Below are 55,894 nucleotides of genomic sequence, written 5' to 3' on the forward strand. Positions count from 1 at the left end.
GGGAAACCGACGATCACGTTGGTGCGGATGCCCGCCTCGGGCGCGTAGGACCGGATCTGGTCGATCAGCGCGAGGAAGGACTCGGTGGAGCCGAAGCGACGCATCCGGCGCAGCACGGTCTCACTCGAGTGCTGGAACGACAGATCGAAGTAGTCGGCGACCCCGGGTGTGGTGGCGATGGCGCGCACCAGGTCCGGCCGGGTCTCCGCGGGCTGCAGGTAGGACACGCGCACACGCTCGATGCCGTCGACGCCGGCCAGCCGCGGCAGCAGCAGCTCCAGCGCCCGGGTACCCCCGAGATCGCGCCCGAGGTCCTTGCCGTAGGACGTGGAGTTCTCGCTCACCAGGAACAGCTCGCGGGCGCCCTGCGAGGCGAGCCAGGCGGCCTCCGCGACGATCTCGTCGGGGTGGCGCGAGACGAACGAGCCGCGGAACGACGGGATCGCACAGAACGAGCAGCGCCGGTCGCAGCCGGAGGCGATCTTGAGCGAGGCGACCGGCGAGTCGTCCAGCCGCGAGCGCAGCACCCGCGGCCCCCAGCCCGCGTGCCCGGGCACGGCCACCTGCTCGGCCGCCGAGGGCCGCTCGACCGGACTGATCGGCAGCAGCGTGCGGCGGTCGGACGGCGTGTGCGACTCGATGCGCCTGCCCGCGACGACGTCGGCGAGCCGCTCGGCGAGCTGGGGGTAGTGGTCGAAGCCGAGCACCGCGTCGGCCTCCGGCAGGTTCTCGGCGAGCTCGCGGCCGTACCGCTCGGCCATGCAGCCGACCGCGACGACCTTGGCGCCGGTGTCGGCGGCGGCGAGCAGCGTGTCCACCGAGTCCTTCTTGGCCGACTCGACGAAGCCACAGGTGTTGACCACGACGACGTCGCTGGCCTCCGGGTCGCTCTCGAGCTCCCAGCCGCCCGCCGCGAGGCGCCCCGCGAGCTCCTCGGAATCGACCTCGTTGCGTGCGCAGCCGAGGGTCAGCAACGAGACCCGGCGGCCCTGTGAGGAATCAGCGGCAGACACCCGACAAGGGTAACGACCAGGCCGTGGACACCGCCGTGCAGGCCGCCCGCTAGCGTTTCCCGGGTGGAGTCACCGATCATCCGCCGCGCTCGGATCGCGGACGTGCGCACCATCAAACGACTGGTCGACTCCGACGCCGGCAAGGTGCTGCTCGAGAAGAACCTGGTGACGCTCTACGAGGACGTGCAGGAGTTCTGGGTCGCCGAACTCGATGGTGAGGTCGTGGGCTGCGGCGCACTGCACGTGCTGTGGGAGGACCTCGCCGAGATCCGCACGGTCGCGGTCGACCGCGCCAGGCGCGGGCACGGCATCGGGCACGCGCTGGTCGCCCGGCTGATCCGCCTTGCGCGTGAGCTGGGGTTGCGCCGGATCTTCGTGCTCACGTTCGAGACGGAGTTCTTCGGCAGGCACGGTTTCCGCGAGATCGACGGAACCCCCGTGCCGCGCGACGTCTACGACGAGATGCGCCGCTCCCCCGACGCCGGCGTCGCCGAGTTCCTCGACCTGCCGTTCGTCAAGCCGAACACGCTGGGCAACACCCGGATGCTGCTGGAGCTCTAGCCTCCAGCGCCTCACTCCGCCTCGTCCTCGGCTTGCGGAGGCTCGTCGCCGCGGATCATAGCGAGCACGCCGGGCAGGTCGTCGGGCTTGACCAGCACGTCCCGCGCCTTCGACCCCTCGGATGGGCCGACCACTCCCCTGGTCTCCAGCAGGTCCATGAGCCTGCCCGCCTTGGCGAAGCCGACCCGCAGCTTGCGCTGCAGCATCGACGTGGAGCCGAACTGCGAGGTCACCACCAGCTCGGCGGCCTGGAGCAGCACGTCCAGATCGTCGCCGATGTCCGGGTCGATCTCCTTCTTCTCACCCGCCTTGGCCGCGGTGACGCCCTCGGTGTAGTCGGGCTCGGCCTGCTCCTTCGTGAAGTTGACGATGGCCGCGATCTCCTCGTCGCTGACGAAGGAGCCCTGGATGCGGATCGGCTTGCCCGCGCCCATCGGCAGGTACAACCCGTCGCCCATACCGATGAGCTTCTCCGCGCCGGGCTGGTCGAGGATGACGCGCGAGTCGGTGAGCGACGACGTCGCGAACGCCAGCCGCGACGGCACGTTGGTCTTGATCAGGCCCGTCACCACGTCCACGGAGGGGCGCTGGGTGGCGAGTACCAGGTGGATGCCCGCCGCGCGCGCCTTCTGCGTGATGCGCACGATCGCGTCCTCGACGTCGCGGGGCGCGGTCATCATGAGGTCGGCGAGCTCGTCGACGATGGCCATGATGTAGGGGTACGGCCGGTACTCGCGCTCGCTGCCGGGCGGGGCGGTGATCTCGCCGTTGCGCACCTTGCGGTTGAAGTCGTCGATGTGCCGCACCCGGTTGGCCTGCATGTCCTGGTAGCGCTGCTCCATCTCCTCGACCAGCCAGGCCAGTGCGGCCGCGGCTTTCTTCGGCTGCGTGATGATGGGCGTGATGAGGTGCGGGATGCCCTCGTAGGGCGTCAGCTCGACCATCTTCGGGTCGATCAGGATCATGCGGCACTCGTCCGGGGTCGCCCTGGCCAGCAGCGACACGAGCATCGAGTTGACGAAGCTCGACTTACCGGAGCCGGTGGAGCCCGCCACGAGCAGGTGGGGCATCTTCGTCAGGTTCGCGGTGACGAAGTGGCCTTCGATGTCCTTGCCGAGGCCGATCACCATCGGATGGGTGTCCTTGGCCGCCGTCGAGGAGCGGAGCACGTCGCCGAGCCGCACCATCTCCCGGTCGGAGTTGGGGACCTCGATGCCCACGGCCGACTTGCCGGGGATGGGGGCCAGCAGGCGCACGTTGTCCGTGGCGACGGCGTAGGCGATGTTCTTGGTCAGCGCCGTGATCTTCTCGACCTTCACGCCGGGGCCCAGCTCGACCTCGTAGCGGGTGACCGTCGGCCCGCGCGTGAACCCGGTGACCTGGGCATCCACGTTGAACTGCTCGAGCACGCCGGTGATCGCCTCGATCATGGCGTCGTTGGCCTTGCTGCGGGCCTTCGGCGGATCCCCGAGCGTGAGCAGATCCGGCGACGGGAGCTGGTAGTCGCCCTCGACGGTCCGGGTCACGGACAGCGCCGGTTCGGGGGTGCGTGCCGGGCGCTCCGCGGCCTTCGGTTTCGACTGCGACTTCGGCTCGGGCTTGCGCGCGGGCTCGGGTTCCGGTTCGGGCTCGAGCATGTCGTCGAGCGTGGCGGCGCTGGCCTGCCTGCGCCGGGACGGTTTGCGCAGGCGCACGGACGCGGGGTCGGCGTCGGCGACCGGGTCCGACGCGCCGGCGCGGTCGTCGGACTCGCCGTCCTCGGGTTCGACGCCCCACTCGCTCAGCCGGCGCGGGATGTCGCGCACGGGGGTGCCGGTGAAGACGAGGATGCCGAAGGCGAGGCAAAGCAGCAGCAGCGGCACGGCCACCCAGACGGTGACGCCCCGCGACAGCAGGTCGCCGGAGAACCAGCCGAGCCACCCGCCCGCGTACATCTGGTCGTCGTGGGTCTGCGGGCGCCCGTTGAACACGTGCAGCAGGCCGAGGACCGACAGCGCCATGAGGGTCGCGCCGAGTCCGCGGCGTGGCCGGGTCTCCGGTGAGGGTTCCGACCGCATCAGTCCGACCGCGGTCACCACGAGTACCAGTGGCAGCGCCACCGAACCGGCGCCGAGGAAGCTGCGCACGCCGATGGTCACCCATTCGCCGATCGGGCCCGCGCCCTTCCACAGCACGCCGACGGCGGTGACGAGACCGAGCGCGATCAGCCCGAGCGCAAGGCCGTCCCGCCGATGTTCCGGCTCCAGATCGCGCGTGCGGCCGACCGCGCGGGCGAGGCCGCCGACGCCCTTGGCAACGAGGTTCCAGCCGCCGCGGACGGTCGCCGCCGCAGCGCCGCCGCCGGACCGGCGGGTGCGTTTCGGGGGCCTCGCCGGCTGCTTGCGCGCGGGCGTGCGTGCCGACGAGGCCGTGCGCGTGCGGCCGGACCCCTTCGCCGGAGTCCGGGTGCTGCCGGCCTTGCCGGACTTGCCACCGCCGCGCGTCGTGCCCCGTCCCTTCGTCACCGACCCGCTTGCCATACCTCTACGGTAACCGCCTGACCACGTTCGTCCCGGCTGCCACTCTCGGCACGGGAGCAACATTTCTCACGCCAGCCCCCGCGTGGTGTCACCGGCACGCGTGACATCCTTCCGGGCATGGTGGCGCTGGACCCCGAGAAGGACGTGACGACGCGCCCGGCGTCGCGGGAACGGACACCCGCGATCTGGCGGGCGATGCTGGCCGCCGACCAGGGCCTGGTGAGCCTGGCGGGACGGTTGAAGGTCAGCGGACGGGTGCCGAGGGCCCTGCGCGGGCGGCCGCTGCTCATGGCCGCCAACCACATCGGCGTGTTCGACGCGTTCGTGCTCATGGCGGCGTGCAGGCGGATCGGCCTGGCGCCCCGGTTCATGCTCGCCGGCGGGCTGCTGGACGCTCCCGTGCTGGGGACGGCGCTCAAGGCCAGCGGTCACCTGCGGGTCGACCGGGGCTCGGCCTCGGCGATCGCGCAGTTCGCCCACGCGGTGGAGGAGATGCGCACGACGCGCGCCCCGATCATCGTCTACCCCGAGGGCCGCATCAGCCACGATCCCGGGTTGTGGCCGGAGCGCGGCAAGACCGGCGCCGCCCGGCTCGCGCTCGCCTCCGGGGTGCCGGTGATCCCGATCAGCCAATGGGGTGCGCACGAGGCCGTGTACTGGGGCACCGAGACCGTCTCCGGCCTGGCCGACCTCGTCCCGCTGGTGCGCTCCGGACTCACCGCCCCGCTGCGCAGGCCGACGTTCAAGGTGCATTTCGGCGACCCGGTGGACCTCTCCGAGTTCGACGGCTCGCGGCCGGGCCACGCCGTGAAGGCCCACGGCAAGATCATGCGCGCCATCACCGACGGGCTGGTGCCGCTCCGCCGCGACGAGCCGGACGTGCCGCGCTTCCACGACCCCACGCGCCCGACCGACACGGTCAGCCCCTGGCGGCCCTGACAGCCCCTGGCGGCCCTGATCGGGACGGTGAGGCGCCATCGGTCGGCTTGGCAGCGTGCCCGGTGGTATCGGCCGGGGCGGCGGAGCCGGGGCGTGCCCGCCGCTGGGCGGCGCAGGGTCCCCGCCGCTGGCCCGGGCCGCCGGGTTACCGCCACTGGTCCGGCCGTGGCGGCCCATGGTCCCCGCCTTCAGGTCGCCCCGGGTGGCATGCAGGACGGGGTTGACCGGTCCGGCGCCCGTCGGCGGACTCCCCTGCTGCCGGGACGCGGCAGCCCGGTCGGGGTCATGGCGGAGCGGCCACGTGGGAAAGGCGGGTGGAGGCGCATCGCTATCCGGCCGTTGGTTCCGACTCCCGATAAGACGGGTCCGGCGGCTGGGAGCCGGCGGTTATGGCGACTTGTAGGTGTGGCCGGTCGGGGTGGTGATGTGCAGGCTTCCGGTGTCGGTGAGGTGGAAGTGCCAGCCGGGGGTGTGTTTGGTGCGGTGGTGGCGTCGGCACAGGCCGATCAGGTTTGCCGTGTTGGTGTCGCCGGAACGCTGGTACGGGATGACGTGGTCGAGATCGCTGTCGTGGGCAGGGCGGTGGCAGGTCGGGAAGCGGCACTCGCGGTCCCGGATCGTGACGTGGTCGGCGGTGACGGCGGGCGGCGGTAGCGGGTGCGGCCCACGTCGATCGGGGCGCCGGTGTGGGGGTCGGTGATGATGCGCCGCCAGGTGGAGCTCGGGTCGAACGCGATCGCCCGCGCGATCGAGGCGGGCAGCGGGCCGTGCCCCGCGAGCTCGGCAGGGTTCTCGGCGAGCCCGATGAGGGTGGCGACGTCGATGTACACGAAGATCTCCGCCCGCACCGATGCCTCGCCCGGAGTCCCGCTGAGCAGGAGATCGGCGAACACGTCGGCCCGCAGCTGGTCCATGGTCCGGCCGTCGCCGGCGTTGCGCGGCGTATGCGCACACCGATCGGTCCGCGCATACGCCGCGGAGGCGACCTCGGCGGGCAGGTCGGCGGTCAACGTGGCCATCGCCTCGTCGGCGTGCCGCAGCTCGACCCGGCGTTCCACCGCCGTGCCTCCGCCCGCGCCGCGGCACCCTCCGGATCGACCTTGTGCACCGCACGGTTCACCATCCGCCGAATCGACGAGGCATCCCGCCCCGCTAATCGCCCGGAGACCAGCGCATCCACTTCCCCGGCCATGTCATCGGACAACACCGCTGTCGGCTCCGAGGTTTTCGAGGCTTTGTACACATCGATCTCGCCCCGCGACAACGCACCCAACGTTTCCGGAAGCCGCGACACCAAATCCCGGGCCAACCCGATTTTGATCCGCGCCGCATTCTCCGAAATCGCCAACGCCAGCGCCACTTCCGAGGCCACATCGGCAGCATCGTCCCGCGACGCCGAATACTCCGCCAAAGTCCGCACCTGCCACGCCTGCAGCCGAGCAATTTCCCGCTCCAGCTCGACGATGCGCTCGATAAGTCGTTCCCCCATGCCAACGATTCTACCGGAAAATCGCATACCGAAAGGGTGGAGCAACAAATTGCGGAACGTGACCACGAGACTCGTTCCGTGGGGAACTGCCGCTAGCAATCAGACAATGAGAGGTGATGCGTGGAGCGGCGGTTTCCCACGGCGCGCCGAAGGCGTGTTTGAAAGCCCACCACCGACGCGAATCCGGAAACCACCACAACGGCACCCCACCAGACGCAAACGGCCAACACGACGACATAAGCGGGCAACACGACGACGGGAACGGCCGACACGGCGACACGGACGGCAGACGCGCGCTACGGCCGCCGCGTCGGGATGGCGGATCCGGTGCGCAACGGGTCCAACACGAACAGGGTTGTGTACCGCTTGACGTTCGGGTCCTGCTGGAACAGCCGCTTGGCGATCTCGTTCTGGTGCCCCGTGCCCACGGTGGCCAGCACGACAACGTAGTCGTAGTCACCGGAGACCTCGTAGGCCTGCTGCACCTCGGGTGCCTCGAGCAGCCGGCGGCGGAACAACCGGCCGTGCTCGGGCGAGTCCTCCTGGATGGTCACCAGGCACACCGCGAGCACCACCTCGGGTGCGTGCCGCGGGTCGAGCACGGCCACGGTGTGGCTGAGCAGGCCGCTGGTGCGGTAACGCCGCACCCGGCGCAGCACGGCGCTCGGTGAGAGCCCGACCTCCTCACCGAGGTCCCGCAACGTGCGGGAGGCGTCCCGCTGCAGGAGATCCAGCAGGTGATGGTCGAGGTCATCAAGGGTGAGGGCAGCCACGCAAATATGTTGCGCGGATGCGGGAGAACTTTCAATCGGCCCCACCGGCAGGCTGGCTAGGGTCGAAGCGGTCGAACTCGCACCTTCCCTCTCTCCGGCAAAGGATTCGTGATGACGACAACCCGGTCCGGCACGGCTGCGGATACGGACGCCGGGCGGCCCGACACCACGCGCGGTGTGGTGCTGCTGCTGGTCGCGTCCGTGTGCTTCGGCAGTTCCGGGGCGATCGGCAAGCCCGCGATGCTGGCCGGGCTGGCCCCGGAACAGGTGGCGGCGGCGCGGATCGGGCTGGCGGCGCTGGTGCTGCTGGCCGGCGTCGCGCTGGTGCGGCCAGGGCTGCTCCGCGTGCAGCGCCGACAGTGGCGCGTGCTGGCCGGGTACGGCCTGCTCGGCGTGGCGGGCGTGCAGTTGTTCTACTTCGTCGCGGCGTCACGGATTCCGGTCGGCGTGGCGATTCTGCTGGAGTTCACCTCGCCGGTTCTGGTGGCGCTGTGGGTGCGGTTCGTGCGCCGGATCCGGCTGCCGTGGCCGATGTGGGTCGGGATCGCGCTCGCGCTGGCGGGTCTCGCGATGGTCGCCCGGGTCGGCGCCGGACTCGAGCTCGACGCGGTGGGCCTGCTCGCCGGCGTCGGCGCGGCCCTGTGCTCGGCGGCGTACTTCCTGCTCGGCGAGCACGGCGTCGCCAGCCACCACCCGCTGGGCATGGTGACGTGGGGCATGGTGATCGGCGCGGTCGCGGTGTGTGTGGTGGCGCCGCCGTGGACGCTGCCTGCCGAGGTGCTGACAGCCCCCACCGAGTTCGGACCGTGGCAGCCACCGGTGTGGACGCTGCTGGTCGCGATCGCGCTGGTGTCCACGGTGATCGCCTACCTCGCCGGGATCACGGCGTTGCGCCACCTCCCCGTGGCGGCGGCCAGCGTGCTGGCCCTGGTCGAGCCACTCGTCGCCACGGCGGCCGCGTGGCTGCTGCTCGGCGAGGCGCTCACCTGGACGCAGCTGCTCGGGGCCGCGGTGCTGCTCGGCGGGGCCTTGTTGGTGCAACTGACCTCGCCACGCAAACAGCCGGCCGGTGAGCCGCTGCCCGTGGACGCCTAGCCCGGCCTGCGGAACTCCGCGAGCCACCGCGGTGAGCCGTCAAGCGCGGTCTCGCGCACGGTGACGGTGTCCAGGCCCGCGCCGAATGCCTCCACGTCGCCGCGCGTCAACGGATAGGGAGGCCCGGGCTCGGGAGCGACACCGTCCTGCGCGCGCAGCGCCACGACCACCAGCGTGCCGCCCGGCGCGAGGAGACCGCGCACACCGTCGGTCGCGCGGGAGCGCAGTGCCACCGGCAGCGCCTGGACGGTCAACACCTCCACGACGAGGTCGAACGCACCCCGCCAGTCCGCGGGCAGGTCGAGCAGATCGGCCACCCGGTACTGCACGGGCGAACCGGGCCACCGCTCGCGACACACCCGCACCGCCGTCTCGCTGACGTCGAACCCGGTCGTGTCGAACCCTCGCGCGGCGATGTACTCGGCGTCCGCGCCGAGACCGGCGCCCACGACGACGGCCCGGCCGGGACCGTGGATGCCGCGCGCGGCCACCCACTCCGCCAGCAGCGGATGCGGGTCGGTCCGCGACCACGGAAGCTCGATGTCACCGGCCTCGCCCGCGTTGTAGAGCTCCTCGAACCAGCCCACCGGGTCGTCCTCCGCCCGGCCGACGATCCGCTCCTCCTCCGCCTCCGGGCCGTCGGACGTGTGCCGCAGCAGCACCCGCACCACGGTGTCCCATGTAGACGGTGGTGGCACCTCGTGGCCGGCACCCGGCAGCACCAGCAGTTCGGCACCCGGGATCACGCGGGCCAGCGCCTCGCCGTGCGGGAGCGGGAACAGCGGGTCGGCATCTCCGTGGATCACCAATGTCGGCGCGGCGATGTCGGCGAGGGTGCCATCGGGTTGCGGACCGCCGTCGGTGTGGGCGTGGTTACCGAGCGAGGCGAGGTCGGCCGTCCGGGCGACGACGCGTTCGACGACGGTCCGCGTGCGTGCCTCGTCGAACCCGGGCCCGGCCAGTGCCCGCTGCTCGCTCAGCAGTCGCGCGACCACGGCTTCGGGATCCGTGCCGGCGGGCCCGCCGGCATCGGCGATCGCGGCGAAGTCCGGTGCCATGTCGGGCAGGTCGTCCGGGAGGCCGGGTAGCGCGCCGCTGGTAGCCAGGAGCGTCAGCGTGCGCACCCGTTCGGGGTGGGTGACGGCCAGCCATTGGGCGATCGCACCGCCCATCGAGATGCCGGCCACGTGCGCCTCGTGCACGTCGAGGGCGTCGAGGACGCCGAGTGCGTCGCCGACGAGGTCGGCGAACGTGTAGCCCGGCGCACCCGGTGGCCATGTCGCCGAGCGGCCGGTGTCGCGATGGTCGTACCGGATGACGTGCCTGCGCGCGGCGAGTCTTGCGCACAGCTCGTCGTACCACCAGTCCATCGAGCTGTCCTGGCCGGCGATCAGCAGCAGCGCCGGGTCGGCCGCACGCCCGAATGTCTCGACGCACAGCCGCACACCCTGCACGGCCAGCATTCGCTCACCGCGGGAACCGGATTCGGACGTGCGCCGCGTCACCATCCGCTCATTCTGACAAAGCCGCCACGATCATGTGGGCGCGACGAGCCAGATCGGGTTGCTCAGCGCGATCATCCGCGCCGACGCGGCGGCACGGACCTCGACGCGCAGGAACCGGCACGCGCGGCCCCAGCCACGCCAGCTGAGGGTTCCCGTGCCATCGCCGGACGTCTGCGTGGCCGCGGCCGGGCCGAGCGCCGTGTGCAGGACGAGCGTCGCCCCCGCAGCTCCGGCGACGCGGGCCGTGAGCGTCACCTCCTCACCCCGCCCCACCGGCAGCGTGCCGCCGATCCGGGCCGTCACCCCACCGCTCGTCGCGGCGACCTCCAGCATGACGGCCGACGACGCGGCGAGGTAGGCCCGGCCGGCACGCAGGGCAGCCACCAAGGCCGGTACCGACAGCTCCTCGGCATCGACCACGGTCTGCGGCAGGCCCAGCGGTTGCTCCGGCCGGTGGGAGTCGCTGTTTCCGATCGCGGTGATCCGCCTGCCCGCGAGCAACCGTGTGTGCCACAACCCGAGCGCGGCCTCGTCCTCGGCGCTCCACGGGCCGTTCCAGACCTCGATGGCGTCGACGTGCTCGAACCCGAACTCCCAACCCGTGCCGGGCAGCGGGATGGCGGGGTGCGCGGCGGCCACCAGACCACCGGCCTCGTGGACTGACGCGGCACAGCGGGCGAACGCTCCGCTGTCGGCCGGACCGTAGCGCCAGTCGACCCACTGCTCCGCCGGGATGCCGATCGCCAGCCAGTGGCCGTGCCTCGTCGTGACCTCCTCGCCCGCGACGACGAGCAGGTCGTCCGGCACGTGGCGGCCCCAGATGTGGTTGGCGGAGTTGGTGTTGTGCTCGGTCGAGACGAAGAAGTCCAAACCGGATTCCCGCGCCGCGCCGACCACTTCGGACGGTTGCCGCGTGCCGTCCGAATGTACGGAGTGGACATGCAGGTCACCGCGATACCAGCCGGGCCCAGTGCCGCCGATCCGCACGGGCGCCGGCTGTGGGGCGAACGGTGGACCGCTGTCGGCGTACTCGACGGTGACCGTGACCTCCCACGCCATGCCGAGCGGGTTGAACACGACCGGGCCGAGCGCGACGGCCCACGTACCGGTCGCCAGCGGTCCCGCGAGATAGCCGGGCGTCGCCTCCGTGGCGGTGACCGTGAACTCCCTCCGGGCGCCGCCCGACCAGCCCCGAAACCCGGCCGCGTTCGCCGTGTCCCAGCCGTCGGCGTCGAACAGCCCGAGATCGAGCACCTGCGCGGCGACTCCCGGAATCTCGAACTGCTCGTACCACGCCGTCACCGAGATCCGCGCCGCGCCCGGCCCGACGTCGAAGGGCACGTACACCCACTGGTCGATGCCGACCGGTGCGCGGCCGGTGAACGTCCGCGACGTCGTGGTGGCCGTGCCCGTGCGGTGTGTCCGGGTGCGCGCGCTCGCGACGTGCGCGGGCGCCAGCGCGGCGAGGCCCGCGGCGGCGAGCACCGAACCGGCCCGCAGCAGGCGGCGACGGGACATCCCCGGCAAGTCCAGCGACATGGGCCCGATTGTCGCCCACGCCGGAGAACCGCTGGTTGAACGCGCGGTGAAGCCTGCTACACGGGAATGACGGTCGGCACGATCATCGGCTTGCGCCGGTAGGTCTCGGCGACCCAGCGGCCGACCGCCCGGCGCACGGCCTGCGCGATGCGGTGCGTGTCGGTGATGCCCTCGGCCTCGGTGCGGGAGAGCTCCATCTCCACGAGCGCGGCGGCCTCGTCGAGGGCCTTCGGGTCGTCGGAGAAACCGCGTCCGGAGACCGTCGGCGAGCTCATGGCCCGGCCGGTCGCCGAGTCGACCGCGACCGTGATGGCGATGAACCCGCCCTCGCCGAGGATGAGCCGGTCGGACAGGGTCGACTCGCCGACATCGCCCACGGAGAGGCCGTCGACGTAGACTTCGCCCACCTCGACCCGCCCCGTGGTCGACGCCTTGCCGTCGACGAGGTCGACCACGACACCGTCCTCGGCCAGCACGACGTTCTCCGGGGCGACCCCGGTCCGGACCGCGAGTTCGCCGTTGGCCCGCAGGTGCCGCCACTCGCCGTGCACGGGCATGACGTTGCTCGGCCGGATCGCGTTGTACAGGAACAGCAGCTCACCCGCGGAGGCGTGCCCGGACACGTGGACCTTGGCGTTGCCCTGGTGCACCACGTTCGCGCCGAGCCGCACCAGGCCGTTGATGACCCCGAACACCGCGTTCTCGTTGCCGGGTATGAGGGAGCTCGCCAGCACCACCGTGTCGCCCGCCCGGATCGAGATCTGCCGGTGCTCACCCCGGGCCATCCGCGACAGCGCCGACAGCGGCTCGCCCTGCGACCCGGTGGAGACGAACAGCACCTTGGTCTCCGGCAGGTTCACCGCCTCGTCGAGGTCGATGAGCAGGCCCTCGGGGATGTTCAGCAGTCCGAGATCGGCGGCGATGCCCATGTTGCGCACCATCGAGCGGCCGACGAAGGCCACCCGCCTGCCGTGCCGGAGCGCCGCGTCGAGGACCTGCTGCACACGGTGCACGTGACTGGCGAAGCACGCCACGATGACGCGCTGGCGCACCTGCGCGATCACGTCGTCGAGCACCGGGCCGATGTCGCGTTCCGGCGTGACGAAGCCGGGCACCTCGGCGTTGGTGGAGTCGACGCAGAGCAGGTCGACACCCTCGTCGCCGAGCCGGGAGAAGCCGGCGAGGTCGGTGAGCCTGCCGTCGAGCGGCAGCTGGTCGAGCTTGATGTCGCCGGTGTGCAGCACCAGCCCGGCCGGGGTGCGGATGGCGACCGCGAGGGCGTCCGGGATCGAGTGGTTGACGGCGAAGAACTCCAGCCCGAACTGGCCGACCTGGCGACGCTCGTTCTCCGCGACCTCGAACAGCACCGGCTTCTGCTTGTGCTCCCGGCACTTGGCCGCGAGCAGCGCCAGCGTGAACCGGGAGCCGTAGACGGGCAGGTCCGGCCGCAGGCGCAGCAGGAACGGCACGGCACCGATGTGGTCCTCGTGACCATGCGTGAGCACTAGGGCGTCGATGTCGTCGAGCCGGTGCTCGATGGCCCGGAAGTCGGGCAGGATCAGGTCGACGCCGGGCTGGGTGTCCTCGGGGAACAGCACGCCGCAGTCGACGATCAGCAGCCTGCCGTCGTATTCGAAGACGGTCATGTTCCGCCCGACCTCACCGATTCCGCCGAGGGCGACGACCCGGAGGCCGCCTTCCGGCAGCGGCGGTGGTGCGTTGTTCGGGCCTGGTCCGACAGCGAGTTCACTCACCGATGAATGGTCCCAACGCTGGTGTGAGTGGTGGGTGTGACATACGCGGCGGCCGAGTCGGCCTGGGCCACGCGGGAGCCCGCCCAGTCGCTCGTCGGGTAGGCGTCCAGCGGCACGCCGGCCTGCGTCAGGTCGGCGGCGATGGCCTCCACCTGCTCCTGCGACGCCGGGACGATCGGCAGCCGCGGCCCGCCGACGTCGTAGCCGCGCAGCCGCAGCGCGGTCTTGGAGAACACGACCCCGCCGACGCGGGAGAACGCCCGGTAGACAGCGAGCATGCCGCGGTGGTTGGTGCGCGCGGTGGAGGTGTCGCCGTCCTCGTAGGCCTCGATCATGGCGCGGATGCGGCCCGCGACGACGTGCCCGATCACGCTCACCACGCCGGCCGCGCCGACCGACAGCCACGGCAGGTTCAGCGCGTCGTCGCCGGAGTAGTAGGCCAGGTGGGTGTTGGCGATGACCTCGCTGCCCGCGAGGAGATCGCCCTTGGCGTCCTTGACCGCCACGATGCGCGGGTGCTCGGCGAGCCTGCGCAGCGTGTCGACCTCGATGGGCACGATCGAGCGCGGCGGGATGTCGTAGAGCATCACCGGCAGCTCGGTGGCGTCGGCGACCGCCGTGAAGTGGGCTTGCAGGCCGGCCTGCGTGGGCCGGGAGTAATAGGGCGTCACGACGAGCAGGCCGTGCGCGCCGGCCTTCTCGGCCTGCTTGGCGAGTTCGATGCTGTGGGCGGTGTCGTAGGTGCCGGCCCCGGCGACCACAGCGGCGCGGTCGCCGACCGCCTCGACGACGGCCCGGATCAGCTTGGCCTTCTCCTCGTCGCTCGTGGTCGGGCTCTCCCCCGTGGTGCCGTTGACGACCAGTCCGTCGTTGCCCAGCTCCAGCAGGTGCACGGCGAGCTCCTGCGCCCGCTTCAGATCCAGCGCGCCCTCGGCGTCGAAGGGGGTGACCATGGCGGTGAGCACGCGGCCGAACGGTCTGCCCGGCGCGGCGGTCGGCGGAGTGGGCGGTGCAATCGACATGCTGCTGACGGTACCTCCTCAGGGCCGCGATCAGCGCGCCGACCGGACCAAGTCGGCGGCCGGTGCGCAAGATCGCGGGGGGTGACGAAGAATTCGCGCACCGGGCGCGTTCGGGCGGGAAGTTCTTCGGTCAGTGGACCTCGCGACTCACCGTTCCGGTCATCCTGCCGCCGCCCGCGTCCGTCGCGAAGCAGTAGATCGACCGGATGGCGTAGTCGCCCTCGGCCGGCCGCTTCTCCCACTCCGTCCGCGACGGCACGAGCGCCTGGTAGCGCAGGCTCGCCCGCCGGTCGTCGTCGACCGCGTTCGAGTGGAACACCACCCCGCACTGCTTCTCGGCGAAGGCCCGCAACCTCTCGTCACCGGGGTAGCTCGCGGGGACGGCCTCGTCGTCGGTCGACTGCCCCAGCGCGATGTCGCCGAAGAAGAGCTCGGCGTCGTGGCTCTCGCTCTCGCAGTCGACCCAGTTGCTGTCAGCGATCGACCGGCCTGCGCCGAGGGGCGTGTTGAGGCATTGGTAGGAGCCGCTCAGCTCGAGGGAGGGCACATCGCCGCCGTCGCCGTAGCTCAGCGTCGGCAACATCGCCTCGTCGGTGTCGGTCGACCAGAACGGCTTGCCGAGGAAGAACCCGCCGGCCAGCAGGGCCACCGCCCCGGCCACCGCGCCGGCGACGAGAGCGCGGCGCTTGCCGGACCGTACCGGCGACGGCGGCGTGCCGAGCATCGTGTGCCCGCCGGGCATCGTGGGCGGCTGCCCGCCGTGCCCGGCGGTCGGCCGGCCGCCGGGCGGGGTGGGCGGACCGGCGGCGTTCTGGTGCGCGGCGAGGCCGAGCAGCCCGCGCGCCTGGGCGGCGGAGATCCGCGCGTCCGGGGAGGCGATGAGCATGCCCATGATCGCCGAGGCGAGCGGGCCCTGCGCGTGCGTCAGGTAGGGCACCTCGTTCATGATCGCGTGGAGCGTGGCCGCGGTGGTGGCGCGCTCGAACGGCAGGACTCCCTCGACGGCGAAGAAGAGCGTGGCGCCGAGCGACCACAGGTCGGACGCGGGCAGCGCCTCCTGCCCGGCGACCCGCTCCGGTGCCATGAACGCGGGCGAGCCGACGAGCATGCCGCTGGTGGTGATCCGCGGGTCGTCGACGGCCTGGGCGATGCCGAAGTCGGTGAGCTTCACGCGGCCGTTCGACGCGACCATGATGTTGCCCGGCTTGACGTCGCGGTGGACGATGCCGGCCTGGTGTGCGGCCTGCAGCGCCGCGAGGACCTGATCGCCGATCAGCGCGACCTGGTGCGCCGGCAGCGGACCGTGGCCACGCACGAGCTCGGACAGCGTCGGGGCCTCGATCAGCTCCATGACGATGAACGTGGCGTCGTGCTCGGTGACGACGTCGTAGACGGTGACCACGGCGGGGTCGTTGAGCCGGCCGCCGGTGCGGACCTCCCGGAGTACGCGCTCGGAGAACACACCCGCGTCCTCGGCCCCCTCGGGCAGCCGGAGCTCCTTGATCGCCACCTGCCTGCCGATCACCGTGTCCTCGGCACGCCAGACGACGCCCATGCCGCCGCGGCCGAGTTCCCGCAGCAGGGTGTACCGGCCCGCCACCGTCCTCGGTGCGGAACTGGCCTGAGTGGTCCGGGTCTGCCGGAGCTCGTCGGTCACGCTGCCTCGTCCCCTCGTCGTGTGCGGCACGATGCTAGCCGCACCCGCACGGTCAGACGCCGGATCCGTGGACCTCGTGCCCTCCCGCCCGCAACGCGTCGACGGCCCGTGCCAGATCGCCGTCCTTGACCAGCAGGTGGTCGGTGTCGAACGTCGACAGGCTGAACAACGCCACCCCCGCGGAGGCCAGCTCGCTGGACAGGGCGGCGATGATCCCGGTGAGTGTGAACGCGAGCGGGCCACGGACGGTGAGCAACCGCCATCCGCCCTCCACCCGGGCCCCGTCCGGCGCGAGCGCGACGGGACAGACCACCGACAGCTCGCTGCCGGTGCGCGTGACCGAGACGAGGCCGTCGCCCGCGCCGTCGAGCAGCGTTTGCGGGACAGCGGCCGCGGCGTCGAGCCGGGACACCGCGTACTCGCCCGGCCGGACGTCGATGACGAGCCGCTTCACGGTGCCCGCCTCAGCCTTCGAGGACGCGCGGGCTGGACGCCACCTCGGTGCCGTCGGGCAGCGTCGAGATCGTGAAGTCGGCGAACACGTTCTCGGCGGCCTTCTGCAACTGCCGCAGGCACTCCACGGCCAGGGCGCGGATCTCCACGTCGGCGTGCTCGGTGGCGCGCATGCCGATGAAATGCCGCCAGGCGCGGTAGTTCCCGGTGACGACGATGCGGGTCTCGGTCGCGTTGGGCAGCACCGCACGGGCGGCCTGGCGGGCCTGCTTGCGGCGCAGGGTTGCATTCGGCGCGTCGGCGAACTTGCGCTCGAGTCCCTCGAGCAGCTCGCTGTAGGCCTCCACGCTCGCCTGCGTCGCCGCGAGGAACTTCTCGTGCAGTTCCGGGTCCTCGGCGATCACGTCGGGCTCCACGAAGGCCGCGTCGCGCTCCGGCACGTACCGCTGGGACAGCTGGGAGTAGGAGAAGTGCCGGTGCCGGATCAGCTCGTGCGTGAGCGAGCGGGAGATGCCGGTGATGTAGAAGGTGACCGACCCGTGCTCGAGCACCGAGAGGTGGCCGACCTCGATGATGTGGTCGAGGTAGCCGGCGTTGGTGGCCGTCTTCGGGTTCGGCTTCTTCCACGACTGGTAGCACGCCCGCCCGGCGAACTCGGCGAGCGCCTGCCCGCCGTCGGCATCGGTGCTCCACGGCACGTCCTCGGGTGGGAAGAACTCGGTCTTCGCGATCAACCGCACCTTGGGTGACACCGTTTCGGCCACGTCGACTCCCTCCGCCTGATGACTCCCGGCAGCGTATCTCCCGGTGCCGACAATCCGTGGTGACATCTGTTGACACCATGTTGCCGCTTGCGCGACATCAGTTATGACGTCATAGTGATGTCATGGACTTGACGCCGTACCTGGACCGGCTCCGGGAGGACCTCACCACCACCGCCTCCGCCGGCGACCAGGAGCTGCAACGCGCCGCCGCGATCCTGTCCGCGGCTCTGGAGCCGGCCGCCCGGCTCACGCTGATGAACGCGCTGTCCGACCTCGCCGCCGAGGTCACCGCCCACCTGCCCGACCACGTCGTCGAGGTCCGGCTCGACGGCCGGGACGTCCGTGTGGTCGTCACCGGCGGTGCCGAGACCCCGGCGCCGGAACCCCCGCCCGCACCGGCGCCGCCACCGCCGCCGCAGGGCGAGGCCGGTGACATCAGCCGCATCACGTTGCGGCTGTTCGAGCAGATCAAGTCGCAGGCCGAGCAGGCGGCCGCGGCACAGGGCGTGTCGCTGAACACCTTCGTCTCACAGGCCGTCCAGGGCGCGCTGCGGGGAACGCACCAGCACGGCACCGGCCCGAAGGCACGCGGCGGCTCGAGCCGGTCGTACCTGCACGGCTGGGTGGAGGGATGACCATGACCGAGCAACCGCAGGGCACGCCCGAGGAGCTGGTGCGCAGCCAGACCTTCGACGCCACCGGCCCGCTCGAACTGAACGTCGACATCACCGTGGGCCGGGTCGAGGTGAAGCTCGGCGAGGGGCCTGTGCTGGCCGAGATCCGGCACGACCCGGCGGCGCAGGCGCCGTGGAGCGAGGGGGTATCGAGCCTGCTCAGCTGGGTCGGCGAGCGCTTCGGCAGCCAGCTCGGCACAGACCTCACCGGCTCCCCCGCCGACGCCGTCGCGCAGTGCCGCATCGAACAGGTCGGCACCCGGCTGACGGTCGCGGGCCCGAAGCCGTTGCCGCTGCGCAATATTCCCCTCGCTGTCACCCTGCACGCGCCGGAGGGGTCTCACCTCACCGTCCGGGCGGGGTCCGCCGAGGTCGGCCTCACCGGCTCGGCGGGCCGGGTCGACGTGGCCACCGGGTCCGGTTCGGTGAGCGTCGAGACGGCCGACGGCGCCGCGACGCTGCGCACCGGCAGCGGCGGCATCAAGGCCGGCGCGCTGCGGGCCGGCCTGCAGCTGCGCTCCGGTAGCGGCGACGTGGACATCGCCGAGCTGCCCGCCTCGGGCACCGTGGCGTCGGGCAGCGGCGCGGTGCGGCTGGGCGAGGTCTCCGGATCCGTCCTGGTGCGCACGAGCAGCGGCGACGTGTCGGTCGCCGGTGCGGCGGCCGGCTCGCTGGAGGCGATCACCGGTTCCGGCAACGTGCGCATCGGCATCCGGCACGGCGTGGCGGCCGAGATCGAGTTGTCGTCGGGCTCGGGCCGGGTATCCAGCGAGCTCGACGTGGCCGAGACACCACCGGACCGTGAGGTGCCCCTGTCGGTGCGAGCGCGCACCGGCTCCGGCGACGCCGTCGTCACCCGGGCTGCCGGCTGACCGCGCGTCACCCAGGCGGTCGGCTGACCGCGCACGTCACCCCGGCTGCCGGGCTGACCGCGCGGCGCAGTGCCTCGGCGAGGTCGCCCCGCTCGCCCACCGCGACCCCGTCGAGGCCCAGCCACGCCGCCATCTCCGCCAGCTCGGCGGCCAGTTCGGCGGCGACCCGGCCGTGGTCGGCACCCGGTTCGGCGAAAGCACCCGGCACGCGCAGCACTCCGGCTGCGCGGTCGGCCTTGAGATCGACGCGGGCCACGAGGTCGCCGTCGAGCAGAAACGGGAACACGTAGTAGCCGTGCACCCGCTGCGGCTCCGGCACGTAGATCTCGATGCGGTAGCGGAAGCCGAACAGCCGCTCGGTGCGCGCGCGTTCCCAGATCAGCGGGTCGAACGGGCACAGCAGCGCCCGGCAGGCAACCGCGCGCGGCGCCGTGGCGGAGGTGTGCCGGTAGGCCTGTTGCCGCCAGCCGCGCACCCGCACCGGCTCGAGCGTGCCCGCCTCGACGAGCTCCTCGACCGCCCTGCGGTTCTCCGCGGGGCCGAGCCGGTAGTAGTCACGCAGGTCCGCCTCGGTCGCGATGCCCAGGGCCTCGGAGGAGCGCGCGACCAGTTCCCGGGCACCCTCGGCGGCGTCCACCCGGCGGGCGAGCACGTCCGGTGGCACGACCCGCTCGGTGAGGTCGTAGAGGCGCTCGAAGCCGCGGCGGGTGCCCGTCGTGAGCTGCCCCATGCCGAACAGCCACTCGCAGATCTTCTTGACCTCGGAGCGTTCCCACCACGCCCCGGGCGTGCGCCGGGAGCCGCCCGCGAGCTCCTTCTCGATGGTGCCCGCGCCGACCGGACCGAGCTCCTTCACCACGGCGAGCACGTCGTCGACCAGCGACGGCGAGGCCTCGGCGAGGCGACCGTAGCCCCGCCACCAGCCCGGCCGTTTCGCACCCGACTGCAGCAGCGGCCAGTCCTCCACCGGGACCAGGCTCGCCTCGTGGGCCCAGTACTCCAGCAACAGCCGGGGCCGTCGTGCGCTGTGCGACCACGCGGCCTCGTCGATGAGCGCGGGATCGTAGGCACCGAGGCGGGAGAACAGCGGCGCGTAGTGGGCCCGCACGGCGACGTTCACCGAGTCGAGCTGGATGAGCTTGACGCGCGACAGCACCCGCTTCAGGTGCCGCCGGGTGGGCGGCCCCGAGGGGCGCGGATCGGCGAAGCCCTGGGCCGCGAGCGCGGTGCGCCGCGCCACCTCGGGGCTGACGGTTCTCACGGTGAGCCATGCTGCCAGCAGGCACCGACATTGTCCGCGCGCCACCGGGTCATCCCGCCCGGCGCGCACCGCTATGTTCGGCCCATGAGCACCGCCGGAGTCCGCGTCGCCACCGCAGACGACGTCGCCGACATCGCACGCATCCAGGTCGTCACCTGGCGCACGGCCTACGCCGATGTGCTCGGCCGGGCCGCCGTCGACGCGCTCGACGAGGCGGCGCTGGCCCGGGAGTGGACCGATGCGGTGGCGCACCCGGGATCGACCGTGTATCTGGCCGAGGAGGGCCGGTTCGCGGTCGGCTTCTGCGTCGCGGGACCGGCGCCCGCGGGTGAGGTCGCCACGGCCGACGGCGCTGTGCCGCCCGACGCGGCGACGACCGGCCTGGTCGCCACCGTCCTCGTCGAGCCGCGCTGGGGCAGACGCGGCCACGGCGGTCGGCTGCTCGCCACCGCCGCCGCCGGCCTGCGGGACCGAGGCTGCGTGCGCGGTGTCACGTGGGTCGCGGAGTCCGATTCGGCCTCACTCGCCTTCTTCCGCCGCGTAGGCTGGGATCCGGACGGCACGGTACGCACGCTGGACACGGGCGAACGGACCGTGCGCGAGGTCCGCCTCACCGGCGGACTTGATCTCCGGCTCGAGACCTGACCCCGACCCCGCTCGACGCCCGCACCCTCCATTGACGCGACCCATACGTGATCGATGGCATACTCCGGCCCGCCCCTGGCATTCCGTGCCCGTCCGAAGCCCGCCCCCACCCCGCGCTGTCGACGAATCCAGGAGGATCTTGGTGCTCACCTGGCTGTGCATCACGTTCGGTGTCGCGTTCGGCTCCGCCGTGATCCCGGTCATCAGCATCGAGGTCTTCGTCATCGGCCTCATGACGAGCGGCAACAGCATTCCGTGGCTCGCGGTCGGCGCGGTGGTCGCCACCGGCCAGATCCTGGGCAAGCTGCTCTACTACCTCGCCGCCCGTGGCTCCATCCGGCTGCCCGAGTTCCTGCACTGCCGGCTGCACCGCGAACGCCCGCCCTCGCCGCGCCGGCACCGGTGGCGGCTGCGGACGAAGAAGCTGCGCGGCTGGCTCGACACGCTGCGTGAGCGCTGCCACCGGCACCCGCACTGGATGGCCAGCACCTACGGGGTCAGCTCGGTGGTGGGCCTGCCGCCGTTCATGGCGACGACCGTCCTCGCCGGGCTGGTGCGGATGAGGATGTCGACGTTCGTCACCGCCGGGCTGCTCGGCCGGTTCGTGCGGTTCAGCGCGCTGGCCGCCTCGCCCGCGATGTTCGCCGGCGCCTTCGGTCTCTGAATCGCTCCCTCAGACCCGCTTCTCCCAGCGGAACAGCCGCTTCGCCGCGAAGCCCGCGAGCAGCGTCCACGCGACCAGCACACCGAGTGCGGGCAGCGCGTCGGCGAACTGCGCGGCGAACCCGCTCGTGCCGTCGTAGGACAGCCGCGCGATGTCGAGCAGCGCCCCACCCGGAAGCACCAGCGGCACGACCTCCGGGCCGCCCGCACCGTGTGTCCCGGCCCAGATGGTGGTGCCCAGCAGAAACAGGAAGAACGGCATCGCGGCCATGTCGGCCTGCTGGGTGGTCGAGACGAGCCCCGTGGTCGCGATGGCGGCCACCGCGCACATCGCCACCGTCAGCACGATCCCGAGCAGCAGCAACGGCAGGTTCTGCGGTGCCGCGGGCCCGAAGATCCAGACGATCACGACCGTCAGCAGGCTCTGTGCGACCCCGAGCAGCAACGGCGGCGAGCTGAGGCCGGCCAGGATCGTGGCGTCGGCGCATTCGCTGGTCCGCAGCCGCTTGAGGTAGAGGTCCTCGCGACGCGCGGTCAGCGTCAACGTGGTGGTGATGTAGACCGTCATGCCGCACATCAGCGCGAGCTGCATCGCCACCGGCAGCGCCCACCCGAGCGCGCCCAGGTTGTCGGCGCCGAACAGCACGAGGAACACGGCCATGCCGATCGGGAACAGCGTCGCCGTGCCGGCGACCGTCGCGTTGCGCCCGACCAGCTTCACCTCGGTCAGCAGCAACGCGGTCAACTGACGACGGACCAGGCTCATCGGGCTTCTCCTACGACGTCGGTGGTGGTGGTCCGGGTGCGGTCGCGGTCGACCACGCCGTGGAAGACGTCGTCGAGCGAGGCGTGCTGGGCGCGGAACCGGCGCAGCGGGACCTGGTGGGCGCTGCGCCACTGCACGACGGCGGTGAGGTCGCGCTCCAGGTCGGAGGTCGACAGCTCCACCCGGCCCTCGGCCAGCTGGGCGGGGTCCAGGTCTCCGGCGAACTCCGGCAGCGTGCCGGCCGGGGTCTCCGCGGGCAGGTCGAACGAGATGCGTGCCCGCTCGGCGGCGAGCACGTCGACGAGACTGCCGGCCACGGCGATTCGGCCCTCGTGCATGATGGCCAGCCGGTGGGCGAGGCTCTCGGCCTCGTCGAGGTAGTGCGTGGTCAGCACCATCGTGACGCCCTCGGCCAGCAGGTCCCGGATCACCTGCCAGGCGGTGACGCGTGACTCGGGGTCGAGCCCCGTCGTGGGCTCGTCGAGGAACAGCAACTCGGGCTTGCCGAGCATGGCCAGCAGCAGGTCGAGGCGCCGCCGCTCACCGCCGGAGAGCTGCTTCACCCGGACGTCGCGGCGGTGGGCGAGGTCGAGCCGTTCCATGGCGTACTCGGCATCGGAGCGTCTGCTGCCGAGGTCCTGCCACAGCCGGACGGTCTCGGCGATCGTCAGATCTCCCGCGAACCCGCTCTCCTGCAACATGATGCCGACCCGGCCGCGCAGGCGCGTCCGCTCCTCGTGCGGGTCCATCCCGAGCACCCGGACGGTGCCCGCCGAGGGTGCGCGCATCCCTTCCAGGGTTTCCAGCGTCGTGGTCTTGCCCGCGCCGTTCGTGCCGAGCAACGCGAACAACTCGCCTTGCCGCACCTCGAGGTCGATCCCCCGGACCGCCTCGAACGAACCGTAGGAACACCGCAACCCGGCTGCTTCGATCACTGGTGTGAACACGCCTCGACCGTAGGAAGCGGGCCGGTGACCGCACCAGAGCCGCCGATCACCGGTTCCGCGGAGATCCACACGGCCGGGGCATGACAGATGTCATCCGGGCAGCGGCGTGCATCCTTGATCCATGCGTGAGTTCCCGCCGGACTCGCGGCGCATGCGCAGGCTGCGCCGCTACATCTGGGGATCCCTGGCCGTCAGTGGCCTGGTCCTCGTGCCGCTGCTCGGGCCCGACCTGTTCAGCGACCGCTTCGGCACCGGAAACCAGGTGCTGCTGACGGCGATCATCGCCTGCGCGATCGTGCAACGCACCCGGTTCATCGGCTACGCCGCCCAGGCGGTGGACTTCGAGCGGCGCAGACCCGTCGAGCAGATCCTGACGACCGTGGTCGCCGTGATCGCCTGGGCCCACGCGGCCCGCTACACGCCGCTCGCGGGCGCGTGGGCGCTGCTGCCCGCGCTCGTGGGCGGTGCGAGTGTGGCCAGCGCGCCGCCGGTGTACCGGTCGCGGCTCGCGGGCGGCCTGCTCCTGGCGACCGTCGTCACCGGCGCACTCGCCCTGTCGTGGCGGCACGCTCCCGGGACGTCGGTGCCGGTCGCCCTGGCGGTGGCGGCCGCCGTCGTCGTCGCCGTCGTCGGGGTCGACCTGGTCACCATCCGGTTCTGGGATCTCGTGCTGGAGCTCGACCAGGCGCGCAGCCTCGCGGGCGAACTCGCGACCGCTCGGGAACGGCTGCGCTTCGCCGCGGATCTGCACGACATCCAAGGGCATTCGCTGCAGGCGATCGTCCTCAAAGGCCAGCTCGCGGAACGCCTGGTGGGCACCGACGACGACGCCGCGCGCCGGCACGCGGCCGAGCTCACCGAGCTCGCCCGGTCGGCGCTTGCCGACACACGCAAGCTCGCGCACGGCTATCGTGAGGTCGGCCTGCTGACCGAGATCGACAACGCCGTCGGCCTCCTGCGGGCCGCGGGCATCGACGTGCGGGTGGACGGTGACCCGGCCGCCATCGCGCCGCCGCTGCAGCAGCCGTTCGGTGCGCTCGTCCGGGAGGGCACCACGAACGTGCTGCGGCACAGCAGGGCGCTGCGCTGCGAACTGGCCGTGACCGTGGCGGACGGGCACGTGTGCGTCCGGCTCGGCAACGACGGCGTCGAGCACCGCGAACCCGCCGGTGACGGCAACGGTATCCGCGGGCTGCGCGAGCGCTTCGCCGCCATCGGTGGCGAGGTCACCGCGCAGCGCAGGACACCGGACTGGTTCGAGCTGACCGGCAAGGCGAAGGAACTGGGGAGTGGGCCGCGATGATCCGCGTGGTGCTGGCCGACGACGAGGATCTCGTGCGCGGTGCGCTGGCGAATCTGCTGGAGCTGGAGCCCGACATCACCGTCATCGCGCAGACGGGCAGCGGCGCGGAGGCCGTCGAGCTCGCCGACGAGCACCGGCCTGATCTCGTGGTGCTGGACCTGGAGATGAACGGCATGGACGGGCTGGCGGCCGCCGAGGCGATCCGCGACCGGGTGGACGTCCCGGTCGTGATCGTCACCCGGCATGCCCGGCACGGCGTGCTGAAGCGCGCGCTCGCCGCCGGGGTGCGTGCCTTCGTCCCGAAGGTCACGCCGGCACCCAAGCTGTCGGCGATCCTGCGCGACGTGCACGCCGGGGGCCGCTACGTCGACCCGGAACTCGCCGCGTCGGCGCTGTCCGCCCCCGCGTGCCCGCTGACCGAGCGCGAGCTCGATGTGCTCCGGCACAGCCACAGCGGTGCGCCGATCAGCGAGATCGCCGAGGCCACCCATCTGGCCCCCGGCACGGTGCGGAACTATCTGTCCTCGGCGATGTCCAAACTGGACGTGCAGAACCGCCACGCCGCCGCGCGCCGGGCCTGGGAGGAAGGCTGGATCTGACGCTGCTGCGCCATCTGACGGAGCCGGCGTCCGGGCAATCCGGCACATGACGGACGCATTCCCGGCGAAGCCGACATACCGTCGACCCATGACCGCGCAACCGACGGATCTGCGCCCGGGACCCGGCCGGATCAAGCCGTGCCGGATGATCGAGCTCGCCGAGCATGCGGACCCACGCGGCAGCCTGTCCGTCGTCGAGGCCGGCAAGGACATCGACTTCGAGGTCCAGCGGGTGTACTACCTGTACAACCTGCCGATGGCGACGGTACGGGGCGCGCACGGCCACCGCACGCTGCAGCAGCTCGTCATCGCCGTGCACGGGCAGTTCGAGATCACCGTCGACGACGGGTTCCGTACCGAGCGCTACCTGCTCGACCATCCGCGGCGCGGCCTGTTCATCGGGCCGATGACGTGGCGGAACCTGGTCAACTTCTCCCCCGGCGCGGTCGGGCTCGTGCTGGCCTCCGAGCACTACGACGAGGCGGACTACTACCGCGACTACGCCGAGTTCCTGCGCAGCGCGCGGGCCGGGGCATGACGGTCCCGTTCCTGGACGCGGGGGCCGCCTACCATGAGCTGCGCACGGAGATCGACGCCGCGGTCGGCCGGGTGCTCGGCTCGGGCCGCTATCTGGCGGGGCCGGAGGTCGAGGCGTTCGAGGCCGAGTTCGCGCGGTTCTGCGGCGCCGCGCACTGCGTCACGGTCGGCAGCGGGTGCGACGCGCTCGAGCTGAGCCTGCGCGCACTCGGCATCGGCCCGGGCGACGAGGTCGTGGTGCCGTCGCACACGTTCATCGCGACGTGGCTCGCCGTGTCCGCCACCGGGGCGACGCCGGTGCCCGCCGAACCGGACGCCGCCACCGCGACCCTCGACCCGGGGCGTGTCGAGGCCGCCATCACGCCACGCACCAGCGCGATCGTGCCCGTGCACCTGTACGGGCATCCCGCCGACCTCGACCCGATCACGCGCATCGCGCGCCGGCACGGGATCGCCGTGCTGGAGGACGCCGCGCAGGCCCACGGCGCGCGGTATCGCGGCAACCGGATCGGCTCCGGCGCCAACCCGGCGGCGTTCTCCTTCTACCCGGGCAAGAACCTCGGCGCGTTCGGCGACGGCGGGGCCGTCACCACCGACGACGCCGAGTTCGCCGCGCGGCTCAAGTTGCTGCGCAACTACGGCTCGGCGACGAAATATCGGCACGAGGTGCGGGCCACGAACTCGAGGCTGGACGAGCTGCAGGCGACAGCGCTGCGCGTGAAGCTGCGCCGGCTTCCCGCCTGGAACGCCCGGAGGGCCGCGGTGGCTCGCCGGTACACCGAGGCTCTGGCCGGCGTGCCAGGGCTGGAACTGCCGGCCGTCGCGCCGTGGGCCGAACCGGCGTGGCACCTGTTCGTCGTCCGGTCCGGCGACCGCGACCGGGTGCAGGCGGCGCTGCGCGAGTCCGGTGTGGAGACGCTGATCCACTACCCGGTGCCGCCGCACCGCTCGCCCGCCTACGCCGACCATCCGCACGCGCGTACCCGGTTTCCCGTCGCGGAGGCGCTCGCCGGGGAGGTGCTGAGCCTGCCCATCGGCCCGCACCTGGCACCGGAGCAGGTGCGCCGGGTCGTGGAGGCGGTGCTCGGTGCGTTCAGTCCCGCCGTGCGATGAACAACCCCCGGCCGCACAGGCCGCCCTCGACGTGCGTCACCTCGCAGCCCGCCTCCCGGAAGGCGTGCTCGTACTCGGCACGGGTGAACAGCGTGATGTACTGGATGTCCACAAAGGACCGGATTCCGGCCGGGTCCGCCACCACGTAGTGCACCTCGACCCGGCTCGCGTGGCCGTCCCGGGTGGAGTGTGAGACACGGCAGATCCTGCGCTCCCCCGTCTCGACGACGTCGGCCGCCACGTACCCGGGCAGGAACGCCTCCGGGAACCACCACGGTTCCACCACCAGCGTCCCGCCGGGGGTCAGATGGTGGGCCATGGACCGCACGGCGGCCGTCAGCTCGGAGACGTCCGCCATGTGCCCGATCGAGCTGAACAGGCACGTGACCACGTCGAACCGCCGCGGCAGCCGGAACGTGCGCATGTCCCCCTCGTGCAGGGCGACGTCCGGTAGTGCCCCCCGGGCGACGGTGAGCATGTCGGGCGACAGTTCGAGGCCCTCCACGTGAGGGCAGCGGCGGGCGAACCGGCGCAGGTGCGCGCCCGTGCCGCAGGCCACGTCCAGCAGGGACCTCACCTCTCCCCCGTGCCGGCGCACCAGCTCGAGCACGGTGTCGACCTCCGCCGCGTAGTCCCGGCCCCGGCCCTCGTAGCACTGGTCGTAGACCTCGGCCAGCGCTGCTCCGTACATCGGTTCAGCTCCCCTCCCGATATCGCCGCGTCAGTCGTTCCAGCTCGCCGACGACCTCGGTGGGGGCCGGTTCGGCAGCCAGTTCGGTCTGCAATGCGCGGGCGGCACCGGCCAGCGCCGGATCGTCGAGGGCGCGCATCACCTTGTCGCGCAAGGAGTCCGGAGTCAGCTCCCCGACGGACTGCACGAGACCGGCGCCGAGGTCCGACAGCAGCCGGCCACGCAGCGGCGCGTCCCAGATCTCCGGCACCAGGATCTGCGGTACGCCGTAGCGCAGCGCGGTGCCCCAGGTGCCGGCACCGCCGTGGTGCACGATCGCCGAGCACGTCGGTAGCAGCACGTGCAGCGGAACGAAGTCGACCAGGCGGACGTTGTCGGGCACCGCGCCCAGACCCTGCCGCTGCGTGGCATCGAGGGTCGCCACCACCTCGGTGTCCACCTCGGACAGTGCCGCGAGCAGGTCACCGACGCCGACCGTGGAGCTGCCGCGACCGCTGCGAGCCGACACCCCGAGCGACACGCAGACCCGGCGCGGGTGTCGCCGCTCGAACACCCAGTCCGGCACGACGGCCGGGCCGTTGTAGGGCACGTACCGCATCGGCACCGTGCGCTGGTCGACCGGCAGCCGCACGCTCGGCGGCTCCTGGTCGATCACCCAATGCCCGCGCACGACGGTCTCCGAGAACTCGTGGCCGTGCCGCTCCAGTGTCCAGCCCAGCCATTCGGCCAGCGGATCGTCGCGCCGCTCGGGTGGTTGCGTGGCGAGCACCTCGAGAAACTGCTGGCGGGCGAGCCCCAGCACGTCCGGACCCCACAGCAGTCGCGCGTGCGCGGCTCCGCTGACGGTCGCGGCGACCCCACCGGCGAGCGTCAGCGGTTCCCACACGACCAGGTCGGGTTCCCAGGCGCGGGCGGCCTCGACGAGCCCGTCCACCAGCGCGTCGTCGTTGAGCGTGGCGAAGAAGGTGGGCACCAGCATGGTGTGGAACCCGAGCAGCCATTCGTGGTCCGGTCCGGGGAGGAGGTCCGTGAAGTCGACGGTCGGCGAGCCGGGCGCGTGCTCGGTCCGCAGCGCCTGCGGCGCCGGGTCGCGTCCGACCGGGACAGCCGTGAGCCCTGCCCGCGTGATCACGTCGGCCATCCCGGGGGTGCTGGCCACGCGAACCTCGTGGCCGGCCGCCCGGAGCGCCCAGGCGAGCGGAACCATGCTGTAGAAGTGCGTGTTGTGCGCGATGGTCGCGAACAGCACGCGCAGCGGATCTCCCGCGCTCACCCCGTCACCCCCAGCCACGCCATCCGGGCGGTCACCGGCGACCGCGGATGCCAGCGCGGCGGCTGCGTCCTCGCCGTGGGATACCGGGCGCGCAGGGCCGCGAGTCCCGTGGTCGCGAGCAGCCGGACGAGCGGCTCCACCATGCGCCAGCGCGGTTCGGCCCGCAGCAGCCCGACGGCGCGCCGGCCCGCAGCGACCGGGACGACGACCTCCTCCCCCGCCGCGACGGTGGTTCCCGCGATGTCGGCAGCGGTGTGCGCGACACGGCACAGCAGCCGCACCGGCGGATGCGCGTGGAGCGCACCGTCCACCACGGACGCGGGGTCGCCGGCGTGGGCGGGTGAGCGCACGGCGTTGCCCAGCAGGGTCGGCACGGTCGCGAGGACCAGCACGGTAGCGAGCACCCGGCCCGCCAGCAGATCCCCGTCCGCGGTGGCGGCGAGAGTGTCACGCAGCGCGCGGCTCGCCCGGGCGAGCGCCAGGGCGTCGGCCAGGGCAGGCGGTGTGCGGAGGGCGTCGAGGGCGGTGGCCAGCGCGGGCAGCTCTCCGGCGATGCCGTCGAGCCCGAAGAGCTCGGCCAGGACCCGGACCGCCAGTGGCTCGGCGACGTCGCCGACCAGCTCGAACTCGTCGCCGCACCCGGCCAGCAGCGCGTCGGCGTGCCGCCGCACCGTGTCCGCACGCACGGCACCGAGCTCGGGCCCGAGCAGCTCGGCGATCCTGCGTTGCGCGGAAGGCTCGGCCCCGAGGAAGGTCTCGTCGAGGGGCAGCACCTGCAGGTGTGGTTTTCCGCCGTCGGCGCGGCGGACCCCGAACCGCTCGTCGCCGAGAATGCGCTCGGCGACGGCGGGATCCGTGCAGATCCACGCGCCGAGCCGGCTCCGGCTCAGACCGGGCATGGCGGGCAGCGGAGGCGGGGGCTGGGCAGCGAAGCCGCGCAGGAGACCGGCGTAGCCGTCGCCGGCCAGCGCCTCGTACCAGATCGAGGCACGGACCAGCTGGAGCCGCCTGCCGAACTCGGCGCGGCTGAGCGTCGCCACCGCGCTCACCCCGTGCGGACCGGAATCCCGGTCCCGACCCAGCGTTCCAGCTCCTCGCACGCGGCCTCCACACCACGGTCGGCCCGTACGTAGCGGCCGATCTCGGCGGCGCGGTGCCGGATCCGCTCGTCGTGCAACACGCGCCGGATCGCCGCCCGGAGCCGTGCCGGGTCCAGCTTCGCCGCCGGCACCGGGTCCGGCGCCACACCGAGCGCGGCCATGCGTTTCGCCCAGTACGGATGGTCGATGAAGATCGGCAACACGACCTGGGGGACCCCGGCGCGCAGCGCGGCCGCCCCCGTGCCGAACCCGCCGTGATGCACGACGGCCGCGGCCTTCGGGAACAGCCAGGTGTAGTCGGCGTCGTGCACGCGGATCACGCCGGAGGGGACCTCGTCCGGCCCGTCGATCACGATCAGCCGCCTGCCGCAGCGGCGGACGGCGTCCGCGACCGCGTCGAGACTGCCCTCGGGGACAGCGGGCCACAGGCTGCCGAACGACAGCACGACCGGCGCCGGGTCCGCCTCGACGGCGTCCACCAGCTCGCGCGAGGGCGACCACGCGCGGTCCCAGAACCAGTACCCGCAGACGTGCACGGTCGCCGGCCAGTCCGCGGGCGCCGGGAGCACGGCCGGGCTGTGCAGGTAGAACAACGGCCGGTCGCGTTCGGCGGCGGTGAACGGCACGCGCAGGCCGAGCGGAGCCGCGCCGAGCCGCGCGCGATAGGCATTGACGATCGGGCGGGCGAGCCGCCATTCGATCGCCCGCGACACGTGGTGGGTCAGCCGGTTGTACCAGCCGCCCAGCGGCAACGCGGGCGCGCCCATCGCCGGGAACACCGACGTCGGCGTGTTCGGATACCACGACACGAGCGCCCACGGCACGTCCGGCGGCGCGGCCAGGTAGCTGTGCCGGTTGGCCACCGAGGTGACGATCAGGTCCGCTCCGGCGAACGCGGGAGCGAAGCAGGCGTCGAGCTGGGCCAGGCCGGCGGCCGCAGCGTCCGCGGCGACCTTGGGCGTGCTGCGTGCCAGCCGCAACACCGACGGGCCCTTGCGCAGCGACTCGACCACCTCGGGTGAGGAGAAGTAGTTCCGCGGGCTACCCGGGACGGCATGGAAGTCGAGTCCGGCCTCACCGGCGAGCGCGCGGAAGTCGGCGTGGGTGGCCAGCACGACGTCGTGCCCGCGGGCACGCAGCGCGGCACCGAGGGCGAGGAACGGCTGCACGTCGCCGCGGGAACCGATGACGGCGAGGCTGACGCGCATCCTCACCCGGCCTTGCGGTAGAGCGTGATGTGCCGGTGGGCGGCCGCGGTGAACGGAGACCGCGTCCAGTCCGCGAACCGGTCCACCATGGACAGACCGGCCAGGCGCGCCATGAGGTCGAGCTCGCTCGGCCACGCGTAGCGGCTGAGCTCGGTGTAGGTGGACACCGAGCCGCCGCGGATCAGCGTGTGGATCTCCACCAGCACCTGGTTGACGCGATCGACGGTGATCGTGTCGAGCATCAGCTCGTCCGGAGCGAGGTGGCGTGCCTGCAGTTCCGGCTTGCTGAGCTGGTGGAACTCGGTCGGGTCGTACACCTCGACGACGAGCGTCCCGCCGGGCCCCAAGGCCTGGGCCACCTTGCGCAGCGTCTCGATCTGCCGCTCCCGCTCGGGAACCATGAACAGGGTGTTGCACGCGATGAAGCAGAGGTCGACGTTCTCCCCGGGGACGTGCTCGGTGAAGTCGGCCCGGACGGTGTCCACCAGCCCGCCCGGATCGCGTTCCCGCAGTTTGGCCAGCATGTGCTCGGACACCTCGACGGCTTGGACCCGCAGGCCCTTCTCGGCCAGCGGGACGGCGAGCCGTCCGGTGCCGGCCCCGAGCTCGACGGCCCGCCCGCCGGGTCCCGCCAGCGCCAGCAGGAAATCCACCGCCGCCGGCGTGTCGATCTCGCCGTACATGCGGTCGTAAACCTCGGACAGGGCTTCGCCATAGGCCTCCGGCCTCACGCGGTAGGGCACAGCAGCTCGCTTTCTGTCGCCGGTTCTGGCCGGGTGTCCAGTGCGTGGAACTCCGACAGGAACAGCATCCGCGGCTCGACGGACTCCTCGTGGCCCGCGGACTGCGCGATCAAAAACTGCACCTGCACGGCCTCGGGATGGTGCTCGACCTGGTTGGTCACGAAGTTCAGCAGTGCGAGGTAGCCGACGGTGAGCTGGATCCGCGTGCCCTCCGTGACCACGCCCGTGGCTTTCAACAGGTCCGAGGCGACGTCGAAGAGCGCCTTCTCCATGCGCCTGCCCGGATGCCAGATCATCTGCAGCAGCGTGCGTTCCTTGGTGATCTCCTGCTCGCGCCAGGACGTGAGAGTGCCGTCGGCCAGCTTGTCGCGGTAGAGCACGTTGTAGTCGTGGCGCGCCGGGGTCGGTGCGAAGAAGCGCCAGTTCGGGATCGCCATCGTGGTGGGGTCCAGTTTCGTTCCGAGTGGGTGCGGGCGGCCTGCCTGCTGACACACGCTGAGCGCGAACCAGGTGCCCAGCGACCCGTACAGGCCCCACCGGGTGCCCGTCCGCAACACCTTGCGCGCCAGGGTGATCGCGCCCGTGGTCCTCATCCGGTGGCCTCCCGTTCCCGTAGCGCCGCGAGTGCCCAACGGACGGCGTCCGTGACGTGCGCGGCGTTCTCCTCCTGCATGACCAGCCCATCGTGGGTGGCCTCGGCGACCAGGTCGTGCCTGCTCACGGACGAGAGCGCCGCGAGCTCGGCCTGCATCCGGGCATGCGCGGGGTCGCCGGTGGCCTGTACTCCCGAGGTCACCACCGCGACCGGTGTGCTCGCCGGGGTGGCGGCCTTCCGCACCTCGGCCGCCCACCGGGTGTGCCACAGTCCGAGCTCGCGCCGGGCCGCGCGCCACGGTTCGGGACGGCGCATGACCCCGGCGCTGGGTCCGGCGATGCCGTGCGGCAGCTCGTGGAGAGCACCGAAGTCGGTGTCGTCGCCCCGCAGCACTCCGAACCGCGTGCGCAGGATCATGCTCGCCACACCGTGGTGCATGAGCGCGATGCTGTCCCGCTGGGCGGCCGAACGGTCGAGCTGGTCGGGGTGGGACGAGTCGACGAGGACGATCCCGGCCGTGTCCTCAGGGTGATTGGCGGCGAAGGCCCGCACCAGCAGGCCACCGACCGAGTGCCCGACGAGCAGGTACGGGCCGGGCAGCCCGAGCGACCGCAGCAGGTCGCGGGTGAGCGCGTTGAACTCCGCCGCGGCGACCGGCGAGGTGCGCAGGCTGCTCCAGCCGTTGCCGGGCCGGTCGTAGGCGAGGTACGGGATCCGCCCGTCGAGTGCGCGCAGCACCCATGCCCACTCGGTGCACGGGCACGACAGGGCGCTCTCGAACACCACGGTCGGTCCGCTGCCACCCCGGCCGGCGAGCACGTGCAGCGTCTCTCCGGCGACGTCCACCAGCTCGCCCGGCGGCGGGGGCCACTCCTCGGGGCGCGCCCACAACAGCCCGGCCGTCGCGGCGCCGAGCGCCGCGGTGCCCGCGGTGAGAGCGGCGACCCGCGTGGCGCGCCCGCTCACCGGGCACCGTCCGCCGGGAGCCCCTTGCGTGCGGCGACACCGAGCGACCGGGAGAAGTAGGCCACCGCCGGATAGGTGGCGACGAAGGACCAGAGGAACCGGTTGAGGCCCATGAACCGGGCGTTGCCCAGGTGGAAGGCGACGCCGCTGGCGAGGATCGCCCTGGCGACCGGCTTCGGCGCCACGAGCACGAGCGGGAACAGCACCTCCGCGATCATCACGCCCCACGCGACCGCCTTGGCGAGCGGTTTGTTGTTCTTGGTGAGGTCGTAGAAGAACTTGTCCCCGTAGGTCCGGGTACGGAACACGCCGGTGATGGCCTCCCCGCTGCGCCAGACCGGCGAGGTCAGCTTCACGGCGCCGGAGGTGAAGTAGGCCAGGCAACTCTGCGCCGCGATGAACGCCAGCACGGCCTCCCGCGCGCGCCGGTCGTTCGGGAAGAGCTTCTCCACCAGTGCGGCGACGAAGTTGATGAACGCAAAGTGGTCCGAACCATCGAGACCGAAGTTGCTGCGCAGGTTCAGCGCCGCACCGGTGCCGGCCATCCCCGCCAGCGCGACACCCCGGCCACGCCGGCCGACCTTCGGGGCGAGCAGCCCCAGTCCCGACAGCAGCCTGGTCTGGATCACCCCGACGATCTGCGGATACCGGAGCACCTTGTCCAGGTGCCTGCCCGCGCCCCGGTTCAGCCCGAGGACCCGGGTGCGGTTGATCGGCCACCCCAGCAGCCCCTTGTCGTCGAGCGTGTCCGCGGTCGCCAGCAGTTCGGCGGCACTGATCGTGGCGCCGACCGCGGTCAGGCGCTCGATGTGCCGGAAGGCGGCGTCGACCTCGTCGCGGGGCGCGGTCGTGGACGAACGGACAGCGCGTGTGCGCGACAGCATGTTCCCTCCGAAAAACCCGCATCGGTGGCCGGCAGGCGCCGACGGCTCCCGGGTTGTACGGGGCCGGCCCAGGCAGCGAGCCTAGGGCGATCAGGGGTACCGCCTCGTCCGTCATCGTGTTGGCCTTGCACCGCCGGGGCATCAGCCAGATGCATGACTCCCCGGGAACACCCGACGAAAGTCGGGTTCTGCGTGACCCGTGCGCCCCCAAACGGGCAGGTCGGAAACCCGATGGCCGATTGCGGCCGGTTTGGGAAATTTGGTCACCACGTTCGGGAACCGGGATATGCTACGCATCGTCATGGCTAAGAGCACATCTGATGACATCGAGGGACCACAGCCGCAGGTGTAGGTCACACGGTGTAGCCGGCCAACGTCGGGCATGGGACTCGCGGAAGACTGGGGGCACATGATCACGCTCGGAATCATCGACGACACCGGACGGGGCGCGGCGGAACCGTTCTTCGCCTGGTTGCATGCGATGGACACCGGCCGCTTCAACATCGCGGTCAGTGACGTGTCACCGACCGTCAGACACGCGGCGAAGAAGATCCCCCACGGTCGTCCGGACGTGTGGCTGCTCAGAGCACGGGCCCTCGGTGGCGGGGCGCTGCAGGAGCTCTGCGGCGAACCCGCTCGCCTCGACCTGCTCCGCCCGGTCGTGGTCGTCTGCGACGACGACATCAGCCAGATCAGCGCGATGCTGACGCAGCGAGTGTCGGCCGTCGTGCTCGTCAACGACTCGCCGTGGCACATCACGAGCGCGATCCACGCCGCCGCGGCCCGCAAGCTTTTCCTGTCCTCCCAGGTACTCGACCGGTACCGGGACCAGATCGTCGACCTGATCACGTCGCCGTCGGCACGCCGGCTCGACGTGCTCACCCGGCGCGAGCACGACGTCCTGGTCTACCTCGCCGAGGGCAGAACGAACTCCGAGATCGCCAAACGGCTGTTCATCAGCCGCGCCACGGTGGGCTCGCACGTGCTGAGCATCCTGCGCAAGCTGGAGGTGTCGAACCGTACCGAGGCGGCCGCGCTCGCCTACCAACTGGGGCTCATGGACAACCGGGCACCGGCGCCGACGCCGCCGTCGCAATCCCGCGCCACAGCGCGTCCGGTGGACCGGAAGGAACTGCGTCATGCCTGAACGTGATCTCGCCGGCGCGCGGCTGCTCTTCGACGGCGACTGCGGGTTCTGCACGAAATCGGTGACCTGGCTGGACAGCCACGATCTGCTCGGCTGCCCGGCGGTGCCGTGGCAGACGGTCGACGACGACAAGCTTCCCGTACCCGTCGACCGTCTGCTCCACGAGGTCGTCCTCGAACTGCCCGACGGAACGGTGACGGGCGGGGCCGACGCCCTCGCCGCCGCCGTACGCGCGTCACGTTCCCGGCTGCGCGTCGCCGGCGCGGTCGTCGCGGCGCCGGGAGTGCGCCGGCTCGCGCGAGCCGTCTACCGCGTGATCGCACGCAACCGGTACCGGATGCCGGGCGCGTCGTCGGCCTGCAGGGTCGGCTGACGACCGCACGGTCACTCGCCGGTGGCGGCGAAGAGCACCACGGTCATGGTCGTGGTGATCGCGATCGCGAGCTCGGCGACCACGTCCTCGACGGACTCGCCGAGCTCCTCGCCCTTCGAGATCCGGTCGAGGCGGGCACGCTCGGAGTCGGTGAAACCGAGCTTCTTGTCCAGACCACAGGCGTGCACGATCGCCGCCAGCAACGCGGTCCGGTTGCCGGGTTCGCGTTCGGACCGCGCCACCGCGCTCAGGTCCGCGAGGATCCGGTCCCGCACGCCGGGTTCCGGGTAGTACTCCGACGTCTTGATGAAGCCGAGCGTCTTCTTCGTTCGCTTGTCCAGCAGCCCGTTCTGCACGAGCACGTCACGGTGCTCGCTGAACGTGCTGAGCTCGAACGTCAGCCACGAACCCAGATCGACCGGCTTGCCCTCTCCTCCGCCCTTCTTCGCGAACCGTCCGAGCAGCTCGTCGAACCACGGGATCCCCGCCGGGGACTCGTCGATCACGGACAACTTCCGATCCTCCACGCGCACCCGGGAACGCAGGGCGAGCTCGCCCACCCTGGCTGCCGAGGTCGCCACCGTGGGCATCTCGATCGGAAAGTGCGCCCCTTCTCCGTTGTGCAGCAGCAGAACGAATTCGTCGGGCAATGTCAGCGTCCCATTTGTGTCAGGCACGTCGGGCGACCCCCATTCTGGTCGGATTCGAGCGGCTTACGGCGACGAACGTACCGCAGGCCACGGTCTTCGTCGCATCGAGCGGTTTTCCCGACAGCGCGCGTCGCGAATCGTTCACTTCATTGATGTTTCCGCCCTACCGCGTACCTACGCTCGGGGATGCCGGAATCCGGCTCACCGAATGATGGGAGTGAACACGATGAACTCGATCGAAAAGGCGGCGGACGTCGCGATGTCCGCCGAAGGTGCGCTGCGCCCGCTGGAGCGGGCCGACGGCGCCGCCCCGGTGCTCGGCACGCCCGGCATCGCTGCGGTGGTCGCTTCCGCCACGGCGCTCTACGCGGCGGGCAACATGGTGACCGACCTCGTCGGCCACGAGTCCCAGGTGGACCTTCCCGGCGAGAGCCTGAACGGCAAGTCCGGGGCCGAACTGCTCACCCTGCGCCGCCGCGGCCTGCGCAGCTGAGACTCCGGGGCACGCGGTAGGGCCGGCCAGGCGCGGCGGCCCTACCGCATCTCCGGCTGTCGCGGCATGGCCAGCGAGGCAAGCAGCGGGCCGTCCGGACACTCCACATCGAACAGCGGGCGATGTCCCGCGAGGGCACTGCGGAGTTCGGCCAGGGCGCCGCCGGTTCCCTCTCCCATCAGCGTGGTGAGCCCCCGCACCAGCGTCTCGGTGTCCTCCCGGCGGCGCGCGGGGTCGAGACAGAAGGCCGCGAACTCCCTGGCACAGTCGAGGATTCTGGTGTAACACGCCGTATAGCGCTTGGCGTACTCACCACGGCCGGGTCCACTGAGCAGGCCGATGGCCTCCGCCGCGGTGTGTGCCGCGAGCACGGCGATGGTCGCCGGTTCGAGGAACACCGGGTCGGCGCGCCCCGCGGCGTCGCCGACGCTGAGCCAGCCCGCTCCCGCGAGCCGGGCACTGCGACAGCCCCGCCAGCGTTCGCCGTCGCCGCGTCCCCGGTCGTCACCTCCGACGACGAGAGTGCCGAGGCCGGTCCCGTTGTGCAGGGGAACGGACCAGGTCCACTCCGCCCCGTCTTGGGCCTGGGCGAGCACGAACTCCCCCTCGGACCCACCGTCGACTCGGGACCGTGCCATCCAGTGCGTCACGCTCTCGCGCTCGGCGGGTGACAGCGGCCCGGACACCGCGCGGTCGGCTCCGGTGGCGTCGGCCACCAGGTCGGCCGACACCGCCCGATCCTCGCCCCGGTAGTGGTACCGCAGGCCGGTCACCGTGTCGCGTTCCACGACCGGTTCCAGCACCTCGGCGCCGCGGAGCACCCGGGCACCCGACTCGACGGCACGGGACAGCAGCAGCTCGACGAACTCCCCGTAGCCGGCGTGGCAGCCGTGGTCATACGCCCCGGCTCCGGCGTGCGGGCTGCGCCACGGCTGCTCGCCGTTGCCCCAGTCGAGCACCGACACCTCCTGCCGGGCGAACCCCGCTGCGTGGGCACGCTCGTGCAGCGACAGCGCGGCGAGCAGCCGGTGCACACCGGGCGCGAACGCCTCGATGCCGCCCGCCGGCGTGCGGGTCGTGCGCTCGAGGACGACAACGTCTGCGCCACGGGCGGCGGCACACGCGGCGAACGCGGCACCCGCCAGTCCCGCTCCGGCCACCACCACCAGGGGTGCGGTCACGACACGCACCGCGCGACGGGCCGGCCGAGCGAGTGGAACTCGGACAGGAACACCATCGTCGGTTCCTCCTCCTCGTCGTAGCCACCCGAGACACAGATCAGGAACTGCGTGCGCACCGCGTCCGGATGATGCTGCTGCGCGGTGACGTGTGCCAGCAGCGTCAGGTAGGGCACGGACAACTGCACGGTCGGATCGGCCCCGCCGCGGACCAGCCCGTGCTCTCCGACGTAGCGCAGCAGCTCGGCCGCGACGTCGAACACGGTCTTCTCCGCGCGCCGGTGCGGATGCCACAACGCGTGCAGCAACGTCCGCTCCTCCATACTGCTGATCTCCCGGAACCCGGTGAGCGAGCCGTCCGCGAGTTCGTCGCGCATCAGCAGGTGATGGTCGTAGATGCCCGGGTTGGGGGCGAAGAAGCGCCAGTCCGGGATCACCAGGTACAGCTTGTCCCAGCCGGTGCGTTTGGTCGCGTCGCGGTACAGCTTCTGCCCGACCACGGTGAGCCCGAACCAGGTTCCGAAGAGTCCGTAGAGCGCCGCCCGCTTCGCGGTGGACCGGCGCGATCGGCTACCGAACAACGCGCTCTCCTCGTCTCGTCGCCACCTTGGCGAGGACCGCGCCGATCGTGTCGACGACGACGTGGCTGTGTGTCCGGTCGAGTACCAGACCGAAGTGGCTCGCCTCCTCGGCGAGCACGGCGAACGAGTCCGCCGACCAGGTCAGCAGCTCGTCCTGCAGTTTGCGGTGGGCCACGTCGTTGCGCAGCGACTCCCCGGACACCACCACGCCGAGGGGAACGTGCGGCGGGAAGGTCCCGGTAGCCACGTCGCGCGGGTCGCCGTTCTTCCAGGACACCAGCTCCGCTGCCGCCGCGCGCCACACGCCGGGCACGCCGAGCCGGGCGCGCGCCTGCCGGGCCGCCGCCTCCGGCAGTTCGGTGAACTGGGCGGCGATGCGTTTGTTCCCGAGCCGCAGCACCGACTGCAGGGCCGAGGTCGTGAGCGACTGTTCGAGCCACGCCATGCCCCGGCGCTGGGTGGCCGAGCGGCGCAGCTCCTCGGGATGCAGCGCGTCGACGAACACCGCTCCCGCGACCCGCTCCGGGTACGTGCCCGCGAAGCACCGGACGACGAGGCCACCGAACGAGTGCCCGACGAGCACGATCGGCTCGTGCACCTCCAGCGCGGTCAGCAGCTCGTGCAGTTCGGCGGCGAGCCGCGGCACCGTGCGTCGCCCGCGGCCGGGTGTGCTCCACCCGGTTCCGGCGCGCTCGTAGCTGATGGTCCGGGCCTGTCGGCCGACGGCCTCCTGCACCCACGTCCAGGACTGCAGGGGCGAGGCGAGCCCGCTCTCGAACACCACGGTTGGACCGGCCCCGGGTGAGCCGCGGTCCAGAACATGCACGGACCGGTGCCCGACCCGGACCAGCCGACCGGCGGGACGATCGTCCTCCATCGTGTTCACCTACCTTCGGTGTGGACAGGCGCGGCGTGCTGCTCGCCGTCCCGGCGCTGGATGGCCGCGAGGCGCCGGTACAGCGGGCTCGTGCGCAGCAGCTCGGCATGCGTGCCGACATCGTGGACCATTCCCCGTTCCAGCACCACGATCCGATCGGCATCGACCACTGTGGACATCCGGTGGGCCACGCTGAGAACGGTGCACTCCGCGGCGATGGACCGCACGCTCCGGCGCAGCAGGAGCTCGGACTCGGAGTCCAGATTGGACGTCGCTTCGTCCAGCAGGAGCACGGCCGGCCTGCGGACGAGCATCCTGGCGATGGCGAGTCGTTGACGCTGCCCGCCGGACAGGCCGAGCCCGCTGTCGCCGATCTCGGTCGAGAGACCCCGCGGCAGCCTGCGCACCACGTCCTCGAGGCCGGCGAGCCACAGTGCCCGGTGGATGTCGTCGGCCGTCGCGCTCGGGACGCCGTAGAGCAGGTTCTCGTGGAGGGTGCCCCGCAGCAGCGGGCTGTCCTGCTGCACGTAGCCGACGAGGCCGCGCAGCACGGGCAGCGGGAGCCGCGCGATGTTCTCGCCGCCCAGCAGAATGCGGCCCCCGTCGGCCTCGTGGAACCGCATGAGCAGCTGCAGCAAGGTCGTCTTGCCCGCGCCCGACGGCCCGACGATCGCGGTGAGGCCCTGCGACGGTGCGGTGAACGACACGCCACGCAGGGTCGGTTCGCCGGGCTCGTAGCCGAACCGCACCCCCTGAAACTCGACCGCCATGCCCCCGGCCCCCCACGGCTGTGCGGCGTAGGACGGCGCCGCCGGCATCGGCTCCTGTTCGATCGCGGCGAGTTCGTCGATCCGCCCGATCGCGGCCCGGCCCTGCTGCAGCTGCCCGATGCCCAGCAGCATCATCACCAGTGGCGACACGAGGTAGAAGAGGTACATGACGAACGCGGTGAGGTCGGCCGCGGTCATGGAGCCGCCGGCCACCCGGCTTGCTCCGGTGACGATCACCGCCGCGAGCGAGGCCTGGAGGCCGACGCTCATCGCGGGCGAGAGCATCGCGCTCAACGCGCTCACCCTGACCCCGGACCGGCGTGCGCGCAGTGCGACCGCGCCGATGCGGTACCCCTCGAACCGCTCCGCCCGGCAGGCCTTGACGGTGCTCAGCGCGGCCAGTGCACGCTGGACGTCGGCGCCGAGGTCGCCGGTGATCGCGCGGCTTTGCTGGGCGGCCTTGCGCAGCCGCTTCGCCAGTACCAGCGCGACCAGGCCGGACGCGGTCAGGCACACGGCCGTGACGCCGAGCAGCACAGGGTCGAGCACGAGCATGAGCGCGATGCCGCCGACCACCATCGCGGCGTCGACCACGATGCCGGCGACGCTCTGCGACCAGGCGCTCTTCAGGATGGACGTGTCGGTGACGATCCGGGCGAAGACGTCGCCTTGGCGGAGCTTGCCGAACGCCGCGACGTCGGCTCCCAGCACCCGGTCGACCAGCGCGGTGCGTGTGTCGTAGACGATGCTCTCGCCCGCGTGTCCCATCACGTACGCCTGCACCGAGGTCAGCGCCGCGTCGGCGAGGAACAGCACGACCACGAAGGCGATCGGCGCGACCAGGCCGCTCCCGGCGCCGACCGCGTCGATCAGGTCACCGATGAGCACCGGCTGGGCGAGGCCCGCGGCCGCGGCCGCCAGGCCGAGCACCACCGCGAGGTGGATCTTGGGCAGATGCCGCCGCGTGACGGCCCGGACGAGGCCACCACCGGCCGGGGATGCCGCCGTGCCGGCGGGGCGCTGTTCAGCGGGGCTTGCGGTCGTCACGGCCGAGAGCCCGCGAGCAGTACACGATGGCCGGATAGGTGCCGAGGAACGCCCACACGAACCGGTTGAGGCCCATGAAGACCGCGTTGCTCGCGTGGAAGCTCGCCCCGACCGCGAGCAGTCCGCGCGCGACCGGCCGGGGAGCGACGAGTACCAGCGGGAACAGCACCTCGCCGGCGATCGTGAGCCGGCCGAGGGCGCGGCACAGCCGTGGCCGGCCGCGCAGCACGTCGAACGCGAAACGGTGCCCGAACATGCGGGTCCGGAAGATGTCCCGGATCGCGCTGCCATCCCGCCACACCGGCGAGATCGCCTTGGCCACCCCGGCGATCCCGTAGGAGAGGCACGACTGGGCGGCGATGAACCACAGGCATGCCTGCCGCGCCTTCGGATCCGCGGCGAACAGTTTGGACAGTGCCAGCGTGGTCAGGGAGATGGTGAGCACGGTCTCCGAGCCGTCGGAGCCGTAGGGGCTGCGTGCGTGGATGGCGAAGTTGGTGCCGGCGAGATAGGTCGCGGCGGCGCTCTTGGCCCGCGCCGACGCCTTCGGGTTCATCAACGTCGCGGCCGCCGCTACCCGGGCCGCGAACAGCCACTGGACGCCCGGCTTGTCGAACACCGCCGCGAGCACCTTCTCGGACCGCCCCGTCATCCACCGGTAGCGGGTGCGAGCGGTCTCCCAGCTCAGCAGTTCCCCCCGGTCGAAGTCCTTGCCGGAGGCCAGGTACTCCAAAGAGGACACGGCGGCGCCGAGCCCGGTGAGTTGCTCGACCCGCCGCAGGGCACGGTCCTGCGTGCCGAGATCGATGCGGCGTTTCGGCCGGGAATCCAACAACGCGGTCAACGCCACGGCGGCTCACTTCTCTCTCGGGGTGGGTGCCGTGGCGCCCCGGACGAGCCCGGGCGCCACGGCAGCAGCGACAAGCGGTGTCAGTTGATGCTGTCGACGCGCATGCCGAGCAGCTGCCCCACGGAGCCGTTGTTCGGCACCGGGCCGGACGGCTTCACCTCGGCGGCGTGGTGGCTCTCGACGGCGTCGGAGATCAGGCCGGCGGTGAACGCCACGCCCGCCACGCCCGCGTACGCCGCGTACGCCGGGGTGGCCAGCACCGGGCTCAGCGCCGTGGTGACCTGCAGGGGGTTGAGGACGTTGTCCGCGTGCTCGTTCGCGAACGACTCGACATTGCTCATGGGCTCTCCTCGGGTCAGAGTTTGGCCTTGCAGGGACGAACGTAGAGAACCCGCGACACCCCGCTCATCCATCAGAGTAAGGATTTGTCGCGGCGCGCGCCCACGTCGAGCCCGGTGCGGCGGACAGCAGCGGCACCGGGACCGGCCAGAGTGGACATTCGCTCCGGTGGGGAGCACGCGGGCGGCGTCACAGCCAGAGCGCGGAGACGTAGTCACCGAACTGCGCGCGGGCGACCTCCCGTTCGGCCCGGTCGTCGTACAGGGGGTGGCACGACAACGCCTCGGCGGTGCGCCAGCATCGCTCCAGCGGGTGCCCGGTCCGCAGCACCGAACCGCCCGCCTTGGCGAAGGCGAACCGCACGGCGTCGATGGAGGCGTGGTGTGCGTGCAGCAGTGCAGCGGCGAGGGCGGTGCGCCGGGACAGGGAAACGGCGCCGGATCCCGGCCCGTCCGGGGGAAGCTCCTCGAGCTCGGCGAGCGCGAGCTGCCGGGCCGCGCGGAAGGCGAGCACCGCGCGGTTCAGCTCCACGCGCAGCAGCGGCTGCTCGCTCATGCGCGTGACCGCGCCGAGCCGGGATCGTTGCCGCGCGGTCGTGACGAGTTCGTGCAGCGCCCGGCGTGCCACGCCGAGCGCGACGCCGGTGATCGCACACCGCAGCACCGCCGGAGGAGGCAGCGGCGCTTGCGCCCCGTCCGGGTACGGGCCGAACGCCGGCACGATGTGGTCGCGGTCCACGGTGACGCCCTGAACCGAGACGTGCCGGGTGCCTGCCGTGTCGAACCCACCGCCGGCCGCGGCGCTGCGATCGGCGCGACCGGCGGGCAGCACGACCAGGACCGGCTGCCCGTCCGCCGCGCGTTCCGCGGCCAGGACGAACCAGTCGGCGTCGGCGGCACCGGGCACGGCCGCCCATTCACCGGTGAGGACGTCGCCTTCGGCGGCCGCGCGCAGCAGCCCGCCCGGCTGCACCGATCCGGTGAGCGAACCGTCGCGGCCGACCCGATCGCGGACGTGGTCCGGCGCCCGGTGCAGCGCTGCGGACAGCTGGCCCGTCGCCAGCAGCAGGCCGGCCGGGGCGTCGTCGTGGCCGAGCTCCTCGCAGGTCCGGAGCAGCGCGCGCGGGCACATCGCCAGGTCGGGACCCACGGCGGGCCGCGCCCGCACCGGCGCGCTCATCCGGCTGCTCCGGCGTACAGGCGGCCGGCGTTGCGCTCGTAGATCTCGTCGCTCACGGCCAGGTGCGCTCCGACGGCGAACGCGTCCCGCACGAACCGGCGCAGCGTGGCGTGGGCGGGCGTGTCCGGGCCGGCCAGGCGCGCGGCCGTGGCCGTGATGCGCTTGGCGGTGTCGACGGCGTGCCGGAGTACGAGGGCGAGCCGTGCCTGCGAGGCCGGTGGTAGTGCCGCGGCGGTGGCCAGCTCGCACCAGTAGCCGTCGACGGTGTCCAGTGCCAGCGCGCGGGCGGCGGCGAGGTCGGTCTCCAGCCTCGCCAGCTCGACGGCGGCCCGGGCGTCGGGAGTGCCGACGAGGCGGGTCAGTTCGTCCAGGGCACCGCGGGCGAGGCCGAGGGGCACACCGAGCATGAACACGGCCTGGATGTTGTACGGGCTCAGCCGGTGGAGGGTGCCACCGGCACGAGCCGGCATCGTGAACAGCGGAGCGATCCGCCGGCGCGGCACGGGTGTCTGCTCGAGGACGACGTCGTGGCTGCCGGTGCCGGCGAGGCCGACGACGTCCCACGTGCCGAGGATCGTCGCGTCCTCGGGACGGACGAACGCGAGCACGGGAATCCGGCCCTCGTCCGCGGGCATCGATACGCCGGCGACCAGCCAGTCGGCGTGCAGACAGCCGCTGTTGAACCGCCACCGGCCGGTCACCAGCACGGTGTCCCCGGCCGGTTCGGCGCGGCCACTGATCGCGGTGGCACCGGCGACCACCGGGCCGCCGTCGTCGTCCGCCATGTCGCGGGCGACGTCCTCGTCCAGCCAGGCCGTGTAGGCGGACTGGTTCGCGCTGATCGAGGCACACCAGCCGGCCGCGGCGTCGGCACGGCTGAGCTCGGCGACCGCGGACACGATCGTCCGCGGCTCCACGTCGGCGCCACCGAGCGCCTTCGGCAGGCCGAGCCGGAACAGCCCGGTCGCACGCAGGGCGGTGACGGTGCCCATGCCCAGCGTTCCGGCAGCCTCGGCGTGCGGCGCGTCGGCGCGCGCCATCGCGGCGAGTGCGCTCGCGGCGGCGAGCGGATCGGGTTGTGTCCTGGCGTGGTGGATGTCGGCTGCCCAAGAGGCGACTACGCCCGAGCACGCGGGGTCGGTCCAGAACGCGTCGAGCGGCGGCGGGATCCGGTCGTGCGCCGTCCAGCGCAGCTCGCACTCGTCGGCGGACAGCTCCTGCACGGTCCAGGTCAGCACCGGCGGCCCTGGGTCGGCGAGATCGGCGTCGTCGGGCACCGGATGCAGCGTGGCCGACTCGGCCCCGGCGACGACGAGGAAGGTCACCTCGACCCCGCGGCCGGATGCGCGGTAGAGCGCACGCCGTCCCTGCTTGCGCAGCAGGCGCACGGTCAGCTCTCCGGCACCGAGCGACGGCCACGACTGCGGGGACGCGAGCACCGGCCACGCCCATGCGGCCGGGGCCGCGATCCGGTACGTCCGCGTCACTGGGCTGATCCACCACTCTCCGTGCCGTCGTGTTCCGGCCCCGACGGTAGGCGGCGTCGTACCGGCGCCGCCTCCGTCATTTGGCGGAGATCGTGGGTGGATCCGGGCGCGGGATCGACACGGACCGGCGTCACCACCCGATCACGGTCGGTCTCAGCGCTCGGCGGCCTCGAGTTCGATCGCCTTGCGCATGGTCGCCCGTGCACGCCGCCGGTCGCCCGCGATGTCGTAGGCGTAGGCCAGCCGGTACCAGCGGCGCCAGTCCCCCGGCTCGTCCTCCACCTCGGCACGGCGCTGGTCGAACCACGCGTCGGCGGCCTTGCGGTCGACGCGGCCGGACGGCATCCGCGGCAGGTCCGCCACGTCGGGCAGTCCGCCCTCCGCCTCGAGTCTGCGGGCGAGCCGCTGGATCTGGTTGCCGGAGCGCCACGTGGTCACCAGCATCCACACGCCCAGGATCGGCAGCAGCAGCACGCCGACGCCGAGCAGCACGGGCACCGTCTCGCCGGTCCGCAGGAGCGCCACCGCCCGCCCGGCGAGCAGCACGAGGTACACCGCGACGCCGGCGGTGAGCAGGATCGCGACGTTGCGGGCCCTCACAGGTCGAGCACGTGTTCCAGGCCGACCGTCAACCCCGGACGGTTCGGCACCTGACGGATGCCCAGCAGCACGCCGGGCATGAACGACACCCGGTCCATCGAGTCGTGCCGAATGGTCAGGGTCTCCCCCTCCGCGCCGAAGAGAATCTCCTCGTGCGCGACAAGCCCCGGCAGCCGCACCGAATGCACGCGCACGTCGCCGACGGTGGCACCGCGGGCACCGTCCAGTTCGGACGTCGTGGCGTCGCTGCCCGGAGCGAGCCCGGCGGCCGCGCGGGCCTGGGAGATCAACCCGGCGGTGTGCGCGGCCGTGCCCGAGGGCGCGTCGGCCTTCCGGTTGTGGTGCAGTTCGATCACTTCGGCCGAGGCGTAGAACTTCGCCGCCTGCTGGGCGAAGCGCATCGCGAGCACGGCACCGAGCGCGAAGTTCGGCGCGATCAGCACGCCGATCCCGGGCTTGCCCGCGAGCCATCCGCGCACCTCCGCGAGCCGCTCCTCGGTGAAGCCGGTCGTGCCGACCACGGCGTGCAGGCCGTTGTCCACGGCGAAGCGCAGGTTGTCCATCACGACGTCGGGCCGGGTGAAGTCGACGACGACGTCGGCTTTCGCGTCCACCACGGCGGCGAGGTCGTCACCGGAACCCACGGTCGCCACGAGGTCCATGTCCGGCGCGCCCTCGACCGCGCGCACGGTCTGCGCCCCCATGCGACCACGCGGGCCGAGCACAGCGACGCGAATGGGGTTGTCCGTCATGCGATCACCTCGTGCAGTTCGTCGGGGAGGTCGTCGTCGTGAGCGTACGGTCCCACCACGACGGCGGTTGTCGGGCCTGCCGGCCTGCGCAGCAGTGTCCGCGCGAGCGCGGCGACGTCCTCGGTGGTGACCGCGTCGATGCGGGCCACGGTGTCGTCGACGCTGTAGTAGTGGCCGTAGTTGAGCTCGTTCTTGCCGAGCCGGGTCATGCGGGAGGCGGTGTCCTCCATGCCCAGCACCAGCCCGCCGCGCAGCTGGCCCTTGGCGCGCGCCACCTCGGCGTCGTCGAGCCCGTGGGCGGCGACGTCGTCGAGGACGTCCCGCACGACCGACGTGACCTCGCCCAGCTTGTCGGGCTGGCATCCCGCGTACACCGACAGATGGCCGGTGTCGGCGTAGCTCGCCACGGAGGAGTACACCTGGTAGGCGAGGCCACGGCGTTCCCGGATCTCCTGGAACAACCGCGAGCTCATCCCACCGCCCAGCGCGGCGTTGAGGACCGACAGCGTGAACCGCCGGTCGTCGTGCCTGCTCAGGGCAGGCATGCCCAGCATCAGATGTGCCTGCTCGGTGTCGTCGGTGCGCAGCGCGAGCTTGTGCGCGCGGCGAACCCGCGCCTGGCCACGCCGCGGCGCCACGGGCGTCCCGTCACCACCGAGCCGGTCCCGCAACGCCGTGCGCACCAGGCGCACCACCGCGGCGTGGGTGATGTTCCCGGCCACAGCGAGGACCATCCTCGGCGGCACGTACCGGCGCCGGTAGAACCGGCGCAGCGCGGGCGGCGACATGCCCAGGACCGACTCCTCGGTGCCCAGCACGGGACGGCCGAGCGGATGACCGTCGAGGATCGTCTCGGTGAACGTGTCGTGCAGCAGATCCTCGGGATCGTCGTCGCGCATCGCGATCTCCTCGAGCACCACGCTGCGCTCGGTGTCCACATCGGAATCGGCACAGGTCGCGCCGAACACGACGTCGGTGACGAGATCCACCGCCAGCGGCAAGTCCTCGTCGAGCACCTGCGCGTAGTAGCACGTGTGTTCCTTCGCGGTGAACGCGTTGAACTCGCCGCCGACGGCGTCGACCTCCTCGGCGATCTGCGTCGCGTCCCGCTTGCCGGTGCCCTTGAACAGCAGGTGTTCCAGGTAGTGCGCCGCGCCGGCGACGGCAGGCTGTTCGTCGCGCGAGCCGATGCCGACCCACAGCCCGACGGTGGCCGACCGCACGCCGGGAACGTGCTCGGTGATGACTCGCAAGCCTCCGGGCAGGACCGTCCGCTTCACCAGCGCACCGTCCGGAGTGGACTCCAGCTTCCTGGTCGTGCCCGCGGGCTGTTCGTGCCCGGGAATCTGTGCCGCCATAAACCTTGCTTCGACAAGTCAGGAACGACCCGCCTCCGGCTGCGAGCGCCGGCGGCGGGTCGTTCGTGACACGGTGTGTGTTTCTGGTGCTACCGCGGAGTCGTTACTTCGCGGCGTCGGCCTGGCCGGAGGCCTCGGCCTTCTCGCCGCCCTCCTGCTCGTCCTCGTCCTTCACGACGACCAGGCTGATCTTGCCGCGGCTGTCGATGTCGGCGATCTCCACCCGGAGCTTGTCGCCGACGTTGACGACGTCCTCGACCTTGCCGATCCGCTTGCCGTTGCCCAGCTTCGAGATGTGCACCAGGCCGTCCTTGCCCGGCAGCAGCGAGACGAAGGCGCCGAAGGCGGCGGTCTTGACGACCGTGCCGAGGAAGCGCTCACCGACCTTGGGCAGCTGCGGGTTGGCGATCGCGTTGATCTTGTCGATCGCGGCGGTCGCGGACGGGCCGTCGGCGGCACCCACGTAGATCGTGCCGTCGTCCTCGATGGAGATGTCGGCGCCGGTCTCCTCGGTGATCGAGTTGATCATCTTGCCCTTCGGGCCGATGACCTCGCCGATCTTGTCCACCGGGATCTTCACGCTGGTGACGCGCGGCGCGTACGGGCTCATCTCGTCCGGCTCGGCGATCGCCTCGGACATCACGTCCATGATCGTCAGCCGGGCGTCGCGGGCCTGGTTCAGCGCACCGGCCAGGACGTCCGACGGGATCCCGTCGAGCTTGGTGTCGAGCTGCAGGGCGGTGATGAAGTCCTTCGTGCCCGCGACCTTGAAGTCCATGTCGCCGAAGGCGTCCTCGGCGCCGAGGATGTCGGTGAGTGCGACATAGCGCGTCTCGCCGTCCACCTCGTCGGACACCAGGCCCATCGCGATGCCCGCCACCGGAGCCTTGAGCGGCACCCCGGCGTTGAGCAGGCTCATCGTGGACGCGCAGACCGAGCCCATCGACGTCGAGCCGTTGGAGCCCAGGGCCTCCGAGACCTGCCGGATGGCGTACGGGAACTCGTCCCGCTTCGGCAGCACGGGCACGAGCGCGCGCTCGGCGAGCATGCCATGGCCGATCTCGCGCCGCTTCGGCGTGCCGACGCGGCCGGTCTCACCGGTGGAGAACGGCGGGAAGTTGTAGTGGTGCAGGTAGCGCTTGGACGTCTCGGGCGACAGCGTGTCCAGCTGCTGCTCCATGCGGAGCATGTTCAGCGTGGTGACGCCCAGGATCTGGGTCTCGCCGCGCTCGAACAGCGCCGAGCCGTGGGCGCGCGGCACCACGGAGACCTCGGCGGCCAGCTGCCGGATGTCGGTGATGCCGCGTCCGTCGATGCGGATCTTGTCGCGCAGGATGCGCTGGCGGATCAGCTTCTTCGTGAGCGCCCGGAACGCCGCGCCGATCTCCTTCTCGCGGCCCTCGAAGGCCTCGCCCTCTCCGATGCCGACCTTCTCCAGCACGGCGGCCTTGACCTCGTCGGTCGCGTTGTCGCGGTCCTGCTTGCCGGGGATGGCCAGCGCCTTGGCGAGGTCGTCGGTCGCGATGGCCGCGACGGCGTCGTAGGCGTCCTGCTGGTAGGCCGGGAAAAGCGGGAAGTCGCCGGTCGGCTTGGCGGCCGCGTCGGCGAGCTTCTGCTGCGCCTCGCAGAGCACCCGGATGAACGGCTTGGCCGCGTCCAGGCCCTCGGCCACGACCTTCTCGGTCGGCGCGGTGGCGCCCTGGGCGATCAGGTCGATGGTGTTCTCGGTGCCCTCGGCCTCGACCATCATGATGGCGACGTCGTCGGGCCGGTCACCGACGACACGGCCGGCGACGACCATGTTGAAGGTGGCCTTCTCCAGCTGCGACCACGTCGGGAACGCCACCCACTGGTCCTCGATCAGGGCCATGCGCACGCCGCCGATCGGGCCGGAGAACGGCAGGCCGCCGATCTGGGTGGAGGCCGACGCCGCGTTGATCGCCAGCACGTCGTAGGGGTCCTCGGGGTGCAGGCTCTGCACCGTGATGACGACCTGGATCTCGTTGCGGAGGCCGTCGGCGAACGACGGCCTCAGCGGACGGTCGATCAGCCGGCAGGTCAGGATCGCGTCGGTGGAGGGGCGGCCCTCGCGGCGGAAGAACGCGCCGGGGATGCGTCCCGCGGCATACATCCGCTCCTCGACGTCGACCGTGAGCGGGAAGAAATCGAAGTGTTCCTTGGGCTGCTTCGAAGCCGTGGTGGCCGACAGCAGCATGGTCTCGTCGTCCAGGTAGGCGACGACGGCGCCTGCTGCCTGCTTGGCGAGCCTGCCCGTCTCGAAGCGGACCGTGCGCGTGCCGAACTTGCCGTTGTCGATCACGGCTTCGGTTTCGTGCACGGTGATGCCGCTTGCGTCCGTCATGGGTGTGTTACTCCTCGTACGTCCGGACGATGCGCTCTCCCCCGCCCTTCGGGGGCACGCTCGAGGTACGAGGCCGGTCATCGATCGAAGCCCTCGGGGATGACCCCGGGAGCCACTACCGAGGACCGGCTGTGGCGTCCTCGCGCGCGGTGCGCTCGTCCTCTGTTTTCCTGCTTCGTTGTACCGAGGGGGAGCGACCCGGCGGGTCACTCCCCCTCGGAGCTCGCTATCGGCGGAGGCCGAGTCGCTGGATCAGCGAACGGTACCGCTCCACGTCCACCTTCATCACGTAGTTGAGCAGTCGGCGGCGACGGCCGACCAGCAGCAACAGACCGCGACGGGAGTGGTGGTCGTGCTTGTGCACCTTGAGGTGCTCGGTGAGGCCGATGATCCGCTTGGTCAACAGAGCCACCTGGGCCTCGGGCGATCCGGTGTCCGACTCGTGCAAGCCGTACTCTGCCAGGATCGCCTTCTTCTCGTCGGTGGACAGCGCCACTCGTTACTCCTTGGGGTTGTGCCGTGTGGGTGTGTCGGTACCGGCCGCCACGGACCGCAGCCGGACTCAATTGTTCAGGGTATCAGCAGGGCACTCAGGTCACCGGGCGCCCGAGCGGGAACCGCTCGACCGGGGTGTGGACGTGTCCCCGCGCTCCCGCGTCGCTCCGGAACAGCACCACCTCACGGGCGGTCCATGCCGGGCCGCGGTAGGAGCCGAGCAGGCGGGCCCACGCGCGGATGGCGGCGGGCGCGTCGCCCCTGGCCAGCGTGAGGTGCCCGCGGAAGGCCCGCTCCTCGTCCTCGGGCCGGACCGCGGCGGCGAGCTCGTCGAGCCCGTCGCCCCGCACACCGATCCACAGCACACCACGGAACGACCCCGATGCTTCCAACCGCACGACCGGGGCCGCTATTCCGGCGAGCCGTTCACGCAGCCACGCGGAGCGCTCCCGTGGGTCGTCCATGCCGTAGAAGCCGAGCGTGACGTGCCAGGTCTGCGGCCTGCTCCAGCGCAGCCGGCGGGATCCCGGGCCACACGGATGCCGGGCGAGTTCCGCCCGGAGCGAGTCCACCGCCTCCCCGGGCAGGGGCAGGGCGGTGAACAGCCGGGCCCGGCCGGCGATCGCGGTCCGCTCGTCCACCATCGTCCCGCGGGGACGCCTACTTGGCTTCCTTGCCCGCGCGGCGCAGCAGATCGGCGATGGCGGGGAACTCCTGGTCCAGACGCTCGGCGGCCTCGAGCAGGTTCTCCTCCTCGGCGACCTCCCGCAGCGCGGTGAGCACCGCCTGGTCGTCCGGCCCGGCGCCGACGGGCAGGTTGTCCCTGCTCACCGTGGGACGTGCCGCCTTGACGTCCTCGAGCGCGGCCCGGATGGCCTCCTTGCTGCCGGCCGCCACGTCGGGGTCGAGCACCTTGCGCTCGAGCATGATGAGCCGGGCCAGCACCACCGGGTTGCCGATCTTGGCCCGCCTGCCGCTCATCACCTGGCTCAGCATCGGCGCACTGATGCCCAGCACCTCCGCGAGGTAGGCCTGGGACACGTCGAAGGCCACCACCAGCCTGCGCACACGGTCGCCCAGCGGTTCCCCGTACCACTCGCGCTGCAACGCGATGTTGCGCTGGACGATCTTGTGGTCCTCCACGGTCAGCCCTGCTCCCCTGTGACGGTGTTGATCCGACGTCGTTCAGACCTGGCGGCTTACGGTCCGTCCAGCATCTTGCCAGCACCGTCGTGGAGAGCGGGACGGAACGGACGAGGCGTTCGCTTTTGCACCCGGCCGGGGGTCGCCCGCGCCTACGAGCGGCCGAGCACGTCCCGGGTCCTGGCGACGTCGTCGCCGATCCGCGCGACGAGGTCTTCGACCCGGTCGAACTTCACCATGCCGCGCAGCCGCGCCACGAAGTCGAGCGCGACGTGCTGGCCGTAGAAGTCTTCGTCGACGTCGAGCACGAACGCCTCCACCGTGCGCTCGCGCCCGGAGAAGGTCGGGTTCGTGCCGACGGACACCGCCGCGGGCAGCCGCTGCTCCGGGTCGCCGGCACGGACGAACCAGCACGCGTACACGCCGTCGGCCGGGATGGCCGCGAACCGCGGAGCCGACAGGTTCGCCGTGGGGTAGCCCAGGTCGTGACCCCGGCCGTCGCCGCGTACGACGATGCCCTCCAGCCGGTGTGGCCTGCCAAGCGCATCGGCGGCGGCCGCGACGTCGCCCGCGTCGATGCACGAGCGGACATAGGTGGACGAGAAGGTGATCTCGCCGTCGTCCTGTTCGTCGGGCAGCGTGCGGCCCTGCAGCTTGGCCCCGTGCGCGACGAAGCCGAAGCGCTTGCCGAGCGTCTTGAGGGTCTCGACGTCGCCCGCGGCCTTGTGCCCGAAGGTGAAATTCTGGCCGACGATCACCGCGGCGGCGTGGAGCTTGTCGACGAGGATCTCGTGCACGAACTCGTCCGGCGTGAGCCGGGAGAGTTCGGGGGTGAACGGCAGGACCGCGAAGACGTCGACGCCGAGCTCCTCGACGAGCTCCGCCTTGCGCCGCAGCGTGGTCAGCTGGGCCGGATGACTCCCGGGGCGAAGGACCTCCGAGGGGTGAGGATCGAAGGTCAGCACGACGCTCGGCAGGCCCCGTTGCCGGGCCGCCTCCACCGTTCTGCTGATCAGGGCCTGGTGGCCACGGTGCACCCCGTCGAAGACTCCGATCGTGACGACGCACCGTCCCCAGCCACCGGGCAGGTCTGTCAAACCGCGCCAACGCTGCACGACTCTGGAGCGTAGCGGCCGGTGCCCCGTGGGCAGGCGGACAGGGGGTGACAGGGGCTGTGACGGTGGCCGGCACGCGCGCGTGCGCGCGGCGGCTGTCAGGCCGGAGCGAGCACGACGACCGGCCGGGTGGCGCCGCCCTGGTCGGTGGCGAGCGCGAGCACGTGGCCGTCCGGGTCGAAGACGCCATAGGTGCCGTCGAGCCCGCCCGCCGGGATGCGCCGGCCGTGCCGGACCGCCCGCGCGGTGGCGGCGTCCACGTCCCGGCGCGGGAACGCGGCCGCGACGGCCTCGTCCAGGCTCAGCGACAGCCCCGGCTCGGCCTCCACGGCGTCGAGCGTGCGCGCCGCGGCGAGGGTGAACGGACCGACCGTGGTGCGCCGGAGCGCGGCGAGATGCCCACCGACGCCGAGATCCGCGCCCAGGTCGCGGGCGAGCGCCCGCACGTAGGTGCCCGACGAGCAGTCGATCATCACATCCAGCTCGACGCGGGCGCCCTCGCGGCGGGTGGCGAGCAGGTCGAACCGGTACACCGTGACCGGTCGCGGCGGCAGGTCGACGTCCTCCCCCGCCCGTACCCGCGCGTACGCCCGCTTCCCGGCCACCTTCACCGCGCTCACCGCGCTCGGCACCTGCTGCAGCTCACCGGTCAGCGCGGCGATCCCGGCGGCGATCCGCTCGTCGGTGACACCGCTCGCGTCGGCCTCGGAGACGATCTCCCCCTCGGCGTCGTCGGTGGCGGTGGCCGCGCCGAGCGCGATGGTGGCCAGGTAGGTCTTGCGGTCGAGGGCGAGGTGGCCGAGCAGCTTCGTGGCCCGCTCCACGCCGAGTACGAGCACACCGGTCGCCATGGGGTCGAGCGTCCCCGCGTGGCCGATCTTGCGGGTGCCCAGGATGCGGCGCGCCCTGGCGACGACGTCGTGGGAGGTCATGCCGCCGGGCTTGTCGACGATCAGCAGGCCGGGAGGCGGAGCGGGCTTTCTGGACACGGCCGCACACCCTACGAAACGCAGCTCACCGGGTGGCCACCCGGTCGGCGTCGGCAGGGCGCAGGTCCCAGCGCCGCCGGCGCAGGCGCACGGGCACCTCGTCGCCCCGTTCCTGGGCCTCGAGCACGACAGCACGTGCCCGCCGGTACCAGACTCCGATCCGGAACGCGCCGAGCAGGAGCACCACCACGGCGGCCAGCAACGCGATCCGGTAGTCGCCGCCGGAAACCTCGAGCAGCACGCCGACGAGCAGTGCCGCCACCGTCGTGGCGACGAAGCCGCCCACGTTGACCGCACCCGTGGCGGTGCCGACCCGGGGCAGCGGGTTGTAGTCGCGGGCGAGCGCGAAGCCGACCGTCGACACCGGACCGCCCACCGCCAGCAAGGCGAATGCCGGGACGAGCACGCCGACCGGCACCCGGCCCGGCCACGTCAGCAGCACCGTCCAGGAGGCGACACAGACCGCGACGTAGCCGAGCACCACCGGCATCCGCAGCTCCGGCCTGCGGCTGACGAACCCGCCGAGCACCGGTCCGGAGACCATGGCACCGAGGACGAACACGATCAGCAGGGAGCTCGCCGTGGTGGGCGGGTAGCCCAGGCCCTCGACCATGAACGGGACACCCCACAGCAACGTCATCATGTTCAGGCTGAACGGGGTGGTGAAGTGGGTCCAGAAACCCAGCCGGGTACCCGGCACCCGCCATGCACCGGCCAGCTGACGGCCGACCTCGCGCAGCGACGCCGCCCGCACCGCCGTGGTCCGCGCGGTGGGCGCGTCCCGGACGACCGCCTGCACCACCACGACGAACGCGACCGTGACCAGCCCGGCACCGAGGAAGGTGGGCAGCCAGCCCGGGCCGGCGAGCAGGAGAGTGAGCGGCAGGGTGGCGGCCAGGTTCCCGACGAATCCGAGGGCGGCGGTGAGCGAGGTGACGACCATGTACTGCCGGGCCGGGAAGTGGTTCGCGGCGAGCCGCAGCACCGAGACGAACGTGAGCGCGTCCCCGACCCCGAGAATGCCGCGGGCGGCCAGACCCAGGGCGTAGCTGTGGGCGAGGGCCAGGAGCACCTGCCCGGAGCCGAGCATCAGCAAGGCGGCGGTCAGCACCGTGCGCGGACCGAACCGGTCGACCAGCACGCCCGTCGGGACCTGCATCGCGGCGTACACCCCGACCTGCAGGACCGTGAACATCGCCAGTGCCGCCGAGCCGACCCCGAACCGCTCCGCCGCGTCCAGTCCCGCGACCCCGAGCGAGGCGCGGTGGAACAGTGCGAGAACGTAGACGAACGCTGCGGTGAACCAGATCAGCCACGACGCGGTCGTGGCGCGCCCGGTGACCGGGCTGCTCGACGGCACGGAACCCCCTTCACATCGAACCCTGATGGCGCCCGGGGACGCGGAGTGCCGCCGTCCCCACCAGTTTTAGCCGTTTCCGGCTCACCGGGCATACCCCGGTCTGCGGTGGGATTGCCCACAGAGGCCGGTCAGGAACGCACCGCGCCCGGCACGGCCCACCGGTCCGACCGCCAGCGCGCGAGGACGAACCCGAGCCGCAGCAGCATGAACATCGTCAGACCGGACCAGATGCCCGCGAGACCCCAGCCGAAGCCGAGCGACGCCCAGATCAGCGGCAGGAACCCGAGCACGGCGCTGGCGAGCGTCGCGTTGCGCAGGAAGGCGGCGTCGCCGGCACCGAGCAGCACACCGTCGAGCGCGAACACCACCCCCGCGACCGGCTGCAACGCCACGAAGAACCACCACGCGTGCGGGATCTCGCCCAGCACGCCGGGATCGGATGTGAAGGCGTGCGGCAGCACGGGCGCCAGCGCCGCGAACGCGAGCCCGAGCGCACAGCCGAGCACGAGGCCGTATCGTGTGATCTGCGTGGCCACCCCGCGCGCCCGTCTCGTCGACTCGGCTCCGAGCGCCGCCCCGATCAGGGACTGCGCGGCGATGGCGACCGAGTCGAGCACCAGGGACAGGAACGTCCACAGCTGCCACACGACCTGGTGCGCTCCGACCGCCTCGGTCGAGGTGCGGGCCGCGACCGCCGTGGCCGACAGGAAGCAGGCCTGGAACCCCAGGCTGCGCAGGACGAGGTCGCGGCCGAGTAGCAGCTGCGCCCACATCACCGTCGGCCGGGGCCGCAGGCGGCCCCGCTCGCGGACCAGCGCCCACAGGA

Annotated in this window: 58 protein-coding genes (2 of these 58 running past the window's edge); 14 read left to right on the forward strand and 44 right to left on the reverse strand. The window is 72.0% G+C overall.

Annotated elements, in window-relative coordinates:
• Window positions 1-1,013 carry the 5' portion of a 30S ribosomal protein S12 methylthiotransferase RimO gene (gene rimO, locus ACFSZT_RS21230; protein ID WP_377385895.1) on the reverse strand. The gene continues 421 nt to the left of window position 1, outside the view, so only the first 1,013 of its 1,434 coding nucleotides appear in the window; its start codon is at window positions 1,011-1,013; its stop codon lies off the left edge, out of view.
• Window positions 1,014-1,076: 63 nt separating this feature from the next.
• Here rimO and ACFSZT_RS21235 point away from each other — a divergent pair, with 63 nt between their 5' ends.
• The gene (locus ACFSZT_RS21235; protein WP_377385898.1) at window positions 1,077-1,574 is read left to right on the forward strand and encodes an amino-acid N-acetyltransferase; all 498 of its coding nucleotides are present in this window, start codon (window positions 1,077-1,079) and stop codon (window positions 1,572-1,574) included.
• Between the two features lie 11 nt (window positions 1,575-1,585).
• Here the strand turns inward: ACFSZT_RS21235 and ACFSZT_RS21240 are convergent, their stop codons facing one another.
• On the reverse strand, window positions 1,586-4,093 hold the full coding sequence (locus ACFSZT_RS21240) for an FtsK/SpoIIIE family DNA translocase (protein WP_377385902.1): 2,508 nt from the start codon (window positions 4,091-4,093) through the stop codon (window positions 1,586-1,588).
• A gap of 195 nt (window positions 4,094-4,288) precedes the next feature.
• Between ACFSZT_RS21240 and ACFSZT_RS21245 the strand changes: the two genes are divergently transcribed.
• Complete coding sequence (locus ACFSZT_RS21245) at window positions 4,289-5,032, forward strand: lysophospholipid acyltransferase family protein (protein WP_377386857.1); 744 nt, start codon at window positions 4,289-4,291, stop codon at window positions 5,030-5,032.
• Between the two features lie 387 nt (window positions 5,033-5,419).
• On the opposite strand, the gene ACFSZT_RS21250 is transcribed toward ACFSZT_RS21245, so the two are convergent.
• From ACFSZT_RS21250 to ACFSZT_RS21265, 4 genes are all read right to left on the reverse strand, one after another.
• Window positions 5,420-5,650 carry an HNH endonuclease signature motif containing protein gene (locus ACFSZT_RS21250; protein ID WP_377386859.1) on the reverse strand — a complete coding sequence of 77 codons (231 nt, stop codon included), beginning with the start codon at window positions 5,648-5,650 and terminating at the stop codon, window positions 5,420-5,422.
• The gene (locus ACFSZT_RS21255; protein ID WP_377385905.1) at window positions 5,539-6,090 is read right to left on the reverse strand and encodes a DUF222 domain-containing protein; all 552 of its coding nucleotides are present in this window, start codon (window positions 6,088-6,090) and stop codon (window positions 5,539-5,541) included. Before ACFSZT_RS21255 ends, ACFSZT_RS21250 begins: the two co-directional genes overlap by 112 nt.
• Window positions 6,039-6,587 carry a DUF222 domain-containing protein gene (locus ACFSZT_RS21260; protein WP_377478325.1) on the reverse strand — a complete coding sequence of 183 codons (549 nt, stop codon included), beginning with the start codon at window positions 6,585-6,587 and terminating at the stop codon, window positions 6,039-6,041. Before ACFSZT_RS21260 ends, ACFSZT_RS21255 begins: the two co-directional genes overlap by 52 nt.
• A gap of 230 nt (window positions 6,588-6,817) precedes the next feature.
• A complete protein-coding gene (locus tag ACFSZT_RS21265) occupies window positions 6,818-7,294 on the reverse strand; it encodes an Lrp/AsnC family transcriptional regulator (protein WP_377385911.1) in 477 nt (158 codons plus the stop codon).
• Window positions 7,295-7,405: 111 nt separating this feature from the next.
• Here ACFSZT_RS21265 and ACFSZT_RS21270 point away from each other — a divergent pair, with 111 nt between their 5' ends.
• On the forward strand, window positions 7,406-8,389 hold the full coding sequence (locus ACFSZT_RS21270) for an EamA family transporter (protein ID WP_377385914.1): 984 nt from the start codon (window positions 7,406-7,408) through the stop codon (window positions 8,387-8,389).
• Here ACFSZT_RS21270 and ACFSZT_RS21275 read toward each other — a convergent pair.
• The 7 genes from ACFSZT_RS21275 to thyX form a co-directional block, all read right to left on the reverse strand.
• Window positions 8,386-9,897, reverse strand: coding sequence for an alpha/beta fold hydrolase (locus ACFSZT_RS21275; RefSeq protein ID WP_377385917.1), 1,512 nt, complete (start codon window positions 9,895-9,897; stop codon window positions 8,386-8,388). The genes ACFSZT_RS21270 and ACFSZT_RS21275 overlap by 4 nt on opposite strands.
• Window positions 9,898-9,924: 27 nt before the next feature.
• Entirely contained in the window at window positions 9,925-11,433 is a 1,509-nt protein-coding gene (locus ACFSZT_RS21280; protein ID WP_377385920.1) for a CehA/McbA family metallohydrolase, read from the reverse strand.
• A 56-nt stretch (window positions 11,434-11,489) separates the two neighbouring features.
• Window positions 11,490-13,187 (reverse strand): ribonuclease J, encoded by a 1,698-nt coding sequence (locus tag ACFSZT_RS21285; protein WP_377385923.1) that lies wholly within the window; start codon window positions 13,185-13,187, stop codon window positions 11,490-11,492.
• A complete protein-coding gene (dapA, locus tag ACFSZT_RS21290; protein ID WP_377385926.1) occupies window positions 13,184-14,209 on the reverse strand; it encodes a 4-hydroxy-tetrahydrodipicolinate synthase in 1,026 nt (341 codons plus the stop codon). The genes ACFSZT_RS21285 and dapA overlap by 4 nt, the downstream gene beginning before the upstream one ends.
• A 130-nt stretch (window positions 14,210-14,339) precedes the next feature.
• Window positions 14,340-15,866, reverse strand: a complete 1,527-nt coding sequence (locus ACFSZT_RS21295; RefSeq protein WP_377385929.1) for a serine/threonine-protein kinase — start codon at window positions 15,864-15,866, stop codon at window positions 14,340-14,342.
• Between the two features lie 52 nt (window positions 15,867-15,918).
• The gene (locus tag ACFSZT_RS21300; RefSeq protein WP_377385932.1) at window positions 15,919-16,320 is read right to left on the reverse strand and encodes an ACT domain-containing protein; all 402 of its coding nucleotides are present in this window, start codon (window positions 16,318-16,320) and stop codon (window positions 15,919-15,921) included.
• Window positions 16,321-16,330: 10 nt separating this feature from the next.
• On the reverse strand, window positions 16,331-17,083 hold the full coding sequence (gene thyX / locus ACFSZT_RS21305) for an FAD-dependent thymidylate synthase (protein ID WP_377385935.1): 753 nt from the start codon (window positions 17,081-17,083) through the stop codon (window positions 16,331-16,333).
• A gap of 122 nt (window positions 17,084-17,205) precedes the next feature.
• On the opposite strand from thyX, the gene ACFSZT_RS21310 reads away from it, so the two are divergent.
• Together ACFSZT_RS21310 and ACFSZT_RS21315 are read left to right on the forward strand one after the other, a co-directional pair.
• Window positions 17,206-17,718, forward strand: a complete 513-nt coding sequence (locus ACFSZT_RS21310; RefSeq protein WP_377385938.1) for a toxin-antitoxin system HicB family antitoxin — start codon at window positions 17,206-17,208, stop codon at window positions 17,716-17,718.
• Window positions 17,719-17,720: 2 nt separating this feature from the next.
• On the forward strand, window positions 17,721-18,629 hold the full coding sequence (locus tag ACFSZT_RS21315) for a DUF4097 family beta strand repeat-containing protein (protein ID WP_377385941.1): 909 nt from the start codon (window positions 17,721-17,723) through the stop codon (window positions 18,627-18,629).
• 7 nt (window positions 18,630-18,636) lie between these two features.
• Here ACFSZT_RS21315 and ACFSZT_RS21320 read toward each other — a convergent pair whose 3' ends face one another.
• Window positions 18,637-19,890: a winged helix-turn-helix domain-containing protein gene (locus ACFSZT_RS21320; protein WP_377385944.1), complete on the reverse strand. Its 1,254-nt coding sequence runs from the start codon at window positions 19,888-19,890 to the stop codon at window positions 18,637-18,639.
• Window positions 19,891-19,974: 84 nt separating this feature from the next.
• On the opposite strand from ACFSZT_RS21320, the gene ACFSZT_RS21325 reads away from it, so the two are divergent.
• Together ACFSZT_RS21325 and ACFSZT_RS21330 are read left to right on the forward strand one after the other, a co-directional pair.
• Window positions 19,975-20,535: a GNAT family N-acetyltransferase gene (locus ACFSZT_RS21325; protein ID WP_377385946.1), complete on the forward strand. Its 561-nt coding sequence runs from the start codon at window positions 19,975-19,977 to the stop codon at window positions 20,533-20,535.
• A gap of 142 nt (window positions 20,536-20,677) precedes the next feature.
• Window positions 20,678-21,199: a hypothetical protein gene (locus tag ACFSZT_RS21330; protein WP_377385949.1), complete on the forward strand. Its 522-nt coding sequence runs from the start codon at window positions 20,678-20,680 to the stop codon at window positions 21,197-21,199.
• A gap of 9 nt (window positions 21,200-21,208) precedes the next feature.
• Here the strand turns inward: ACFSZT_RS21330 and ACFSZT_RS21335 are convergent, their stop codons facing one another.
• A complete protein-coding gene (locus ACFSZT_RS21335; protein ID WP_377385952.1) occupies window positions 21,209-21,964 on the reverse strand; it encodes a multidrug ABC transporter permease in 756 nt (251 codons plus the stop codon).
• The gene (locus ACFSZT_RS21340) at window positions 21,961-22,911 is read right to left on the reverse strand and encodes an ABC transporter ATP-binding protein (protein ID WP_377385955.1); all 951 of its coding nucleotides are present in this window, start codon (window positions 22,909-22,911) and stop codon (window positions 21,961-21,963) included. Before ACFSZT_RS21340 ends, ACFSZT_RS21335 begins: the two co-directional genes overlap by 4 nt.
• Before the next feature lie 121 nt (window positions 22,912-23,032).
• Here ACFSZT_RS21340 and ACFSZT_RS21345 point away from each other — a divergent pair, with 121 nt between their 5' ends.
• The 4 genes from ACFSZT_RS21345 to ACFSZT_RS21360 all read left to right on the forward strand — a co-directional run bounded on the left by ACFSZT_RS21345 (window position 23,033) and on the right by ACFSZT_RS21360 (window position 26,463).
• Entirely contained in the window at window positions 23,033-24,214 is a 1,182-nt protein-coding gene (locus ACFSZT_RS21345; protein WP_377385958.1) for a sensor histidine kinase, read from the forward strand.
• A complete protein-coding gene (locus ACFSZT_RS21350; protein ID WP_377385961.1) occupies window positions 24,211-24,813 on the forward strand; it encodes a response regulator transcription factor in 603 nt (200 codons plus the stop codon). The genes ACFSZT_RS21345 and ACFSZT_RS21350 overlap by 4 nt, the downstream gene beginning before the upstream one ends.
• Window positions 24,814-24,901: 88 nt before the next feature.
• On the forward strand, window positions 24,902-25,351 hold the full coding sequence (locus ACFSZT_RS21355; RefSeq protein WP_377385964.1) for a sugar 3,4-ketoisomerase: 450 nt from the start codon (window positions 24,902-24,904) through the stop codon (window positions 25,349-25,351).
• Window positions 25,348-26,463 carry a DegT/DnrJ/EryC1/StrS family aminotransferase gene (locus tag ACFSZT_RS21360; RefSeq protein ID WP_377385967.1) on the forward strand — a complete coding sequence of 372 codons (1,116 nt, stop codon included), beginning with the start codon at window positions 25,348-25,350 and terminating at the stop codon, window positions 26,461-26,463. Before ACFSZT_RS21355 ends, ACFSZT_RS21360 begins: the two co-directional genes overlap by 4 nt.
• Here ACFSZT_RS21360 and ACFSZT_RS21365 read toward each other — a convergent pair.
• The 8 genes from ACFSZT_RS21365 to ACFSZT_RS21400 are packed head-to-tail and all read right to left on the reverse strand — an operon-like array spanning window position 26,444 to window position 33,923.
• Entirely contained in the window at window positions 26,444-27,154 is a 711-nt protein-coding gene (locus tag ACFSZT_RS21365) for a class I SAM-dependent methyltransferase (protein ID WP_377385969.1), read from the reverse strand. The two genes, ACFSZT_RS21360 and ACFSZT_RS21365, sit on opposite strands and share 20 nt — an antisense overlap.
• Before the next feature lie 4 nt (window positions 27,155-27,158).
• A complete protein-coding gene (locus tag ACFSZT_RS21370; RefSeq protein WP_377385972.1) occupies window positions 27,159-28,427 on the reverse strand; it encodes an activator-dependent family glycosyltransferase in 1,269 nt (422 codons plus the stop codon).
• Window positions 28,424-29,467 carry a hypothetical protein gene (locus ACFSZT_RS21375; RefSeq protein WP_377385974.1) on the reverse strand — a complete coding sequence of 348 codons (1,044 nt, stop codon included), beginning with the start codon at window positions 29,465-29,467 and terminating at the stop codon, window positions 28,424-28,426. Before ACFSZT_RS21375 ends, ACFSZT_RS21370 begins: the two co-directional genes overlap by 4 nt.
• A gap of 5 nt (window positions 29,468-29,472) precedes the next feature.
• Complete coding sequence (locus ACFSZT_RS21380) at window positions 29,473-30,735, reverse strand: glycosyltransferase (protein WP_377386862.1); 1,263 nt, start codon at window positions 30,733-30,735, stop codon at window positions 29,473-29,475.
• Between the two features lie 2 nt (window positions 30,736-30,737).
• A complete protein-coding gene (locus ACFSZT_RS21385; RefSeq protein WP_377385977.1) occupies window positions 30,738-31,478 on the reverse strand; it encodes a class I SAM-dependent methyltransferase in 741 nt (246 codons plus the stop codon).
• Window positions 31,463-32,071, reverse strand: a complete 609-nt coding sequence (locus tag ACFSZT_RS21390) for a hypothetical protein (RefSeq protein WP_377385979.1) — start codon at window positions 32,069-32,071, stop codon at window positions 31,463-31,465. The genes ACFSZT_RS21385 and ACFSZT_RS21390 overlap by 16 nt, the downstream gene beginning before the upstream one ends.
• The gene (locus ACFSZT_RS21395) at window positions 32,068-33,039 is read right to left on the reverse strand and encodes an alpha/beta fold hydrolase (RefSeq protein ID WP_377385982.1); all 972 of its coding nucleotides are present in this window, start codon (window positions 33,037-33,039) and stop codon (window positions 32,068-32,070) included. The genes ACFSZT_RS21390 and ACFSZT_RS21395 overlap by 4 nt, the downstream gene beginning before the upstream one ends.
• The gene (locus ACFSZT_RS21400; RefSeq protein WP_377385984.1) at window positions 33,036-33,923 is read right to left on the reverse strand and encodes a hypothetical protein; all 888 of its coding nucleotides are present in this window, start codon (window positions 33,921-33,923) and stop codon (window positions 33,036-33,038) included. Before ACFSZT_RS21400 ends, ACFSZT_RS21395 begins: the two co-directional genes overlap by 4 nt.
• 409 nt (window positions 33,924-34,332) lie before the next feature.
• Here ACFSZT_RS21400 and ACFSZT_RS21405 point away from each other — a divergent pair, with 409 nt between their 5' ends.
• Together ACFSZT_RS21405 and ACFSZT_RS21410 are read left to right on the forward strand one after the other, a co-directional pair.
• Complete coding sequence (locus ACFSZT_RS21405; RefSeq protein WP_377385986.1) at window positions 34,333-35,070, forward strand: helix-turn-helix transcriptional regulator; 738 nt, start codon at window positions 34,333-34,335, stop codon at window positions 35,068-35,070.
• Window positions 35,063-35,443, forward strand: a complete 381-nt coding sequence (locus ACFSZT_RS21410; protein WP_377385989.1) for a thiol-disulfide oxidoreductase DCC family protein — start codon at window positions 35,063-35,065, stop codon at window positions 35,441-35,443. Before ACFSZT_RS21405 ends, ACFSZT_RS21410 begins: the two co-directional genes overlap by 8 nt.
• A gap of 11 nt (window positions 35,444-35,454) precedes the next feature.
• On the opposite strand, the gene ACFSZT_RS21415 is transcribed toward ACFSZT_RS21410, so the two are convergent.
• Window positions 35,455-36,120 carry a GOLPH3/VPS74 family protein gene (locus ACFSZT_RS21415; RefSeq protein WP_377385992.1) on the reverse strand — a complete coding sequence of 222 codons (666 nt, stop codon included), beginning with the start codon at window positions 36,118-36,120 and terminating at the stop codon, window positions 35,455-35,457.
• 199 nt (window positions 36,121-36,319) lie between these two features.
• Between ACFSZT_RS21415 and ACFSZT_RS21420 the strand changes: the two genes are divergently transcribed.
• A complete protein-coding gene (locus tag ACFSZT_RS21420) occupies window positions 36,320-36,586 on the forward strand; it encodes a hypothetical protein (protein ID WP_377385995.1) in 267 nt (88 codons plus the stop codon).
• Between the two features lie 41 nt (window positions 36,587-36,627).
• Here the strand turns inward: ACFSZT_RS21420 and ACFSZT_RS21425 are convergent, their stop codons facing one another.
• The 19 genes from ACFSZT_RS21425 to ACFSZT_RS21515 all read right to left on the reverse strand — a co-directional run.
• Window positions 36,628-37,767, reverse strand: a complete 1,140-nt coding sequence (locus ACFSZT_RS21425; RefSeq protein WP_377385997.1) for an NAD(P)/FAD-dependent oxidoreductase — start codon at window positions 37,765-37,767, stop codon at window positions 36,628-36,630.
• Complete coding sequence (locus tag ACFSZT_RS21430; protein WP_377386000.1) at window positions 37,764-38,345, reverse strand: hypothetical protein; 582 nt, start codon at window positions 38,343-38,345, stop codon at window positions 37,764-37,766. The genes ACFSZT_RS21425 and ACFSZT_RS21430 overlap by 4 nt, the downstream gene beginning before the upstream one ends.
• Entirely contained in the window at window positions 38,335-39,222 is an 888-nt protein-coding gene (locus ACFSZT_RS21435) for an alpha/beta fold hydrolase (protein ID WP_377386003.1), read from the reverse strand. Before ACFSZT_RS21435 ends, ACFSZT_RS21430 begins: the two co-directional genes overlap by 11 nt.
• 5 nt (window positions 39,223-39,227) lie before the next feature.
• Complete coding sequence (locus tag ACFSZT_RS21440; protein WP_377386006.1) at window positions 39,228-41,039, reverse strand: ABC transporter ATP-binding protein; 1,812 nt, start codon at window positions 41,037-41,039, stop codon at window positions 39,228-39,230.
• Window positions 41,017-41,889: a hypothetical protein gene (locus ACFSZT_RS21445; protein WP_377386009.1), complete on the reverse strand. Its 873-nt coding sequence runs from the start codon at window positions 41,887-41,889 to the stop codon at window positions 41,017-41,019. Before ACFSZT_RS21445 ends, ACFSZT_RS21440 begins: the two co-directional genes overlap by 23 nt.
• A gap of 80 nt (window positions 41,890-41,969) precedes the next feature.
• Window positions 41,970-42,230 (reverse strand): hypothetical protein, encoded by a 261-nt coding sequence (locus ACFSZT_RS21450; protein WP_377386012.1) that lies wholly within the window; start codon window positions 42,228-42,230, stop codon window positions 41,970-41,972.
• Window positions 42,231-42,417: 187 nt separating this feature from the next.
• Window positions 42,418-43,407 (reverse strand): acyl-CoA dehydrogenase family protein, encoded by a 990-nt coding sequence (locus ACFSZT_RS21455; RefSeq protein ID WP_377386015.1) that lies wholly within the window; start codon window positions 43,405-43,407, stop codon window positions 42,418-42,420.
• Window positions 43,404-44,894 carry a hypothetical protein gene (locus ACFSZT_RS21460; RefSeq protein ID WP_377386018.1) on the reverse strand — a complete coding sequence of 497 codons (1,491 nt, stop codon included), beginning with the start codon at window positions 44,892-44,894 and terminating at the stop codon, window positions 43,404-43,406. Before ACFSZT_RS21460 ends, ACFSZT_RS21455 begins: the two co-directional genes overlap by 4 nt.
• 153 nt (window positions 44,895-45,047) lie before the next feature.
• Window positions 45,048-45,494, reverse strand: a complete 447-nt coding sequence (locus ACFSZT_RS21465) for a tetratricopeptide repeat protein (RefSeq protein ID WP_377386021.1) — start codon at window positions 45,492-45,494, stop codon at window positions 45,048-45,050.
• Window positions 45,491-46,246 (reverse strand): 4-hydroxy-tetrahydrodipicolinate reductase, encoded by a 756-nt coding sequence (dapB, locus tag ACFSZT_RS21470; RefSeq protein ID WP_377386024.1) that lies wholly within the window; start codon window positions 46,244-46,246, stop codon window positions 45,491-45,493. The genes ACFSZT_RS21465 and dapB overlap by 4 nt, the downstream gene beginning before the upstream one ends.
• Entirely contained in the window at window positions 46,243-47,604 is a 1,362-nt protein-coding gene (locus ACFSZT_RS21475) for a M16 family metallopeptidase (protein ID WP_377386026.1), read from the reverse strand. Before ACFSZT_RS21475 ends, dapB begins: the two co-directional genes overlap by 4 nt.
• Window positions 47,605-47,707: 103 nt before the next feature.
• Window positions 47,708-49,966, reverse strand: coding sequence for a polyribonucleotide nucleotidyltransferase (locus tag ACFSZT_RS21480; protein ID WP_377386029.1), 2,259 nt, complete (start codon window positions 49,964-49,966; stop codon window positions 47,708-47,710).
• A 226-nt stretch (window positions 49,967-50,192) separates the two neighbouring features.
• On the reverse strand, window positions 50,193-50,462 hold the full coding sequence (gene rpsO / locus ACFSZT_RS21485) for a 30S ribosomal protein S15 (protein WP_377386032.1): 270 nt from the start codon (window positions 50,460-50,462) through the stop codon (window positions 50,193-50,195).
• A gap of 94 nt (window positions 50,463-50,556) precedes the next feature.
• Window positions 50,557-51,105 (reverse strand): RNA 2',3'-cyclic phosphodiesterase, encoded by a 549-nt coding sequence (gene thpR / locus ACFSZT_RS21490; RefSeq protein ID WP_377386035.1) that lies wholly within the window; start codon window positions 51,103-51,105, stop codon window positions 50,557-50,559.
• Window positions 51,106-51,121: 16 nt separating this feature from the next.
• Window positions 51,122-51,604, reverse strand: a complete 483-nt coding sequence (locus tag ACFSZT_RS21495) for an XRE family transcriptional regulator (RefSeq protein ID WP_377386038.1) — start codon at window positions 51,602-51,604, stop codon at window positions 51,122-51,124.
• Between the two features lie 152 nt (window positions 51,605-51,756).
• Window positions 51,757-52,719 (reverse strand): bifunctional riboflavin kinase/FAD synthetase, encoded by a 963-nt coding sequence (locus ACFSZT_RS21500; RefSeq protein WP_377386041.1) that lies wholly within the window; start codon window positions 52,717-52,719, stop codon window positions 51,757-51,759.
• A 98-nt stretch (window positions 52,720-52,817) separates the two neighbouring features.
• On the reverse strand, window positions 52,818-53,708 hold the full coding sequence (gene truB, locus ACFSZT_RS21505; protein ID WP_377386044.1) for a tRNA pseudouridine(55) synthase TruB: 891 nt from the start codon (window positions 53,706-53,708) through the stop codon (window positions 52,818-52,820).
• 25 nt (window positions 53,709-53,733) lie between these two features.
• On the reverse strand, window positions 53,734-55,068 hold the full coding sequence (locus tag ACFSZT_RS21510) for an MFS transporter (RefSeq protein WP_377386047.1): 1,335 nt from the start codon (window positions 55,066-55,068) through the stop codon (window positions 53,734-53,736).
• A 128-nt stretch (window positions 55,069-55,196) separates the two neighbouring features.
• Window positions 55,197-55,894: the 3' portion of an MATE family efflux transporter gene (locus ACFSZT_RS21515; protein ID WP_377386865.1), read on the reverse strand. The gene runs 610 nt beyond the window's last position; the window shows 698 of its 1,308 coding nt (coding positions 611-1,308); the start codon falls outside the window, past its right edge; the stop codon is at window positions 55,197-55,199.

Origin of the sequence: Prauserella oleivorans (assembly GCF_042685745.1) — a bacterium.
In the GTDB taxonomy this organism is placed as follows: Bacteria; Actinomycetota; Actinomycetes; order Mycobacteriales; family Pseudonocardiaceae; genus Prauserella_A; species Prauserella_A oleivorans.

Excerpts from the sequence above, each read along its gene's own strand:
- ACFSZT_RS21335 (WP_377385952.1), bottom strand. The coding sequence starts at position 21,964 with ATGAGCCTGGTCCGTCGTCAGTTGACCGCGTTGCTGCTGACCGAGGTG.
- ACFSZT_RS21400 (WP_377385984.1), bottom strand. The coding sequence starts at position 33,923 with ATGCTGTCGCGCACACGCGCTGTCCGTTCGTCCACGACCGCGCCCCGC.
- ACFSZT_RS21245 (WP_377386857.1), top strand. The coding sequence starts at position 4,289 with ATGCTGGCCGCCGACCAGGGCCTGGTGAGCCTGGCGGGACGGTTGAAG.
- ACFSZT_RS21405 (WP_377385986.1), top strand. The coding sequence starts at position 34,333 with ATGATCACGCTCGGAATCATCGACGACACCGGACGGGGCGCGGCGGAA.
- ACFSZT_RS21345 (WP_377385958.1), top strand. The coding sequence starts at position 23,033 with ATGCGTGAGTTCCCGCCGGACTCGCGGCGCATGCGCAGGCTGCGCCGC.
- ACFSZT_RS21475 (WP_377386026.1), bottom strand. The coding sequence starts at position 47,604 with ATGGCGGCACAGATTCCCGGGCACGAACAGCCCGCGGGCACGACCAGG.
- dapB (WP_377386024.1), bottom strand. The coding sequence starts at position 46,246 with ATGACGGACAACCCCATTCGCGTCGCTGTGCTCGGCCCGCGTGGTCGC.
- ACFSZT_RS21360 (WP_377385967.1), top strand. The coding sequence starts at position 25,348 with ATGACGGTCCCGTTCCTGGACGCGGGGGCCGCCTACCATGAGCTGCGC.
- ACFSZT_RS21310 (WP_377385938.1), top strand. The coding sequence starts at position 17,206 with ATGGACTTGACGCCGTACCTGGACCGGCTCCGGGAGGACCTCACCACC.
- ACFSZT_RS21325 (WP_377385946.1), top strand. The coding sequence starts at position 19,975 with ATGAGCACCGCCGGAGTCCGCGTCGCCACCGCAGACGACGTCGCCGAC.
- ACFSZT_RS21240 (WP_377385902.1), bottom strand. The coding sequence starts at position 4,093 with ATGGCAAGCGGGTCGGTGACGAAGGGACGGGGCACGACGCGCGGCGGT.
- ACFSZT_RS21390 (WP_377385979.1), bottom strand. The coding sequence starts at position 32,071 with ATGAGGACCACGGGCGCGATCACCCTGGCGCGCAAGGTGTTGCGGACG.
- ACFSZT_RS21455 (WP_377386015.1), bottom strand. The coding sequence starts at position 43,407 with ATGAGCGCGCCGGTGCGGGCGCGGCCCGCCGTGGGTCCCGACCTGGCG.
- ACFSZT_RS21420 (WP_377385995.1), top strand. The coding sequence starts at position 36,320 with ATGAACTCGATCGAAAAGGCGGCGGACGTCGCGATGTCCGCCGAAGGT.
- ACFSZT_RS21435 (WP_377386003.1), bottom strand. The coding sequence starts at position 39,222 with ATGGAGGACGATCGTCCCGCCGGTCGGCTGGTCCGGGTCGGGCACCGG.
- ACFSZT_RS21380 (WP_377386862.1), bottom strand. The coding sequence starts at position 30,735 with ATGCGCGTCAGCCTCGCCGTCATCGGTTCCCGCGGCGACGTGCAGCCG.
- ACFSZT_RS21410 (WP_377385989.1), top strand. The coding sequence starts at position 35,063 with ATGCCTGAACGTGATCTCGCCGGCGCGCGGCTGCTCTTCGACGGCGAC.
- ACFSZT_RS21270 (WP_377385914.1), top strand. The coding sequence starts at position 7,406 with ATGACGACAACCCGGTCCGGCACGGCTGCGGATACGGACGCCGGGCGG.
- thpR (WP_377386035.1), bottom strand. The coding sequence starts at position 51,105 with ATGGTGGACGAGCGGACCGCGATCGCCGGCCGGGCCCGGCTGTTCACC.
- ACFSZT_RS21355 (WP_377385964.1), top strand. The coding sequence starts at position 24,902 with ATGACCGCGCAACCGACGGATCTGCGCCCGGGACCCGGCCGGATCAAG.
- dapA (WP_377385926.1), bottom strand. The coding sequence starts at position 14,209 with ATGTCGATTGCACCGCCCACTCCGCCGACCGCCGCGCCGGGCAGACCG.
- ACFSZT_RS21450 (WP_377386012.1), bottom strand. The coding sequence starts at position 42,230 with ATGAGCAATGTCGAGTCGTTCGCGAACGAGCACGCGGACAACGTCCTC.
- ACFSZT_RS21350 (WP_377385961.1), top strand. The coding sequence starts at position 24,211 with ATGATCCGCGTGGTGCTGGCCGACGACGAGGATCTCGTGCGCGGTGCG.
- ACFSZT_RS21365 (WP_377385969.1), bottom strand. The coding sequence starts at position 27,154 with ATGTACGGAGCAGCGCTGGCCGAGGTCTACGACCAGTGCTACGAGGGC.
- ACFSZT_RS21280 (WP_377385920.1), bottom strand. The coding sequence starts at position 11,433 with ATGTCGCTGGACTTGCCGGGGATGTCCCGTCGCCGCCTGCTGCGGGCC.
- ACFSZT_RS21480 (WP_377386029.1), bottom strand. The coding sequence starts at position 49,966 with ATGACGGACGCAAGCGGCATCACCGTGCACGAAACCGAAGCCGTGATC.
- ACFSZT_RS21275 (WP_377385917.1), bottom strand. The coding sequence starts at position 9,897 with ATGGTGACGCGGCGCACGTCCGAATCCGGTTCCCGCGGTGAGCGAATG.
- ACFSZT_RS21315 (WP_377385941.1), top strand. The coding sequence starts at position 17,721 with ATGACCGAGCAACCGCAGGGCACGCCCGAGGAGCTGGTGCGCAGCCAG.